The 48,242-nt window shown below is 72.9% G+C and carries 26 protein-coding genes and 1 pseudogene (1 of these 27 running past the window's edge); 10 read left to right on the forward strand and 17 right to left on the reverse strand.

The genetic code is table 11. The features are described from left to right. Positions 1-125, forward strand: the end of a protein-coding gene (locus ACWCXX_RS24065; RefSeq protein ID WP_451130454.1) for a metal-dependent hydrolase. 667 nt of this gene lie to the left of the window's left edge; the window shows 125 of its 792 coding nt (coding positions 668-792); the start codon falls outside the window, past its left edge; the stop codon is at positions 123-125. A 168-nt stretch (positions 126-293) separates the two neighbouring features. On the opposite strand, the gene ACWCXX_RS24070 is transcribed toward ACWCXX_RS24065, so the two are convergent. From ACWCXX_RS24070 to ACWCXX_RS24090, 5 genes are all read right to left on the reverse strand, one after another. After that, positions 294-2,075, reverse strand: a complete 1,782-nt coding sequence (locus ACWCXX_RS24070) for an ABC transporter ATP-binding protein (RefSeq protein WP_451130456.1) — start codon at positions 2,073-2,075, stop codon at positions 294-296. Beyond that, a complete protein-coding gene (locus tag ACWCXX_RS24075) occupies positions 2,072-3,928 on the reverse strand; it encodes an ABC transporter transmembrane domain-containing protein (protein ID WP_451130458.1) in 1,857 nt (618 codons plus the stop codon). Before ACWCXX_RS24075 ends, ACWCXX_RS24070 begins: the two co-directional genes overlap by 4 nt. A 171-nt stretch (positions 3,929-4,099) precedes the next feature. Beyond that, on the reverse strand, positions 4,100-5,554 hold the full coding sequence (locus tag ACWCXX_RS24080; RefSeq protein WP_451130460.1) for a Gfo/Idh/MocA family protein: 1,455 nt from the start codon (positions 5,552-5,554) through the stop codon (positions 4,100-4,102). Positions 5,555-5,934: 380 nt separating this feature from the next. Continuing rightward, complete coding sequence (locus ACWCXX_RS24085; RefSeq protein ID WP_451130462.1) at positions 5,935-8,886, reverse strand: FAD-binding and (Fe-S)-binding domain-containing protein; 2,952 nt, start codon at positions 8,884-8,886, stop codon at positions 5,935-5,937. 77 nt (positions 8,887-8,963) lie between these two features. Continuing rightward, a complete protein-coding gene (locus tag ACWCXX_RS24090) occupies positions 8,964-9,407 on the reverse strand; it encodes a MarR family winged helix-turn-helix transcriptional regulator (protein WP_451130464.1) in 444 nt (147 codons plus the stop codon). A gap of 144 nt (positions 9,408-9,551) precedes the next feature. Between ACWCXX_RS24090 and ACWCXX_RS24095 the strand changes: the two genes are divergently transcribed. Further along, entirely contained in the window at positions 9,552-11,357 is a 1,806-nt protein-coding gene (locus ACWCXX_RS24095) for an ABC transporter ATP-binding protein (protein ID WP_451130466.1), read from the forward strand. 399 nt (positions 11,358-11,756) lie between these two features. On the opposite strand, the gene ACWCXX_RS24100 is transcribed toward ACWCXX_RS24095, so the two are convergent. Then, the gene (locus ACWCXX_RS24100) at positions 11,757-12,866 is read right to left on the reverse strand and encodes an NAD(P)-binding domain-containing protein (protein ID WP_451130468.1); all 1,110 of its coding nucleotides are present in this window, start codon (positions 12,864-12,866) and stop codon (positions 11,757-11,759) included. Positions 12,867-13,319: 453 nt separating this feature from the next. Between ACWCXX_RS24100 and ACWCXX_RS24105 the strand changes: the two genes are divergently transcribed. The 6 genes and pseudogenes from ACWCXX_RS24105 (at position 13,320) to ACWCXX_RS24130 (ending at position 21,118) form a co-directional block, all read left to right on the forward strand. Then, complete coding sequence (locus tag ACWCXX_RS24105) at positions 13,320-15,560, forward strand: protein kinase domain-containing protein (RefSeq protein ID WP_451130470.1); 2,241 nt, start codon at positions 13,320-13,322, stop codon at positions 15,558-15,560. A gap of 440 nt (positions 15,561-16,000) precedes the next feature. Then, positions 16,001-17,032, forward strand: coding sequence for an SMI1/KNR4 family protein (locus tag ACWCXX_RS24110; RefSeq protein ID WP_451130472.1), 1,032 nt, complete (start codon positions 16,001-16,003; stop codon positions 17,030-17,032). An 85-nt stretch (positions 17,033-17,117) separates the two neighbouring features. After that, a complete protein-coding gene (locus ACWCXX_RS24115) occupies positions 17,118-18,377 on the forward strand; it encodes a hypothetical protein (protein WP_451130474.1) in 1,260 nt (419 codons plus the stop codon). Then, positions 18,368-19,546, forward strand: coding sequence for a hypothetical protein (locus ACWCXX_RS24120; protein ID WP_451130476.1), 1,179 nt, complete (start codon positions 18,368-18,370; stop codon positions 19,544-19,546). The genes ACWCXX_RS24115 and ACWCXX_RS24120 overlap by 10 nt, the downstream gene beginning before the upstream one ends. A 203-nt stretch (positions 19,547-19,749) precedes the next feature. Beyond that, a pseudogene (locus ACWCXX_RS24125) lies at positions 19,750-20,003 on the forward strand (arginine deiminase family protein); the annotation flags it as partial. Positions 20,004-20,023: 20 nt separating this feature from the next. Beyond that, positions 20,024-21,118, forward strand: a complete 1,095-nt coding sequence (locus ACWCXX_RS24130; RefSeq protein ID WP_451130478.1) for a baeRF3 domain-containing protein — start codon at positions 20,024-20,026, stop codon at positions 21,116-21,118. A 175-nt stretch (positions 21,119-21,293) separates the two neighbouring features. On the opposite strand, the gene ACWCXX_RS24135 is transcribed toward ACWCXX_RS24130, so the two are convergent. Continuing rightward, positions 21,294-21,890 (reverse strand): TetR/AcrR family transcriptional regulator, encoded by a 597-nt coding sequence (locus ACWCXX_RS24135; RefSeq protein ID WP_451130480.1) that lies wholly within the window; start codon positions 21,888-21,890, stop codon positions 21,294-21,296. 43 nt (positions 21,891-21,933) lie between these two features. On the opposite strand from ACWCXX_RS24135, the gene ACWCXX_RS24140 reads away from it, so the two are divergent. Continuing rightward, positions 21,934-23,187, forward strand: coding sequence for an oxygenase MpaB family protein (locus tag ACWCXX_RS24140; RefSeq protein ID WP_451130482.1), 1,254 nt, complete (start codon positions 21,934-21,936; stop codon positions 23,185-23,187). 67 nt (positions 23,188-23,254) lie between these two features. Here ACWCXX_RS24140 and ACWCXX_RS24145 read toward each other — a convergent pair whose 3' ends face one another. Together ACWCXX_RS24145 and ACWCXX_RS24150 are read right to left on the reverse strand one after the other, a co-directional pair. Further along, on the reverse strand, positions 23,255-24,814 hold the full coding sequence (locus ACWCXX_RS24145; RefSeq protein ID WP_451130484.1) for a mucoidy inhibitor MuiA family protein: 1,560 nt from the start codon (positions 24,812-24,814) through the stop codon (positions 23,255-23,257). Between the two features lie 8 nt (positions 24,815-24,822). After that, entirely contained in the window at positions 24,823-26,907 is a 2,085-nt protein-coding gene (locus ACWCXX_RS24150) for a DUF4139 domain-containing protein (RefSeq protein WP_451130486.1), read from the reverse strand. Positions 26,908-27,287: 380 nt separating this feature from the next. Here ACWCXX_RS24150 and ACWCXX_RS24155 point away from each other — a divergent pair, with 380 nt between their 5' ends. Beyond that, on the forward strand, positions 27,288-28,061 hold the full coding sequence (locus ACWCXX_RS24155; RefSeq protein WP_451130488.1) for an SGNH/GDSL hydrolase family protein: 774 nt from the start codon (positions 27,288-27,290) through the stop codon (positions 28,059-28,061). 192 nt (positions 28,062-28,253) lie between these two features. On the opposite strand, the gene ACWCXX_RS24160 is transcribed toward ACWCXX_RS24155, so the two are convergent. The 8 genes from ACWCXX_RS24160 to ACWCXX_RS24195 form a co-directional block, all read right to left on the reverse strand. Continuing rightward, positions 28,254-30,131 (reverse strand): ABC transporter ATP-binding protein, encoded by a 1,878-nt coding sequence (locus ACWCXX_RS24160; protein WP_451130490.1) that lies wholly within the window; start codon positions 30,129-30,131, stop codon positions 28,254-28,256. A gap of 462 nt (positions 30,132-30,593) precedes the next feature. Next, on the reverse strand, positions 30,594-31,772 hold the full coding sequence (locus ACWCXX_RS24165) for a glycosyltransferase (protein WP_451130492.1): 1,179 nt from the start codon (positions 31,770-31,772) through the stop codon (positions 30,594-30,596). Further along, positions 31,769-32,578 (reverse strand): alpha/beta fold hydrolase, encoded by an 810-nt coding sequence (locus ACWCXX_RS24170; RefSeq protein WP_451130494.1) that lies wholly within the window; start codon positions 32,576-32,578, stop codon positions 31,769-31,771. Before ACWCXX_RS24170 ends, ACWCXX_RS24165 begins: the two co-directional genes overlap by 4 nt. A gap of 115 nt (positions 32,579-32,693) precedes the next feature. Next, positions 32,694-33,032 (reverse strand): acyl carrier protein, encoded by a 339-nt coding sequence (locus tag ACWCXX_RS24175; protein ID WP_451130496.1) that lies wholly within the window; start codon positions 33,030-33,032, stop codon positions 32,694-32,696. Next, a complete protein-coding gene (locus ACWCXX_RS24180) occupies positions 33,022-37,569 on the reverse strand; it encodes a beta-ketoacyl synthase N-terminal-like domain-containing protein (RefSeq protein ID WP_451130498.1) in 4,548 nt (1,515 codons plus the stop codon). The genes ACWCXX_RS24175 and ACWCXX_RS24180 overlap by 11 nt, the downstream gene beginning before the upstream one ends. Next, positions 37,566-44,417, reverse strand: a complete 6,852-nt coding sequence (locus ACWCXX_RS24185; protein ID WP_451130500.1) for an SDR family NAD(P)-dependent oxidoreductase — start codon at positions 44,415-44,417, stop codon at positions 37,566-37,568. The genes ACWCXX_RS24180 and ACWCXX_RS24185 overlap by 4 nt, the downstream gene beginning before the upstream one ends. A gap of 456 nt (positions 44,418-44,873) precedes the next feature. Further along, entirely contained in the window at positions 44,874-45,614 is a 741-nt protein-coding gene (locus ACWCXX_RS24190) for a class I SAM-dependent DNA methyltransferase (protein ID WP_451130502.1), read from the reverse strand. A 131-nt stretch (positions 45,615-45,745) separates the two neighbouring features. Next, entirely contained in the window at positions 45,746-47,980 is a 2,235-nt protein-coding gene (locus tag ACWCXX_RS24195; protein ID WP_451130504.1) for a HelD family protein, read from the reverse strand. Positions 47,981-48,242: the final 262 nt, after the last annotated feature.

Here is a 48,242-nt window from a genome sequence, read left to right on the forward strand (position 1 = left end):
ACCCGGTCGGCCCGCCGAAGGCCATGCGGTTCCGGGCCGGCAGCTGGGTGGAGCTGAAGGTGCTGATGCCGGCCTTCATGGTGCTCGGGGGAGTGGGCGGGGCGGTGGCGCTGAACATCATCTGACCACCGGGGCCGGGGCAGCGCACAGTGCCCCGGCCCCGATCGCTCCACAGGCCCCGCCGGGCGCCCCACGAGGGGGCGGACGGCGGGGCCGCACGCTTTCCGGCCCCGGCCGATTGGCCCTCGGCCGTGCCGGGCCGGCCGGGGAGACGCCCCGGCCGACCGGGCCCCTCAGCCGTGCCAGGACCGCCACAGCGCCGCGTACGCGCCGTCCGCCGCCACCAGCTCGTCGTGGCTGCCCAGTTCGCTGATCCGGCCGCTCTCCACCACCGCGATCACATCCGCGTCGTGCGCGGTGTGCAGCCGGTGGGCGATCGCCACGACCGTACGCCCCTCCAGCACCCGGGCCAGCGAGCGCTCCAGATGCCGGGCGGCCCGCGGGTCCAGCAGCGACGTCGCCTCGTCCAGCACCAGCGTGTGCGGATCGGCCAGGACCAGTCGGGCCAGGGCGATCTGCTGGGCCTGGGCCGGAGTCAGCGCCAGACCGCCGGAACCGACCTCGGTGTCCAGCCCGTCCTCCAGCGCCTGCGCCCAGCCGTCCGCGCCGACCGCCGCGAGCGACGCCCACAGCTCGGCGTCCTCGGCACCCGTACGGGCCAGCAGGAGGTTGTCCCGCAGCGAACCGACGAACACATGGTGCTCCTGGTTGACCAGCGCCACGTGCGTACGCACCTGCTCCGCCTTCATCCGCGACAACTCCGCACCACCGAGCGTCACTTCACCCGCGCGCGGCGCGTAGATCCCGGCCAGCAACCGGCCCAGCGTGGACTTGCCGGCCCCCGACGGACCGACCAGCGCCAGACGGGTGCCCGGCGCCACGTCCAACGACACCCGGTGCAGGACGTCCAGCCCGGCACGGTAGCCGAAGCGCACCTCGTCGGCCCGTACGTCCCGGCCGTCCGGGACCGCCTCCACGTCCCCGGCGTCCGGCTCGATGTCCCGCACACCGACCAGCCGGGCCAGCGACACCTGGGCGACCTGCAACTCGTCGTACCAGCGCAGGATCAGGCCGATCGGATCGACCATCATCTGCGCCAGCAGCGCGCCCGTCGTCAGCTGCCCCACGGTCAGCAGGCCCTCGATGACGAACCAGCCGCCGAGCATCAGCACCGCGCCCAGGATCGTCACATAGGTGGCGTTGACGACGGGGAAGAGCACGGAACGCAGGAAGAGCGTGTACCGCTCCCACGCCGTCCACTCCTTGATCCGCCGGTCCGACAGCTCCACCCGGCGCGCGCCCAGCCGATGCGCCTCCACGGTCCGCCCGGCGTCCACGGTCTCCGCGAGCGCCGCCGCGACCGCCGCGTAACCGGCGGCCTCCGAACGGTACGCGGACGGGGCCCGTCTGAAGTACCAGCGGCAGCCGACGATCAGGACCGGCAGGGCGATCAGCACCGAGAGCGCCAGCGGCGGGGCCGTCACGGTGAGCGCGCCCAGCAGCAGCCCCGCCCACACCACACCGATCGCCAGCTGCGGCACCGCCTCGCGCATCGCGCCGGCCAGCCGGTCGATGTCCGTGGTGATCCTGGAGAGCAGATCACCCGTCCCGGCCCGCTCCAGCACGCCCGGCGGCAGCCCCACCGACCGTACGAGGAAGTCCTCGCGCAGATCGGCCAGCATCTCCTCACCGAGCATCGCGCTGCGCAGCCGCACCACCCGGGTGAACACGGTCTGCACCACCAGCGCGAGCGCGAACACGGCGGCCGTGCGCTCCAGATGCAGGTCCCGGACCCCGTCGGAGAGGTCCTCCACCAGCCCGCCCAGCAGATACGGGCCGACGATCGAGGCGATCACCGCGACGGCGTTGAACGAGACCAGCACGGCGAACGGCCGGCGGTGGCGCCGCAACAGCTCCCGCACATAGCTCCGCACGGTGGCGGGGGTGCCCACCGGCAGGGTCGTCGCCGACTCCGGCGCGGCCGGGTCGTACGCCGGTTCCGCGACGCCGATCATGCCCGTTCCTCGACTTCCTCGATCATCCTGAACACGTCTCCGGCCTCCGGGGCGGCGATCTCGTCGTCCGTCCCGCGGGTCACGACCGCCCGGTAGCGGGGCTCCGTGCGCAGCAGCTCACGGTGCGAACCGACCGCGACGACCGTGCCCCGGTGCGCCAGCACCACTCGGTCGGCAAGGTCGAGCAGCAGCGGCGACGAAGCGAACACCACGGTGGTGCGGCCCCGGCGCAGCGACTTGATCCCGGCGGCCACCCGGGACTCCGTGTGCGAGTCGACGGCCGAGGTCGGCTCGTCGAGGACCAGCACCTCCGGGTCGGTCACCAGCGAGCGGGCCAGGGCCAGCCGCTGGCGTTGGCCGCCCGAGAGCGAACGGCCGCGCTCGGTGATGCGCGTCGCCATGGGGTCGCCGTCCGCGGCGGCGGACGCCTGCGCCAGCGAGTCCAGCACATCACCGCACTGGGCGGCGGACAGCGCCTCCTCGGCGGTCACCGAGCCGGACGACGGCACGTCCAGCAGCTCGCCCAGCGTGCCGGAGAGCAGCACCGGGTCCTTGTCCTGGACGAGCACGGCGGTCCGGGCGGTGACCCGCGAAAGCTCGTCCAGCGGTACGCCGCCGAGCAGGACGGACGGGACCGTGGCTCCGTCCTTCGCCGTGCGCCCGGCAGCGTCCCCGGCCGTGTCCGGGCCGGACTCCGGGTCCGCTTGGGCGTGCCCGCCCAGGCGCTCGGCCAGCCGCCCCGCTTCGTCCGGATCGCCGCAGACCACCGCGGTGAACAGACCCGCCGGGGCCATCAGACCGGTGACCGGGTCGTACAGGTCGCCGCCCGGGGCGGTCTCGAGGCTCGCGGGCCGGTCCGCGCGGCTCAGCGACAGGACGCGGACCGCGCGCCCGGCGGAGAGCCGGGAGAAGGAGTACGCCATCGCGATCTCCTCGAAGTGGCGCAGCGGGAACAGCAGCAGCGTTGCCGCGCTGTACACCGTGACCAGCTGACCGACCTCGATCCGGCCGTCCCGGGCCAGCGCCGCCCCGTACACGACCAGCGAGATGAGCAGCACGCCGGGCAGCAGCACCTGGATCGCCGAGATCAGCGACCACATCCGCGCGCTGTGCACCGCGGCCTCGCGGACCTCCTGCGAGGCGCGCCGGTAGCGGCCGAGGAACAGCTCCTCGCCGCCGATGCCGCGCAGCACCCGCAGCCCGGCGACGGTGTCCGAGGCCAGCTCGGTCGCCCGGCCCGCCTTCTCCCGCTGGAGGTCGGCGCGCCGGGTGGCCCGGGGGAGCAGGGGCAGCACCGCCAGGGCCAGCAGGGGCACGGAGAGGGTCACCAGAAGGCCCAGCGACGGCAGATAGAGCAGGAGCCCCGCACAGATCAGCACGAGTGCGGCGGCGGCCGAGGCGAAGCGGGAGAGCGCCTCGACGAACCAGCCGATCTTCTCGACGTCGCCGGTGGACACGGCGACGACCTCGCCGGCGGCGACCCGGCGGGTCAGCGCGGAGCCGAGCTCCGCGGTTTTGCGCGCCAGCAGCTGCTGGACGCGTGCCGCGGCGGTGATCCAGTTGGTGACCGCGGTGCGGTGGAGCATGGTGTCGCCCAGGGCGATCAGTACGCCCAGGACCAGGAGCAGACCACCCGCCCACGCCAGCCGGCTGCCGGACCGGTCCACGACGGCCTGCACGGCGAAACCGGCGGCGAGGGGGAGACCGGCCAGCGAACACTGGTGCAGCAGCCCCCAGGCCATCGACGCGAGCTGCCCGCGGAGCTGACTGCGGCCGAGCCAGAGCAGAAAGCGGGGGCCCGACCGGATATCGGGGTCGCCGGGATCCGAGTACGGAAGATCGCGAATCTGCATGACGTCCCATGGTTCGATGTGCCGGTTCGTGCAGCGAATGCCGCGAACCGACCCAGGTTCGCCCCGGAACCTCAGTCGGAGCAATTGATTTTCTGGACGTTCCGGACGGGGCCGCGGTGTCCGGAACGGCTCGGTCGAGCAGCACCGGACCCACGGCCCCGACCTGGGGCGTCAGGCCTTTTCTGGATCCTCCGAGTCCATTCCGGAGCGGGCTTTCTTCCACTCGCCGCGGGTGAAGTCGGGGATCTGCTGCGGCGCGCCCTTCGCCTTGATGGACAGATGGCTGAGCGGTACGGGCGCCGTCCACGTCGCTGCGTCGTACACGTCGAAGTCGGGGACGAGGCCGAGCCGCATGCACTGCATCAGCCGGAACACCAGCATGTAGTCCATGCCGCCATGACCACCGGGCGGGTTGGCGTGCTCCTTCCACAGCCAGTGGTCCCAGTCCTGGTACTTGGAGAAGTCGCCCCAGCTGTCGTTGGTGTGGTCGGGCTCGATGTAGATGCGCGCGGGGTAGTCCTCGAAGACGCCCTTCGTCCCGCCGAGGCTGTTGATCCGGGAGTAGGGGTGCGGAGTGGACACGTCGTGCTCCAGCCGGATGACCCGTCCCTTGGCGGTCTGGACGAGACTGATCGTCCGGTCGGACTCGATGTAGGTCTCCTTCCAGCTCGGGTCACCGGCCGGCATGTGCTTCTCGCGGTACTCGGCGAGCCCGAGCGCCGGGGAACCGACACTGGTGATGCTCACCGCGCGGTCACCGCGGTTGATGTCCATGTAGTTGGCGACCGGCCCGAAACCGTGGTTGGGGTAGAGGTCGCCGCGCAACCGGGTGTGCCACAGCCTGCGCCAGGGGCCCTCGTAGTAGTCAGGGTCGAACATAAGGCCGCGCAGATCGTGGTTGTACGCTCCCGCGCCGTGCAGGAGGTCGCCGAAGAGCCCGGCGTGCGCCATGCGCAGCACCCGCATCTCGTTCCGCCCGTAGCAGCAGTTCTCCAACTGCATGCAGTGGCGCCTGGTGCGCTCGGAGAGGTCGACCAGCTCCCAGAGCTGATCGAGCTGGAGCGCGATCGGACACTCCACGCCGACGTGCTTGCCGTTCAGCATGGCGGTCTTCGCCATCTGGAAGTGGAAGTCCCAGGGCGTCGCGACATAGACGAAGTCGATGTCGCCGCGCTTGCAGAGGTTCTCGTAGTCGTCCTCGCCGTTGGTGTAGACGGCGGGCGCGGGTCGGCCCGCCGCGGTCACCTTCGCGGCGGCCCGTTGCGCCTTGGCCTTGACCGGGTCGCAGACGGCGACGACCTGCACGCCGCTGACGGCGAGGAAGAGGTCGATCATGCTGCCACCGCGGTTGCCGAGGCCGACGATGCCGACCCGGACGGTGGAGCGCCGGTCGAACGGCACCCCCGCCATGGTCCGCCCCTGGCGCTCGGGGACGGACGCCTGTTCCGCGGTGGTGGCTCCGGGGCTCCGGGCAGGGGTGGCGGCGGATGCGGTGCCTCCGGCGAGAGCGCCGAGTCCGATCCCGGCACCGGCCACACCGGCGGTCGTGCGCAGGACCGAGCGACGGCTCATCGAGCCCTCGTCGCCGCCCTGCGTGCCGTCGTCCTGCTGTGCTGCGTCGTTCATCGATCCTCCGGAAGGGGGTCTGACGTGCGCGGCTTCTGAATGAACCTCGGTAAGGACCTTGGTAGTTGGCACTGCTGGTGCGCAAGGGGAGCGATTGGACTCCCGTTTTGAAACCATGGACTTTTGTGCGCGCGGAAAGGGCTTTCCGTGCACGTGCGAACTTTCGTGCGCGCGTGAACTTTCATGGGCGGGAGCTTTCACGCACACGGTTCTTCACGCATGCGGTCCTTCACGTACGCGGTCCTTCGTGCACGTGGTTCTTCACGCATGCGGTTCTTCGTGCACACGCGTTTTCACGGACATACGGAAAGCCGGGCGGGCCCGAAGCGCGGGCCCGCCCGGCAGGTGCGGCGTCTACCGCTGCCGGAGGATTCCGGAAGTCACCGCCCGGCCGGTTCCGGCCGCGTCGCCCGCTCCAGCTCCATCAGCACCGAGTAGTACGAACGGCCCGTGGCCCGGTCCATCCCGATCTCGCACATCCGGTTGGCCGAGAGATGGGCGTCGTACTCCCGACCCTTCACCTCGGCGGCCTCCTTCGCCGTGGCGGACTCCGTCAACTCCTTGTGCAGCATGCCGCGGTCGCCCGCGAAGGCGCAGCACCCGGCGTCGTCGGGGATCACGACCTCCTCCGCGCACGCCTCGGCGACCGCGCGCAGCTGCTCCACATCGCCCAGGTGCTGCATGGAGCACGTCGGATGCAGCACCGCCGAGCCGGTCTTCCGCAGCACGGTCAGCTCCGGAAGCAGTTCGTCGGCCGCCCAGACGAGGGAGTCGACAATGGTCAGCTCCCGGTGCAACTCGCGGTTGTCATCGGTGAGATACGGCACCACCTCGTGGGCGATGCCCAGTGTGCAGGAGGAGGCGTCCACGACCAGCGGCAGCTTTCCGCCCGCTGTCCAGCCCCAGGCGGCCTCCACGATGCGGTTGGCCATCACGGTGTTGCCGTCGTCGTACCCCTTGGAGTGCCAGATCGTCGCGCAGCAGGTCCCCGCGACGTCGTCCGGGATCCACACCGGCTTTCCGGCACGGGCGGAGACCGCGACGACCGCCTCCGGCAGCGACGGGCCGCGATGCCCCTCGGGGCCGCCGAAGATGCGGTTCACACACGCCGGGTAGTAGACGGCGCTCGCCCCGGTGCGGGAGGTACGGGGCAGCTGCCGGGCGGCTGCACCGGGGATCTCGGGCAGCCACTCGGGCACCAGATCGGGGCGAACGGCCTTGCGGGCGAGCCCGGTGATGGTCTCCAGCGGCCCGTCGCCGATGCGGTCGCCGATCCGGCCGGCCGCGGCGACCGCGAGCCGGGCCGCGGCCTCCACCGCCTTGAAGTTCTTCGCGGTGAGCGCCGCGATCCGCTCCTCCCGGGGCGAGTGCCGCCGGTGGCGGAAGTCCTTCATCATGGCGCCGGTGTCGATGCCGACCGGACAGGCGAGCTTGCAGGTCGAGTCGCCCGCGCAGGTGTCGACGGCGTCGTAGCCGTACGAGTCGAGCAGCTGCGTCTGGACGGGGGAGCCGTCCGGCTGCCGCATCATCTCCCGGCGCAGCACGATCCGCTGGCGCGGCGAGGTCGTCAGATCATGGCTGGGGCAGGTGGGTTCGCAGAAACCGCACTCGATGCAGGGGTCGGCGACCGGCTCGACCTCGGGGATGGTCTTCAGCCCGCGCAGATGGGCCCTGGGGTCGCGGTCGAGGACGATGCGGGGGGCCAGGACCCCGTCGGGGTCGATGATCCGTTTGGTGCGCCACATCAGTTCGGTCGCCTTCGGACCCCACTCCAGCTCCAGGAACGGGGCGATGTTGCGGCCGGTGGCGTGCTCGGCCTTCAAGGAGCCGTCGAAGCGCTCCACCGTCAGTCGGCAGAAGTCGTCCATGAACGCGGCGTAGCGGTCGACGTCGGACGCCTTCGCCGCGTCGAAGGCGAGCAGGAAGTGCAGATTGCCGTGTGCCGCGTGGCCCGCCACGGCGGCGTCGAAGCCGTGTTCCTCCTGGAGCGCGAGCAGGGCCTCGCAGGCGTCGGCCAGCCTGGCGGGCGGCACCGCGAAGTCCTCCGTGATCAGCGTCGTGCCCGAGGGACGGGAGCCGCCGACCGCGGTGACGAACGCCTTGCGGGCCTTCCAGTAGCCCGCGATGATCCCGGCCTCACGGGTGAAGGCGTTGGTCACCGAAGGCACCGGGGCGACCAGGTCGAGCTCCTCGACGGCGGCGGCCGCCGCCCGCTCGTACGCCTCCTGGCCCGCCTCGTCCGGGGCCCGGAACTCCACCAGCAGCGCCGCGGTCTCCTTGGGCAGCCCGGCCCAGTCCGCGGGCACGCCCCGAACGCTCACCGACGCGCGCAGCGTGTTGCCGTCCATCAGCTCGACGGCGATCGCCCCCGCCTCGTTGAAACGGGGCACGGCCGCCGCGGCGGCCGTCAGGGACGGGAAGAACAGCAGGGCCGTCGAGACGCGGCGGTCGAGCGGCAGGGTGTCGAAGACGACTTCGGAGATGAAGCCGAAGGTGCCCTCGGAGCCGACCATCAGACCGCGCAGGATCTGCACGGGCGTGGCGCCGTCCAGGAAGGCGTCCAGCCGGTAGCCGTTGGTGTTCTTGATCTCGTACTTGGCGCGGATCCTGGCGGTGAGCCCGGCGTCCGCCTCGATTTCCGCCTTCAGCGCCATCAGTGCCTCGCACAGCCGCGGTTCGGCGCGGGCCAGGTCCTCGTCCGCCGCCGGGTCGCCGGTGTCGACGACGGTGCCGCTCGGCAGCACGAAGGTGAGGGAGGAAACCGTGCGGTAGGAATTGCGGGTCGTGCCCGCGGTCATCCCGGAGGCGTTGTTGGCGACGACTCCGCCGATCGTGCAGGCGATGGCGCTGGCCGGGTCGGGGCCCAGCAGCCGGCCGTACCGGGCGAGGGTGGTGTTGGCCCGCACGACCGTCGTCCCCGGGCGGATGCGGGCCCGCGCGCCGTCGTCCAGGACCTCGATGCCCGCCCAGTGGTGGCGCACGTCGACGAGGATGTCCTCGCCCTGGGCCTGCCCGTTCAGACTGGTGCCTGCGGCCCGGAAGACGACCTCCCGGCCCCTGCCGTGCGCGTACGACAGGATCGCGGAGACGTCGTCGATGTCCTCCGGGACCACGACGACCTGGGGGACGAACCGGTAGGGACTGGCGTCGGAGGCGTACTTCACCAGGTCGGAGACCTTCCACAGCACTTTCTCCGGCCCGAGCAGGGCGACCAGCTCGTCGCGCAGCGCATCGGGGGTGCCCGGAGCCTGGCGGGCGGGGACCCTGTCCACGGAGGGCGTGCGCGGCACCTCGGGGCGGAGTGCTTCCGGCTTCGGCTCCAGCAGTGGCATGTCGGGTTCTCCTCGGCGGTTCGGTCGGTACGGCGGCGGACACGACCGCGCCCGACGGGCGGAGCGCGGTCGCGCGTCTAACAGCGGCGCTCCGGCATTCCGTTGACCAGGGCGGTCAGCAGTCCGCCGAGCACCTCGCGCTGTTCGGCGGTCAATGGAGCCAGGATCTCCTCCGCGGCGGCCCGGCGCGCGTCGCGCAGCGATCGGAGGGTGGCACGGCCCTCCTCGGTCATCTCGATCCGGACCACCCGGCGGTTGTCCGGATCGGGGGCGCGGCGCACCCGGCCGCTCGCCTCCAGGCCGTCGACCAGGCTCGTCACGGCGCGCGGGACCACGTCCAGGCGCTGGGCGAGATCCGCCATCCGGGGCGGGCCGTCGTAATGCGCGACGGTGCGGAGCAGGCGGAACTGTGCGGGGGTGATGCCGATCGGCTCCAGCTGGCGGCTCTGGATCCGCTGGAGCCTGCGGGTGACCCGCAGCAACTGCTCGGCGAGAACGCCGTCGGCGTCGGAGGAGTCCATGGGGGAACAATATCAGGACCTTGTGCATTGTGGGTATAGGTAACAATGAGCTATGCTCCCAAAAGTCCTGACCGGTCGATCCCTCGGGGTCGAGCCGCCGCTGCCGCCCGGCCGCCGGTTCTCGCACGCCCGACGAAGGAGCCCATGAAGCCCGACGAAATCAACTGGACGCCCCCGCCGCGGGGTGAGGAGCGCCCGCCCGCCGAGGTGCGGCGCATCCTGCGCCTCTTCCGCCCCTACCGCGGCCGGCTCGCGCTGGTCGGGCTGCTCGTCGGCGCCTCGTCGCTGGTGTCGGTCGCCTCGCCGTTCCTGCTGCGCGAGATCCTGGACACGGCCATTCCCCAGGGGCGTACGGGGCTGCTGTCGCTGCTCGCCCTCGGCATGATTCTCACCGCCGTGACGAACAGCGTCTTCGGGGTCCTGCAGACCCTGATCTCCACCACGGTCGGCCAGCGCGTCATGCACGACCTGCGCACCGCGGTCTACGCCCAGTTGCAGCGGATGCCGCTCGCCTTCTTCACCCGCACCCGCACCGGCGAGGTGCAGTCCCGCATCGCCAACGACATCGGCGGCATGCAGGCGACCGTCACCTCCACCGCGACGTCGCTGGTCTCCAACCTCACCGCCGTCGTCGCCACGGTCGTCGCCATGCTGGCGCTCGACTGGCGGCTCACCCTGGTCTCGCTGCTCCTGCTGCCGGTCTTCGTGTGGATCAGCCGCCGGGTCGGCCGGGAGCGCAAGAAGATCACCACCCGGCGCCAGAAACAGATGGCCGTCATGGCGGCAACGGTCACCGAGTCGCTCTCCGTCAGCGGCATCCTGCTCGGCCGGACGATGGGCCGCTCGGACTCCCTCGTCAAGGGCTTCGCCGAGGAGTCCGAGAAGCTCGTCGACCTCGAAGTCCGCTCCAACATGGCCGGCCGGTGGCGGATGTCGACGATCGGCATCGTCATGGCCGCCATGCCCGCCGTCATCTACTGGGCGGCAGGTCTCGCCCTGCAGTCCGGCGGCCCGGTGGTCTCCATCGGCACGATCGTCGCCTTCGTCTCGCTCCAGCAGGGCCTCTTCCGGCCCGCCGTGAGCCTGCTCTCCACCGGGGTGCAGATGCAGACCTCCCTCGCGCTCTTCCAGCGGATCTTCGAGTACCTGGACCTCGACGTCGACATCACCGAACCCGGGAATCCCGTCCGGCTGGAGAAGATCCGCGGCGAGATCCGCTTCGAGAACGTCGACTTCAGCTACGACGAGAAGAGCGGACCGACCCTCAGCGGCATCGACGTCACCGTTCCGGCCGGCAGCAGCCTGGCGGTCGTCGGGCCGACCGGATCGGGCAAGTCCACCCTCGGCCACCTGGTGCCCAGGCTCTACGACGTCACCGGCGGCCGGGTCACGCTCGACGGCGTCGACGTACGCGATCTGGACTTCGACAGCCTGGCGAGAGCCGTGGGCGTGGTCTCCCAGGAGACGTACCTCTTCCACGCCTCGGTCGCCGACAACCTGCGCTTCGCCAAACCGGACGCGACCGACGCGGAGATCGAGGCGGCGGCCCGTGCCGCGCAGATCCACGACCACATTGCGTCGCTCCCCGACGGCTACGACACCCTCGTCGGCGAGCGCGGTCACCGCTTCTCGGGAGGCGAGAAACAACGCCTCGCCATCGCCCGTACGATCCTGCGCGACCCGCCCGTCCTGGTGCTCGACGAGGCGACGAGCGCCCTCGACACCCGCACGGAGTTCGCCGTGCAGGAAGCGATCGACGCCCTTTCCGAGGGGCGCACCACCATCACCATCGCGCACCGGCTCTCCACCGTCCGCGACGCGGACCAGATCGTCGTCCTGGACGGCGGCCGGACCGCCGAGCGCGGCAGCCATGACGAACTCCTCCGGCGGGACGGCCGCTACGCCGCCCTGGTCCGCCGGGACACCCAACTCGCCCCCGCCACGGGCTGATCGGGAGCAGTGCGCCCCGCCCCCGATCGGCCCGGCCCCCGGCCCCGATCGCGGCTCGTCCGGAAACGCGGCGACGCCGCCGCTCCCGTGGGACGGGGAGCGACGGCGCCGGGCGGAGCGACGGTCAGACGAGCCAACCCACGAAGTGGATGATGCCGGCGAGCAGGTTGGTGATGACGTTCATTCGGTGTTTCTCCTTGTACGTGTTGCATATGTGGGACAACGCAGTCGCGGTCTGCAGCCCGTCGCTTGCGCCCTGTAATCATCCTGCGTTGCGGGTGCCTCGGGCAACGAATGGTGAAGCGATCACGCGTTCCAGCGAACACTCGATCCCTTGTTCGTTTGTTCGCGTTTGTCGGGCGGGCTCGTGTCGTCCGGGCAGGCGCCCGCCTCGTCCCTTCACGCCGTGACGGGGGCGAGTTCCTCGTCGGTCCGTACCGTCGCGTTCCGCCCGTCCAGCAGCCGGGTGATCGCGTGCACCGCGGCCCGTCCCGCCCGGTTGGCGCCGATCGTGCTGGCGGACGGCCCGTAGCCGACGAGGTGGATGCGTGCGTCCCGGACCGCCTGGGTGCCCTCGACCCGGATGCCGCCGCCCGGCTTGCGCAGCTTCAGCGGCGCGAGGTGGTCGATGGCGGCCCGGAAGCCGGTCGCCCAGAGGATGACGTCCGCCTCGACCGTCCGCCCGTCGTTCCAGGCCACCCCGTCGGGCGTGATCCGGTCGAACATCGGCAGCCGGTCGAGCACTCCCCGGGCGCGGGCGCGCCGGACGGCGTCGGTGAGCGGGAGCCCGGTCACACTCACCACGCTCTGCGGCGGAAGTCCGCGCCGGACCCGTTCCTCCACCATCGCCACCGCGGCCCGGCCCCGGTCCGCGTCGAACGGGCCCTCCCGGAAGACCGGCGGCCGACGCGTCACCCAGTACGTCTCGGCCGCCACGTCGGCGATCTCCATCAGGTGCTGTGTGCCGGAGGCGCCCCCGCCGACCACCACCACGCGCTGTCCGGCGAACCCGGCCGGGCCCGGATAGTTCGCGGTGTGCAACTGCCGCCCCCGGAAGCTCTCCTGACCCGGGTAGCGCGGCCAGAACGGCCGGTCCCAGGTGCCGGTGGCGTTGATGAGGGCGCGGGTGGCGTACGTGCCCTCGGACGTTTCGACGAGCAGCCGCCCGTTCTCGCCCTCGCGCACCGCGCTCACCTCGACGGGGCGGTGGACCCGCAGGTCGAAGGTGCGCTCGTACCGTTCGAAGTACTCGCCGACGACCTCGGAGGAGGGGCGGTCGTCGTCGGCCCCGGTGAGCTCCATGCCCGGCAGCGCGTGCATGCCGTGGACCTTGCCGTAGGTCAGCGAGGGCCAGCGGAACTGCCAGGCCCCGCCGGTCCGCGGGGCGCGGTCGAGCACGACGAAGTCGCGGTCGGGTTCCAGGCCGGTGCGCCGCAGATGGTAGGCGCCGGACAGGCCCGCCTGTCCGGCGCCGATCACGACGACTTCGACTTCACGCGCCGCAGCCACTCCAAAGTTGTTCACGCTTCTACCAACTGTTGCGGGAGCGAGGATCTTCCCGGGGCGGCTTCGGGAGGGGCCGGGGATCGGGGGAGCGCCATCCCTGCCCCGCCTCCCGGGCCCCGACCCTTGCCCCGTACGGCGCGATCCCGGCCTGGCCGACCGGTGCGGTGGGGCTCACTGTCCGTGAGGACCGGTCGCCGTTGCAGCAACAGCCTTTCGAGGGCGCGGACGACGACAGCGACGGTGAGGCCGAGAAGGGCGTGGGCGTGGCGGCCCGGTCGTGGCCGGATCTGTGCGCCGTACGGCACCCCTTCGCCGTGATCGTTCCGAGAAGGGACGGGCACGGCTCAGTCGTCACCCGCTTTGCTCTGCCGTACTGTCCTGCGGCTAGTTTGTGTGCAGCACAGATACGCAGGCCCGTGGTGGTAGAGGTGCACGGGGGACGGGAGGTCGGGAAGAGTGTCGCTGCGCGGAGGTGATCCAGCCGAGATCGGCGGCTACCCGCTTGAGGCGCGGCTCGGCTCGGGCGGCATGGGCACGGTCTTTCTGGCCCGCACGAGTTCGGGGCGCCCTGTCGCGATCAAGCTGATCCATCAGCAGTTCGCGGGGGACGACGAGTTCCGTATCCGTTTCCGGCAGGAGGTGGCGGCGGCACGGCGGGTGAGTGGCGCGTTCACCGCCGCCGTGGTCGACGCCGACCCCGAGGCCGAGCAGCCGTGGATGGCGACGACCTATATCGAGGGGAACACGCTCACCCAGCACATCGCCACGAACGGCCCGTTGAACGGAGCGGAGCTGAGGAGGCTCGCCATCGGGCTGGCGGAGGCGCTGCGCGACATCCACCGGGTGGGGGTCGTCCACCGTGACCTGAAGCCCTCGAACGTCGTGCTCTCGCCCGAGGGCCCGCGCGTCATCGACTTCGGTATTTCGCGTGCCGCGGACCAGGAGACGCTGACGATGACCGGGCGGATCATCGGCACGCCGCCCTTCATGTCGCCGGAGCAGTTGCAGGCGCCGCGTGGTGTGGGGCCGCGGTCCGACGTCTTCTCGCTGGGGACGCTGCTGGTGTACTCGGCGACGGGCCACGGTCCCTTCGACGCGGACAGTCCCTACATGACGGCATACCAGGTACTGCACGAGGAGCCGTCACTGGACGCCGTGCCGACGGCTCTGCGCGCGGTCGTCGAATTGTGTCTGGACAAGGAGCCCGAGAAGCGTCCCTCGGCGGACGAACTCCTCGTGCTGCTGCGGGACCTGCCGGCCGACCTCGGGGGAACCGACGCGGGCGGGGCCGACGCGGGCCGCACCCGCGACGTGGTCACCGAGCACGACTTCGCGGCACGGGCCACCCCGGCGCCGACCGCCCCGACCACCGCCCCGGCCGGTTCCGGCGAAGGGAGCACCGGCACCCCTGTCGGCCCTCGTCCGGGTCGCCGATGGCGGCCCGTGCTCGCGGCCGCGGTCGCGGTGGCGGCGATCGGCGGGGGAGTCGCCGTGCTGAAGGTGGCCGGCTTCGGGGGGAACAGCGACGGCAGGGGCGACAGTGTCGCGACGCCGGGTGCCACGCTTCCGGACGGCTTCGAGCCATGGCGCACGACCGTACGGGGCGGGCGCCCGGAGATCCCCGACGAGCTGCGTTGCGTCGCGCACGGCGACGCACTGTTCTGCGGGGGCGGCAGTGTTGTCGCGACCCGTATCGGGGTCACGGACGGCTCGCAGGCGTGGACGGTGAAGAGTCCGGGCGTCCCCGTCCAGGGCATGCATCTGGTGGGCGCCACCGACGACACGGTGCTCGGCTACCGCTTCGCCGCCGAGGGCGCCCCGCAGGACCCTCCCAGCGAGGTGGTGGCCATCGACGCGAACAGCGGCCGGGAACTGTGGTCCGTGCCGTCCGGGGCCCAGTCGCAGGCCGTCACGGGCCGGACCCGGGACGCCCTTGTGGTCGGCTCCGCCGTCGTGACGGTCGACGCCTCCAACTCCCGCTTCGAGGCCCGGGACGCACACAGCGGTGAGGTCGCCTGGACGACGCCGTTCCCCGCGGGTACGCAGTGCGCCCCCGTCCCGGTGGGCCCACAGCTCTTCGCGATGTGCGCACCGAACGCGGAGGTCGACGCCGTGGAGGTGCGCCACTCCACCCTGTACGCGATCGACCGCGCCTCGGGGGCACTGGACAGGCCCGTCGCGGTCGACGGCCCCGCCGTGCCGATGGGCGTCGCCGACGGCAGGCTCGTACTCCTCCAGGTGCACATGGAGGGACCGGAGCTGACCGGTTACGACGGGGTGGCGAGGGTCGACCCGGCCACGCGGAAGGTCACGTACTCCCGACTGGCCGAGACATACGCGGGGACGCCGGGCATGGTGGACGGCACCCTCTACGTGAGCGGGCAGGCCGGTCTCGTCACGGCGCTCGACCCCGCGACCGGCCGGAAGAAGTGGTCGCGGCAGACCGGCGTGGAGGGTGCGTCGGGGCCCGCCGCGGCAGCCGGCGCGCTGTACTTCAGCTCGGCCACCGGCCGGGTGGTCGCGCTGTCGCCCCATGACGGCAAAACCCTGTGGGCGACGGACCCGCAGGTCGATGGCCTGACGGGCGAGCAGGGCGCAAGCCCGCGCGTGACCGTTGCGGGACGTGTGGTGATCGTGGCTGCGGCCAAGAACACCCTTTTCGCCTTCGACGCGCAGAAACCGTCGAAGTCGGGCTGATCCGGGCGGCGCCTCCCCGTCCACGTGCTCGGGCAGACGCCGCTTGCACGCGTCGATGCCGACAACTCCTTCGCCGGGCCCGGCCCCTCGTCGCCCTCTGGGGACGGGCGGCGTCTGCATCGCCCGTGCGGCCCCGGTGAGCGCCGGGGCAACGGACGGTTGGCAGCAGACGAGGGCCGCCGCCGTGGCCTGGCGCGCCCGGACTGTGCCAGCCGCTCGCCGGAGCGGCACGACTGCCCGGCATCGTCGGCATCGCACCCCCGGCTTCCGCCGCGCGAGATGGTCACGTCCACGATCGAGCGGGTTTCGTGACCGGGACGGAAGACTCCGGCACCCCGTTTGTCAGTGGTGATCGTCATCATGGGGAGACGGCCGATCCGGACCCGACCACCGGCGGAATCCGGCGGCTTCACCACGGCGACCGGGCCAGGGAGGGCACAGTGGGACATTTCGAGGGCTTCGACATGGCCGGGTTCTGGGACGACTCGGCGTACGCGCTGAAGGAGTACGTGGAGGGGACCCCACCCACGCGGGAGCTGATCGCGTCCGTGGAGGAGGAACTCGGCGGGTACCGGCTGCCCGACTCCTACATCGCGCTGATGACCGCGCACAACGGCGGCATTCCGAGCCGGGACCACTTTCCCATGACCGAGCCGACCTGCTGGGCCGACGACCACATCGCGATCACCGGCATCAGGGGCGTGGGGCGGACCAGATCGCAGTCGCTCGGCGGCGAGTTCGGCAGCCGGTTCTGGATCGACATGTGGGAGTACCCCGACATCGGTGTCTACTTCGCCGACACACCGTCGGGCGGCCACGACATGCTCGCCCTCGACTATCGCGCGTGCGGCAGGCACGGCGAACCGGCCGTGGTGCACGTCGACCAGGAGGGCGACTTCGCGATCACCCCGGTCGCGGAGAACTTCGAGGCCTTCGTCAGGGGCCTGGTCGACGAGTCCGTCCACGACACCTCGGAGCAGGACCGGATCGACGCCCTGGCCACGGTGCGCGACGGCGGCTTCTCCCCGGTGCTGGTGCGCGCCTTCCGCGAGGTCGCCGACGTTCTGCCCGACGCGGACCGGCGGATGCGGGTACTCGCGGAGGCCATCGTGCACGACAAGGGGTTCTTCTCCCTGCACGCCGATGCGCGATCCACGCTGATGTACGACTACCTGTTCTGGTTGTTCACCCGCTTCAACCGGGTCGGATCCTTCGACCAGTACATGAGGACGTCCCCGCAGGACGAGCGTTCCTACGCGACACCCGACTACGAACTCATGATCGTCTTCTGCCTCGTGACCGATCCCTACGAATTCAGCACCGGCGGATACGCCCGCGGCTTCCTCGAGGACTGGTGGAACTCCCGTGTCGCCTCGGGGCACATCGGCGAGACCGCCGACGGCTATCGGATGACCGAGGCCGCCGTCACCACCCTGCTAGACGAACTCGCCGCCGTGGTGGGCGACCGATAGTCGCGCCCGGCCCTGGAGGCGTCCACTCGTGGGGAGTTGCGGCTCTGATAGGTTCCAGCTTTTGATCCACCGGTGAGGGGGCTCCGTGGACCGGGTGCCGTCGTGGTTGCGCAAGCCGCTGTTCATGGGGGTGCCGCTCGTGTCGGCGGTCGTCGGGGCGGTGTTCTTCCTCGGCGTGGACCGGGCGGACCGCAGTGGGCATGCGGCGGCGAACCGGGCGCAGTTGAAGCGTGCTTGTGCGGGGCTGCTGCCGTACGAGGAGCTGCGGGGTCTCGTGCCCGACGACGTTGCCGGTGTGGTGCGTCAGTACGGGACCGTGCTCGATCCCGGTGAGGAGAGCCGCTCCCTGGTGAACTGCTCCCTCACCTGGCCGGGGCACGGAGCGGTGCGGGTGCGGGCCGTTGCGCTCGTCTCCCGGCTGCCGATGACGGTACGGGCCGAGGACATCCTGCCCGGCGGTGACGACGAGGGGTACGAGGTGCCCGGAGTCACCGGCAGGACGGGCGAGGACGGGCGGACCTGGGTGGTCGCCGAGTGCCCCGGCGGGCTGGAGGGGCGGGTCCGTGAGGTGTCCGGAATGTATGTGACGGCCGATGTCGATCTGCCCGGGGCCGGCAAGGACAAGCCGACCGAGTACCTCGCCGACTTCCGTACCGCAGTCCAGGTCGCCAACGGAATCACCGCAGCTCAGAAGTGCGGTGGCCCGCCACTGAGGATGCCCACCCGGGTCGTCGACACCTACGAGGCCCATGTCACCGCGGACGCCGACGGGGCCAACATGGAGGTCGAGAGGATCGACGAGCCGGGTCTGGGCGTGCGGAAGTGCCGCGGGCTCGGCACGCGCGCGGGCTTCCCCGGCAGGTGGACCGCCGTCGGCGACCTCCAGGACTCACGGCTGCTGAGCGTCTGCGATGCCACCGTCCTGGACCGCCAGGACCCGATGGACACCGACCCGGCACCGCCCGACGGGGCGGTGGTGGAAGTCTCGGCGGCGAGCTGGGCCGGGCCGCTCGGTGAGTCCGCCAACGGTCAGTACGACCGCACCGGTGACAGCTTCGGCTTCCGCGAGGGGGAGCGGACGAGGGCCATCCCCGAGTCGAAGCCGCACGAACTCGCCCTGTGGGCACGGTCGGAGTGTGCCGCGGGCGCCACCTACCACCGGGTCACCGTCCGCAGGGAGACCTCAAGCAGCAGCTCGCGCGTACTCGGCGAGGCCGAACGCACCAAGTTCTCCAAGGACGTTCGCAAACTGATGGACAGCTATCTCGCCGACCCCGGCGGCTGGCCCGGACAGCAGCGGTGCCACGACACCGAGATCCTCTCGGAGGTGGAGGGATGGCGGTGAGGCGGATCGTTCTTCGGGTGGTCGCGGCCGTGGTCGCGGCGGCCGTCGCCGTCGCCGGGTATCTCCTGGTGCACGGCGACTTCCAGCGCTGGAGCGACGAGGCGGCGCTCGACGGAGCCTGCGACGGCCTGCTCGACCGGAACGTGGTGCGCGACGTCCTCGGGCCGGGAGACGTCGAGGTCGAGGAGGCGGTCGGGGACAGGGACAAGGCCGAGGCGAGCGGTACGGACCTGGTGGGCTGCGAGGTGCGCGTCCGGGGCGGTGGAAGCGCCGAGATCCGTGTCCTCGACCTCACCCGCGTCGGACGGAACCTGGAACACCTCTACTACAGGGGCACGTCGATCGGGCTCGCCGTGCCGGTCGGCCACGGCTGGGCGGGACTCTTCGGCGCGACCCCGCCCCGCTCCGGAACGAGGGACCTCTTCAGGGCAGCCGAGGACGAGAAGGTGACCACGAGCCTGGTCCTCCGATGCACCGGGGGCGACGGCGCCGACAGCCTGTCCGTCACTGTCGAGACCACCCTCGACAAGTCCCTGGACGACCCGGCCGTACGACCGGAGTTCGCCAGGATCGCCACCTCCACCGCGGCCAGGGTCTCGAAGGGCCGGCACTGCGGGGCCAGGCTCGGGAAGCCCGTCGACAGCCTCGACCTGCCGGTGTACGAGGACGAGTACGAGCCGCTCGGCACGGCCGACGGAACCTGCTCCGGCATCCCCGCCGCACGCGGCGTGACGATCGCCACCGAGACCGCTCGCAAAGGGGCACCGCACGAGACGTGCCGGCTCGGTGACGCCGACCGCACGACACGGTACGAAATCGAAGCGGACTACGGTCCCTATGCGCAGGAGCGGTTGCGCGGCTACGAGGAGGATCAGCGGGACCGCTACGAGGAGGATTCCCGAAAGGACACGCCGGACAGCGACACACCCGCGCACCACCGGGACCGGGACGGCCGCATGAGCTGGACCACGGCCACGTGCGCGGACGGCCGGGCCCTGTTTGTCCTGCACCCTCTGTACGAGAAGTACGAGAAGGGGAAGCGCCGCGGGCCCCCGAGTGCCGAGGCGGACCTCGCGTACGAACGTACCGTGCTGAAGACCTTCGCCGAGCGCTCGGCGAAGGCCCGTGGATGCTCGGCACCGGTCAGCCCCCGAGACCGTTCCGGGTGAGGACCTGCGCGCCGAGTTCGCGAGCGCCGCACTCACGCCCCTGAGGGGTGGCCTCGGCTGCCGGCGCATCGTCGGTGACCGGCCGTGGGACGCCACGCCCCCTTCGCGCACCTCACCGTGCACTTTCCGGGTGCCGTCGCGGAGCTCCGGACGTTGAAGTCCGATGTCGTCGCGGGCCGGGAGCAGGGGACGCCGTACGCCCCGGTCCGCCCGAGCTGCACGCCGTGGGGACGGGAGGTAACGTCTGTACCACCGAACGTCAGCAGTGGGACAGCGGCAACGACACCGTCGCCCTCGAACCCGTCGCCGTCACGTACGACCGCGAGACCATCGCCAACCCCCTGCTGCGGCGGGCGGGCGTCGAGGTCCTCGCCGTCGGCGGCGGCGAGCCCGGCCGCGTCCGGAAGGTGCCCACTGCACGGCCTGCCCGGTCGCCCGCGACGCCGTCGACGACTGAACCAGCAGGAAGGCTTCTCCATGAACCCCGTGCTCAGCAGTGAGGTGCTCGCGGAACTCCGTCGGCCCCGTCCGTACCCGGCCGTCTCGCTCGTGATGCCGACGCACCGCCGCGAACCCGACAACGCCCAGGACCGGGTGCGGCTGCGCAATCTCCTCACCGAGGCGGAGAAGGCGCTCACCCAGGACCCCGACGTGCCGCGCGAGCGCCGGATCGCCATCCTGGACCAGCTGGGCCGCGCCGCAGCCGAGGTCGACCTCGTGCATGCGGAGGACGGCCTGGTGATTCACGTGGCGGAGGGGGAGCACCAGGTGTGGTCGCTGCCCAGGGACGTTCCGGAACGGGTGGTCCTCGCGGACACCTTCCTCACCCGCAACCTGGTCGCGGCCGCCGCCGCGGAGCGGCCGTACTGGGCGCTGGCCGTGGCCGCCGACCGGGTCTCGCTGTGGAGCGGCGATCCCGAGCACGCGGTCGAGGCCCAGCGTGACGGCTTTCCGCTGACCCGCAGCCTGGAGGCCCCGGACGCCGAGCGGAAGGAACGCATCGGTGACCTTCCCAGCACCTTCAGGGACGAGGCCACACGGCAGTTCCTGCGCGAGGCGCACGAGAAGCTGCGTGCCGTCCTGGCGGCCGAACCCCGCCCGCTGTACGTCCTCGGCTCCGCCGCCGCCCTGGCCCTGCTGGAGGAACTCGGCCCGCCGGCCCCGGAGACGGTCACGGTGGAGCACGGCGGGCTGGCCGACGGTCCGGCCACCGCCGTGCACGAGGCCGTCGAACCCTCGCGGGCCGCCCGGGAGACGGCCGCCGTCTCCGCCGTCGTCACGGAACTGGACGCTGCGCGCGGCAGACGGGAGTTCGCGGGCGGCATCGACGAGGTGTGGCAGGCCGTGGAGGAGGGCCGGGCCCGCGTGGTCGCGGTCGAGGACGACTACCGGACGGTCGTGCGGGAGGAGGGCGGTCATCTGGAACCGGCCGGCTCCGGCGAACCGGGCGCCCGTGACGACATGGTCGACGAGATCGTCGAACGCGCCCTGGACACCGGAGCCGAAGTCAGGTTCGTCCCCACCGACACCCTCGCCGACGAGGGACGGATCGCCGCGGTCCTGCGCTACTGAGCACACCCACGCCGCCCCGGACAACCTCGTCGCAACCCGCGAGCGGTGGGGGAGCGGCGCGCGCGACCCCTTCCAGGGCCCGTTGCCACGGATCGCCCGTCCACGCGCCTCTCCGGTTCCCGCGGCCCCGTCGTCGGGGCGGGACCGGCGGTGCCGGGGAAGGTGCAGACCGCCGTCAGGCCGTGTCCGCGCGGAACATGTAGTTGGTCACGAGTGCGGTGAGCTCCTCGATCAGTTCGTCGCGCCGGATGGCGGGCCGGTCGAGGATCCACCGCACGCTGAGCGCCTCCATGGCGGCCACGAGCACCCAGGCACGGGTGGCCCCGTTCCGCTCCTGCGGCTCACGTCCCGCGAGGTACGCCGAGCCCAGGTCCTGGACGCGGCGCCGGAGGTGATGCAGATGGTCCTCGTGGTAGCTCGGCGGCACCTCCTCGATCACGACGCGAAGGAGTTGCGAGTCCTGCTCCAGCGCGGACAGCAGGGCCTCGATCGCATTGGGGATCAACTGCTCGGGCGGATCGGCGAGATGGTCGGCGAGCGAGGCCGCCACCAGGTCGCCCGCCTGTGCCCAGTACCGCTCCATGAGCACGGTGAGGAGCTCTTCCTTGTTCCGGAAGTACTGGTAGAGGGAACCCGGGCTGATGCCGGCCGCGTCGGCGACCCGAGTGGTGGCGAACCGTGCGTAGCCATCGCGTGCCAGTACCACTCGCCCTGCGTCGATGATCCGCTCGACCATCTCCCGCGACCGCTCCTGACGGGGCATCTTACGCATAAGCGAATTGTATGCGAATAATCATTCGCATTACAACGGTTGTATGACGCAGAGCAGCGAGGTCCGTGCCGTCGGTCCGTTTCCGAGCCGCTTCCGGGAGGCGGAGGAACGCGGCCGCAGGATCGCCCGTGCCCTCTTCCTCTTCGCAGACATCGGCAAGGACGTCGACGAGGCCCTCATGGAACGACTGGGGGCCGCTCTCCTCCAGCGCGACGAACCGGGTGCCGCCCTCGCCGAGGCGATGCGGCTGCCGGCCGGGGACCCGGACCGGGTCACGCGTTCACTGATCGGCGAGGCCCTGCGCGCGGCCCCCGACGTCCCCCGGGAACTGCCGCCCGCGCTGCGGGCGTTCCTGGACCACGCGACGGCCGTCCCCGACTGGGTCGACTGGGACCGGATCGAACGCGGCGCGGCGGCCTACCGCTCCCTGGGCCGCAACAGCGGCGACGTCCTCACCCTCCTCTCCCTCGTCGGCGGCTACCGCTTCGGCGGACCGGCCGACCTGCTGGTGCTCACCGGCGGCCTGGGCGGGGACGAGACCCTGCGGCGCCTCGGCGAGACGGCCAAGTGGTCCCATGCCGTCACCCGCCCCGGCGGGCTGCGCCCGGGGGCCGAGGGCTGGCGTCTCACCGTCCATGTGCGCGCCATGCACGCCCTGGTGAACGCACACTTCGAACCGCGCTGGGACAGCGCGCGCTGGGGCCTCCCGATCAACCAGGCCGACCAGGCGGCCACCCTCGGGCTGTTCGACGCGACCGTGATCGCCGGCTGCCTCGGACTCGGGGTGCGCCTGACCCGTCGGCAGCGCGACGACCTCATGCACCTGTGGCGGTACGTCGGCCTGCTGATGGGCGTCGCGCCGCAGTGGCTGACCGACGACGAGAACGTCCGGCACCGATGGAACTACCACATCCTGCTGTCCGCCGCCGGACAGACCCAGGCCGGCCGGGACCTCGCCCGACGGACCATGGACGCCCAGGCCGAGCGCGGTTTCGGCCACGACAGCCCCCTCGTCGAACGGCTCCACCAACGCTACGAGCGGGCCCGGCAGACGAGCCTCCTCACCGCCTTCGTGGGCCCGGCCGGGATGCGCGACCTGGGACTGCGTCCCCGTCTGCCGTGGGGGCCGGTGCTCGCGCTCGCCACGAACACGGTCCGGTACCGGGTCCTCGGCGCACTGCCCGGCGGCCGGAAACGGCTGGAGCGGCGCGGCGCGCGTGCGCAGGACCGGGACCTGGCCTCGATGCTCCGCGACGGCCCCGCCTCCGTGGCCCACCTGCCGGAGACGGGGTGCTAGGGGGTTACCGGGCAGACGCTCCTCGGCGAGGGATCCGGATTCCGCCCCGGACCGGCGGGGGCCGGGTTCAGAGTCCGGTGACCTTGGCGCTCGCCGACAGTTCGTAGACCAGGGTGACCGTGCGGCGGCCGCCGGGCGGGAGGGGGACGTTCCAGTGGGCGATGCCCTCGGCGTCGACCGTGTCGGGGGCCGGGGAACAGGAATCCCCGCGCAGGCGTACCTCCACCGCCGAGACCTCGGAGACCGGGATCCGTTCCCGGAGGGCGACCACCTGCTCGCCGTGCTCCCCGGGGGCGGAGAACCGGGACAGATGCAGGCGGACCGTGCGGGTCACCACGGTCCGCTGGGTGATGCCGGTGGTGTCGCGGGACTCCTCGGCGTGCCGGACCACCCTGTAGTCGTCGCAGCTGCCGAAGGCCAGTTGGGCGGGGGCGCCGGGGGCGGTGAAGTCCAGTGTGCCGCGGCCGCCGAATCCGCTGTCGCGGACCAGGTCCACGGGCCCGGCGAGCAGCGCGTGGCCGGACAGGTTGTCGAACCGCACCACCCGGGTGACCAGGGGGGACAGCTCCGGTGAGCAGGCGTACTCACTGGGCGCGGCCGTGGTGAACGAGGAGAGCGGCACCCGGTGGGCGCGGCCGTCGCAGGGCACCGAGACCGGGGCGGGGGACCTCAGCACCCGCGCCTCGCCGCCGTCGTCCACCCCCGGCAGACCGAGCACCGGCGCCGGTCCGAGGACCCCGATCTCCTCCTCGCGCAGCTCGACGTCCACCGTGCGGCGCTCCGCCGCGGAGCGGTCCTCCAGGACCAGCCGGTCCTCGCCCAGCCGGGGCGGATCGGTGGCCAGCGCCGAGCGGGCCGTCGAGAGGGTCAGCCGCACGTCCGACCAGTCCTCCCCGGTGCGCTGCCAGACCGTCGCAGCGGTCTCCAACGTCAGGGAGTCCCCGTCGAGCACGGCCCGGTAGGCGGGCCGCCACAGCGCACACGGGGTGAGGTGGCTCAGGCGCAGCTCGACCGGCCCGGCGGCCCCGGCCTCCACGGTCAGCTCGATGTGGCCGACCAGCTCGGCGGGCTCCTCCTCGGAGAGACGCACGGCCTGCCGGGCCTCCCCGAGTTCGACGGCGAGGGCGGCCAGCCGGGCCTCCACGGTGCGGAGCCGTTCGCCGTGCGTGTCGCGCTCGCCGTCCACCCGGTCCAGTTCGAGGGTCCAGCGGGACCGTTCGGTCTCCCCGTGGCCGGTGCCCTCGCCGATCTCCCGCAGCAGGTCGGTGGCGAGGCGGCCGAGCAGGTCGAGGCGGGCCTGCAGCCGGTCGCGGTGCTGCTCCAGGGACAGCCGTTCCTCTTCGAGGGCGTGCACGCGGTGGCGCAGGGCGGAGTCGTCGGTGGACGGCAGTGGGCCGTGCGGCGTCCAGTCGCGGACGATCCGTACGTCGAGCACGGTCGCGGGGTGACCGGCGGTCAGTTCGGCGTGGAGGGTCCGGTCGACCACCAGCGCACTGACCGGCCCGAGACGCAGCCGCTGGACCCCGGCCTCCAGATCGAGCACGACGGCGCGCTCGACATGGGCGCGGTCCTCGAGACACGTGACGGCGGTGACGGGGAGGGCGATCGGCTTCGGGGCCGTGGACATGGCGTGTGTCAGCTCCTGCGGTTGCCGCCGGCCAGGGCCTTGCCGGCCGGGATGCGGATCTCGTAGCCGCCGTCGAGGGCGGCGGTGGCGCCTGCGGGCAGGTCCAGCCGCCAGACGCGGGTGCCCGGGGCGTGCCGATCGGGTCCCGAACCCTCCTCGGGCGCCGTCCAGTCGGCCCGTTCCTCGATCCGAACGTCCGGATCGGAGGCGACCGGTACCCGCTCGCGCACCTCCACGGTGACGGGCCTCGCGAGCCGGTTGGCCAGCTCCACGTGGACGCGGTGGTCGAGCACGGTGGTGTTGTTGCGCAGGCCCGCGGTCGACTCGTGCAGGTTCGTGCGCCGGACGACCCGGACGCCCTCGGCCGGCCCGAGCCCCACCCGGCGGACACCGCCGGGGGCCAGCGTGGGCAGCGCGGCGGTCAGCAGGAACTCGTCGTCGACGACGACCTCCACCGGGCCGGCCAGCAGCGCCTGGTCGGTGGCGTTGGAGAGCACCAGCGTCCCGTACACGGTCTGCTCCACGGACGGCACGCAGAGGTACTCGGTGCGCAGGCCGACCGGGATCTCGCCGACGGTGACGGTGTGCCAGATGCCGTCCGACGGGATGTCGGCGCGAGCGGCGGCATCGAAGCGGTGGTCGAAGGAGCCCGCCGACTCGCGGGGCCGCACGGCCTGTCCGGGCAGCGGCAGCGCGGCCACCGCTTCGGCGCGGCGACGGTACTCGACCGCCACCGGGTCGAAGGGAGAGCCGGGAAACAGCCGGCCCCTGCGACCGCTCTGCTCGTCGGGGCCGGACAGGACGAGGGCGGCGTAGTCGAGCTCGGCGCCGCTCGGCTGCGGCGGACCGGCCACCGGTGCCGGAGGGGGCGGCGGCGCGGCCCCGCCGGGAGCCGCGGGCGCCATGGCGGCGGCGGGGGCACCCGGGAAGGGAACACCGCCGGCCCGCGCCCTGGCGCCCCGTCGCGGACCGGCCTGCCGCGCGAAGTCGGGCACCCCGCCGCCGAAGGCCTCCGGGGGAGCGCCGTACCCGCCACCGGGAGCCGGGGGCGGCGGACCGCCATGGCCCTGCGGCGCCGGGGGAGGAGGCGGTGGCGGCGGAACGGGCCCGGCCGCAGAACCGGCTCCCACGGCCATGGGCACGGCGACCGGGGCCGGGGCGGGGCCTGCCGCGTCGTACCCGGAGAACAGGTCGGCGAGCCCGGCCGGGGGCTCGCGCCAGCCGGAAGGCGCGGGGGCGGGCTGACTGCGTCCGACCCGGATCGAGCGGAGCCTGGGCAGATCGGTGCGGCGCCGGAGATCGGCGGTGGCCAGGGCCACCCGCACGCCGGTCCAGTCCTCGCCGGTCCGCTGGGCGACCGAGGCGCGCAGCACCAGACGGCCGCTGCCGTCGCCCTGACGGTGGGTGAGCCGGTAGGCCGGCACCCAGACCGCGCCCGGCACCCCGTACTCCAGCTCCAGTTCCACCTCCGCGTCACCGGTGCCGGTGCCGGTGCCGTCGAGGGTCAGGACCGCGCAGACCGTGGTCCGCACATGTGCGGACGGCGCGTCGGTGGAGGCGCGGGCGAGCCTGTCGGTGGCGACGGCGAGTTCGTGCTCGACGTCGCGCAGCGCCTCCTCCAGCTCGACGAGGCGCCGGTGCAGTCCCGTCAGCCGCTCGTCGACGAAGTCGGCGAGCTCCAGCCACGCGTCGACCGGGGTGCGGCGGTGCGGGTCCTCGCGCTTGCGGGCGGGCGGGACCGGGCGGAGGGCGCCGACCTCCTCGATCAGGCCCAGCTGCCGGTCCCGGCGCCCCCGCGCCGCCGCGTACTCGTCGCTCAGCCGCTCGACCTCGCGCCGCAACCCGTCGGACGCCTGCGCACCGAGCGGCTCGGCCTCGACCTCCACCCGGGCCTCGGTGACGCGGACCCCGGGCGCGCCCAGGACCCGGGCCCGCAGCGAGCCCGGGTCCAGCGAGCGGGGCAGTCCCGTCACCCGCACCCGGCCGTCGGGCGACACACCACCCCGGGCCAGGCGTCGGCAGACCGCGCCCTGCGCGTACACCACGACCGAATCGAGGGTCGATCCCCACCTCTGTACCGGCTCAGCCGTCATGTGCCCAGTCCCCCCGCCGCGTCCGTGCTGAGCGCAGCTTACGCCCGGTCGGTCCGTGCGTCCGGGCCGAACCGGGGACGACGCCCGGGACCGCACGCCCTGGTGCGCGAACGAGGAAACCGGCACGGTGTTCTCCGCGCCGTTTCCGCCCTTGTGGCGCATTTCTGAGCGGCGGTCGCCTCCGTATCTCCTGGCCCCACTTGGTCCGCTTTCATCTGGTTCTTCCGGCGGTCGGTACTTTTTGAGCGGGCGTCATCGGGAGTTTTGAACTTTTTCCGATGGGCGGGTGTTCCGCCGCATTCATCAATGGTATTTCATTGGGGTCGGTAATTTCATCAACCGGAGAGGACTCCATGAGAGCCCTGAAGATCTTTCTCGGTATGGCTTCGGCCTTATTGCTCGGCGTGACATTAGCCACCCCGGCGCACGCCGCGGGTGGCAAGTACGTGGCGCTCGGCGACTCCTACACCGTCGGCGTCGGCACGCGGACGTACGACAACCCCGACGACGCGTGCCGCAGGGGGCCGTTGTCGTACACCCGGCTGTGGGCGGCCCAGCACCCGGACCACGCCTTCGTCGAGGCGGCCTGTTCCGGTGACACCACCACGGAGCTGCTGGCCAATCAGGTGCCCCGGGTGACGGCGGACACCACCCTGGTGACCGTCCAGGTCGGCGGCAACGACGTGGGCTTCGTCGAGGTGCTGAAGAACTGCATCCTCACCATCGACGACAAGGACTGCATCGCGGGCGTCGAGGCCGCCAAGGCCGCCGCGACCGGGTACCTTCCGGGCCGGCTCCAGCAGGTCTACTCCGCGATCCGGGCCCGCGCCCCCCAGGCCCGGGTCGTCGTCGTGGGCTACCCGCGCCTCTACACCATCGGCGGCAACTGCGGCATCTTCGGGCTGAGCGACAAGGAGCGCACGGCGCTCAATTCGGCGGCCGACACGCTGGCCGGTGTGGAGTCGGCGGCTGCCTCCGCCGCCGGATTCACCTACCTCGACCCGCGGTCCGCGTTCGACCCCCACAGCATCTGCTCGGGCGGCTCCGAATGGGTCACGAGCCTGGAGTGGAGCAAGCTCAACGAGTCCTACCACCCGAATACGGCCGGGCACCGCGACGGATATCTCGCCCTGCTCAACCGTATTACCGGCTGAACCGGTCGGGTGTAATTCTCCCGCTGTGAAACCCTGAAAAGGGCATGGGGAATTCTGTATCCGCGAAAACGGAAATGGAATTCCCGGTCCCTTTGTCGGGGAGCCGTGAGGACGAGGGCGTTCGGCCGGAAGGCCGGGCGCCCTCGTCCCGTTCCGGGGAAAGGTCCGAAGCGGCGCTTCGGGAGCGGTCGGTCAGTCGGTGGGGCAGCTCCGTTCCTCCCCCGCGGGCGAGTGTCCGTCGGGCCCCGCGGTGGTGGTGCCCGCGAGGGACGGCGGGTCCTCCACCTCCGGCACCAGCATCTGACTCGCAGCCAGCTCGCGGTACAGGCCGTCGGAGGCGACCAGTTCCGCATGACTGCCGCAGGCCCGCACCCGCCCGTGTTCGAGAACCACGATCTGGTCCGCCTCCGTGACCGTGGAGAGCCGGTGCGCGATCAGGATCACCGTGCAGCGCCGCGCGGCCTGGTCGACGGCGTCCCGCAGGGCGCGTTCGTTGTTCGCGTCGAGCTGTGCCGTGGCCTCGTCGAGCAGCAGCACCTCCGGGCGGCGCAGCAGGGCGCGCGCGATGGCCAGGCGCTGGCGCTCCCCGCCGGACAGCGTGACACCGCGGTTGCCGACCTCGGTGCGCAAACCCTCGGGCAGCCGGGCGATCAGCGAGTCGAGCCGGGTCAGCCGCAGCACCTCGGCGATGTCCTCGCCGGCCACGTCCCGCGCCGCGTACCGCAGGTTGTCCTCGATGGTGCCGGCCATCACGGGCGACTCCTGCTCCACGTACGCGATGCGGCGGCGCACCTCCGCGCGCGGCAGCGTCGCGATGTCCACGCCGTCGATCCGGATGGTGCCGGAATCGAGTTCGTGGAAGCGCTGGAGCAGCGAGAACAGAGTGGTCTTGCCCGCCCCCGACAGACCCACCAGCGCGGTCCGGGTGCCGCCGGGCACCGCGCAGGTGATGCCCCGCAGGGCGGGCCCGCGGCCCGGGTAGGAGAACCGGACGCCGTCGAACTCGACCGGCGGAGCACCGCCCTTCGTCGACGCACCGGCGGACGGCACGTCCACGTCGTCCTCGGCGGGCATGCTGCGCACCTGCTCGATGCGGCCGATCGCGCCCAGCCCCTGCTGGAGCGTGCTGAGCCCCGCGACCAGCGAACCGATCGGACTGGCCAGGTAGAACACGTACAGCAGAAAGGCGATCAGGGCGGAGACCGTGAGGCCTCCGGAGGCCACCAGGGCACCCCCGACACCGAGCACGGCGAGGAACGCCGCCTGGATGGACACCCCGGACAGCACCTTCACCCAGGCCACGTAGCGGGCCCCGGTCAGACCGGCGCGGTAGGCGTCCTCGACGGCGGCCTCGGCGCGCAGGGTCTCCCGGCCCTCGGCGCCGTTGGCCTTGACGGTGCGGTACGCGCCCAGCGTGCGGTCGAGGGTCGCTCCGATCGCCCCGACCGACTCCTGCGCCCGTGCCACCGCCTTCCGGATGTGCGGCAGGATCAGCCCCATCACCACGCCCACGGCGACCATGACGGCGGCGGTCACCCCGAGCAGACCCGGATGCACCACGCCCATCAGGACGACGGCGCCGAGAATGCTCAGGACGCCGTTGGCCACCATCACCATGCCCTCGGTGGCGGCGTTCTGCACCAGGACGCTGTCGGAGGTGACGCGCGCGATCAGGTCGCCCGGCGAGCGGTGTTCCAACTCGGGTACCCGCAACCGGATCAGACGGTGCACCAGTTCGGTGCGGATCTGCCGGACCACACGTTCGGAGGTGCGCTGCTGCCACCAGGACTGGAGCCCGGTGAGCGCGGCGCCGAGCACGACCAGCGCGGCGAGCAGCACCACCGGGCCCAGCACGCCGCGCCTCTCGCCCAGCCCGTCCAGTACGTGCTGGGCGACCAGGGGCTGGACGAGCCCCGAGGCGCTGGCGGCGAGCACCATCAGCAGGGTGGCGCCGAGCACCGCGCGATGCGGCCGGGCGTAGCGCAGCAGGATCCGCAGCGGCGTCGCGGGAGCCGTGCCGTCCGGTGCCGGGGCGGTGTCGGGAGCCTCGTCCCGTACGGGGTGTGTCATGGGAAACCCATCGAGGAAGGAGAGCGGGGGCGGGCCGTCGGCCCGGTGGTGCGCCGTGCGGTTCGTGCGTGCTCGGGGCGTGCGGGGGCGGGTCCGGTGCCGTTCCGCCGCGGCGGTCCTCCGCCCCGCGACCGCACGCACCGGACGAAGCCCCGGCCCGAAGGGAGGAACCCGGGGTCTTCCGTTCGGATCGGGCCGGATCAGCCCGGCACGATCCGAACGAAAGGCCCCGGGGAGTGTTTCGAAAGTCCCGCCCGGCCGGGAACGCCCGGCACGCACGCTGCTTTCGAAACATGACCTAGTGCTGTGGCCGGGAAGGTTCGCCGGCTCGCGACGCCCGGCACGGCACCTCGCCACGTTGTCGCATCACCCGAGTACATCCAGTACGCGGGCAATGCTCCGCCTTGCGATGCACCGCACCGGACGCCGCGGGCTTTCCGGCAAACCTTTCCGGCCACAGCACTAGCCGTGGACGGGTGTGCCGGCCGCGGCGCGTTCCACGAGGTCGGCCGCGGCCCGTCGGCCGCCGGCCGCCCGCAGGGAGCGGCCGATGGCACGGGCCGCGGTGCGGTGCCCGCCGGTGTCGTCCAGCACGGTCTCCAGAGCCGTCCGCAGCCGGGCCGCGTCGACCCGCCCGAAACGGACCCGGACGCCGGCGCCCGCCGTGACGACCTGCTCGGTGACGATCGGCTGATCGTCCCGGATCGGCGCCAGGACCAGCGGCAGCCCGTGCCACAGCGACTCGCAGACGGTGTTGTGCCCGCCGTGCGACACCACCGCTGACGCCCGTGCCAGCAGGTCGAGTTGCGGCACGTACTCCCGTACGAGGATGCCGTCCGGGACGTCCTCCAGCAGACCGCCGGGGTCGGCGACCACGCCCTGGACCCGGTCGCGGAGCGAGTCCAGGGCGGTGACCGCCTCCCGCAGGAAACGGCCCCCCGTGTCGGGGTTGGCGGTGCCCAGCGAGACCAGCACCAGCTCGCGGTCCCCGTCCAGCGCCTCCCAGGGGAAGTCGCCGCCGCCGGGGCGTGGCGCGATGACCGGGCCGACCAGCCGGACCCGGTCGTGCGGCAGCGGCGCGTCACCGATCAGCTCCCGCCCCGTGAAGGCCACCACCCCGTACGGGGAGAACCGCGGATCGCCCTCGGCGTCGGGATCCCCGATGCGGTGGCGCAGGCCGTCCAGCAAATTCCGCAGCCACGCGCCGATCTTCGGGAACGCGGCCAGTGGATCGACGAGTTCGGCCGAAGTGCTGGCCGAGGTGAGGTGAACGATGCCCCGCCGCTCCGCGGTGAGAGCACCGGCCAGCGTGTGCTGGTCGGTGAGGACGAGGTCGGGCCCGAAGTCGTCGACGGCGGCGTCGACACCGGGGGCCATGGCGTCGGCCAGGGGGACGAAGAAGTTCTCCCACAGGAACCGGAACGCGGCCGGGCCGGTCAGCCCCGGGGCCCGGACCATTCGCTCGTCGTGCGGCATCGGGCAGTCGTAGATCCGCGCGCCCTCGCCCACGAGCCGTCCGAGGTGCTCTGCGTTCCCGCACCAGGCGACGTCGTGCCCGCGCCCGGCCAACTCGTCGGCCACCCCGACCAGCGGGTTGGTGTGACCGACCAGAGGCGGTACGACCAGCAGGAAACGCGTCACCGCAACGCTCCCGCGGGGGTGTGCTCGGCGATCCACTCCAGGATGAGATCGCGGGTGACGGCGGGCTGTTCGACCAGGACCGAGTGGCCCTGCTCCGGCAGGACCACCGTGCGGCAGCCGGCCACCCGCTCCTCCAGGTCCGGTACCTGGGCACTGAGCCCCGACTCGTCGCCGAAGACGGCGAGCAGCGGACAGGTCAGCGCGGACAGGTCGTCGTCGATGGTCCGGCTCAGCGGCACGTCCTCGGCGAGCGTCGTCGTCCGCAGGATCCGGCCGGCGTTGCGCGACAGCCGGGCGGTGTGCGCGCCGTGATGGGCGGCGATCCAGCTGATGGACTCCTCCAGCACCAGGTGCGTCCTGGCGTCCGCGAGCCCCTCCCTCATGTGTTCGTTCCACAGGGCGACCGGCGGCTCGGACTCGATCATGGTGACCGTGGCCACCCGGTCCGGGTACCAGGCGGCGAAGCCCGCGGCGACCGTCCCGCCGAAGGAGTTGCCGACCAGATGCACCCGGCCGGTGATGTCCAGGCCGTCCAGCAGCTTCGCCAGGTCGTCGACGAACGCCTCCAGACGGTAGCCGGTGCGCGGCCGGTCGCTGCGCCCGTGGCCGCGCAGGTCGTACATGACGACGTCGTGCCCGGCGGCGGCGAAGGCGGGGCCGAGCGTGAAGTAGTAGCTGGCGAGGCTGTCGGTGAGCAGCCCGTGGACGAAGACGACGACCTGGGGCTCACCGCCGTGGGCGGGCGCGGTCGTGGCCGGCAACCGCTGCACATGGGTGATGATCTCACCGGTACGGATCTTGGGCATGGGGGGTCGGGCCCTTTCGTCGGTTGTGGCGGCACACGGGGTGCGCCTGCCGTGGGGGACTGCCGGACGAGCAAGCACTCGGCGGGCGATCACACGGAGGGGGAGGCGCCCCGGCTCATGGCGCGGCCCGCAGCGAGTCCGCCACGTAGTCGACGAGCTGTCCCACCGTCAGGGCGATGATCTCGTCGAGTTCCAGGTCGGCGACGAACAGGGCCACGTTGACCTTCTCGCCGTAGTGCTCGCGCAGCGAACCGGCGAGCGTGACCAGGTCGATGCTCTCCAGTTCGAGATCGTCGTGGAACGTGGTCTCCCGGCCGATCTCGACGTCGTCCAGCCCCTCCTCGGCCAGCAGGTCGCGGAGCATGCCCGCGATGTCGCGGAGGGCCTTCTCCCGCAGTTCGTCCCCCGGAACGGCGGCCGTCGCGGTGGGCCGCCCGATTGCTTCAGTGCTCATCCTGGACTCCTGTCGTCCTGTCGTCCGCCGTCCAGGCGACGACGAACCGCCGCCCGTCCGGCTCCCGTGCACCGCTGGTCATTTCGGTGCTGTTCACTTCGTAGGTCACGCCCTCGGCCACCACCCTCAGCCGTTCGGGGGTCGCGGCCACCACCCGGAAGTCGGCGGGGCGGCCCCGCAGCCCGGTCCCGAGCCGCTTGGAGACCGCCTCCTTGGCCGTCCAGAACCGGGTGAACCAGACCGCCGCGCCCTCCCCGCCCGCCGCCACCAGCCCGTCGAGAAGGGCCAGTTCCGCCGGGTCGCAGGAGGCCGTCACGGTGCCCCGCGGGCGGTCGGCGACCTCCTCGACGTCGATCCCGCAGGGACCCCGGCGGGCGATGGCCACCCCGGTCTCCCGGCAGTGCGCGAGCGACACGACCAGGCCCTCGCCCAGCTCGCACCCGTGCACCCCGCGGACCAGCGGCCGGCCGGACGCGGCGTTGTGCACGGCCACCTCCGCCGGATAGATGTCGCCGCGGCCCTCCTGCCACAGCAGGGTGCGCACCGCGTCCTTGGCGGCGATCCGGCCGAGCAGCCAGCGACGGCGGACCATGGGCTTCAGCCCGTCGTACACCTCGCGTTCCGCGCCGCCCAGCACGTTGCGCATCACCAGCTCGCGGGTGGCGAGGTCGGGCCAGCGCTCGTGGACCGCCAGCCAGCCGCCGGGGCGCTGCTCGGAGAGGGTGTTGCTGCCGGGGAAGCGGTCGACCGCGCGCATCGTCGCGTCGTTGTCGAAGCGCCGGTCCTGCCAGCCGGTGAACTCGGCCCACACCCGGCCCTCACGACTGAGCTGCATGTCGGCGGTCAGCGTCGATCCGGTCACCTCGGTGATGCGGATGGCGCAGGTCAGCCGGGTGCCGGGGGCGGGATGGGGACCGAAGAAGCGGATGCGGTCCATGGCCACGGGGAAGACCGTGGTGCGCTCGTCGAGCTTCGACATGATCCAGTAGCCGAGCAGCTGACCCACGTTGTCCAGCAGCGCGCCGGGCGCCGCCGGAGTGGTCAGCACCCCCCGTACGTAGTGGTCGGCCTCGGCCGTCAGTTCGCTCACGCCCTGGAAACGGGGGCCGTGGAACATCCAACGGTCCGTGTACAGCTGTTCCGCGCGCAGCTCGGGTTCCCGCTCCGCGGCCGGGTCGGTGGGCCACACCGCCGGGGCGGCGGTGTACCGGGGCGCCAGTTCGACGACCGCCCGGGAGTAGCCGGTCAGGGCGACCTCCACGCGGTCCGGGGCCACGTCCCGCACCTCCACCGGCACCCGCACCGAGGGGATCGCGGCGATCCACTTCAGCAGCCGCACGTCGTGGACGGCGATCGCACGCCTCCCGGGGCGGGCCCGCTCGGCGAACTCCATGAGGTGGGTGACGACCGTGGTGGCGGGCACCACGGGCCAGCGGTCCCCCTCGTCGGGCCAGCCGGGACGCTGCCGGAAGAAGCAGTGGTCCAGCAGATAGGGCATCTCGGCCACGTCCACCCGCAGCACCCGTTCCGTCTCCGCCGGGCGGCCCGGGGAGGCCGGACGCGGCGGGGGCGCCGGGACACCGGCGGACGGCGGGGGGCCCGCGGGGCGCCGGGCGGGCACCCCGTGCCCAGGCCGGGCCGCGGGGGCGCGACGGGCGAGACCGCGGGCACCGATGAGCTCCCTGGCCACCGACGCCGTGTCGTCGAGCAGCGCGGACAGTTCGGCGCTCAACGGGTCGCCCGCCGCACCGGGAACCGGCGCAGCCGCACCGGCACCGGGGACCCGGGCGAGCATGCCGCGCTCCCGGGCGGGCAGGGACACCAGCGCCCCGCCGAGGTCCAGCCGGACACCGGGGCGGCCGGTACGCGCGGTGCGCGCCGCCGCCGGGGCGCCGGGCTCGGCCGCGCCCGGGGTGAGCAACGGGGCGACGTCGGGGGCGGCGCCCTCCGTCCACAGCGCGGTCACCACCCGGCGCAGCTGCGCCAGGCTGTCGTGCGACGCGGAGTGCGCGGAGACGACCAGTCGGTCCTGCCCGGCGAGGGTGTCGTCGACGAGCGAGCCGAGCTGGCCCGCGCCGAGCTGTACGAAGGCCCGGAACCCGGCCTGGTGGAGCGCGAGGACCGTCTGCCGGAAGCGGACGGGCTCCAGCAGATGGCGCACGAACAGCTCGCGCACCGCGTCCGCCTCGGCCGGGAAGGGCGCCGCGGTCGTCGCGGACCAGACCGGGGTGGTCTGCGGATGCAGCGAGTAGCGCTCGGCAGCCGCGCGGATCGGCCCCAGGTACGGCGCGAGCAGCGGGGTGTGGAAACCGGAACGGAACGGCAGCACCTGGCAGATGACGCCCTGGGAGCGGAAGCGGTGCACGAGAGCGGCCACCGCTTCCTCGGGGCCGCAGATCATCGACTGCTGCGGAGCGTTGTCGTGCGAGAGGACCACGTCCTCGCGGTCCCCGAGCTCCTCCAGCACCCGCTGCGCGGGCATGCCCAGCACCCCGAAGGCGACGCCCGGCACGCGCAGCGCGTCCGGATCGAAGTCCGAGAGGAACGCGTCGACCTCGTCGGCCGCGTGGATGCCGCCGCAGGCCATCGCCGTCCACTCGCCCACGCTGTGCCCGGCGACGGCGTCCGGCACCACGCCCAGCCGGCGCAGCGCGGTGTCCAGCAGCCGGCCGAGCTGGAAGACGGCGGTGCCGTGCCGGCCCACGTCGCCGACGCGCGTGCCGGAGCCGGGGGCCCAGGGCAGCCCGAAGCGCGTGGCCAGCTCCTCGACGCGCGGGGTGAACTCGGCTTCCAGGCCGGGGAAGAGGAACGCGGTCCGGCCACCGCCCGCCCCCAGCACCGGACGAGGGGTGAACCACACATCGGTGCGCCCCCGCCAGGGCACGCCCTTGGTCACGGCCCTGCGGGCCAGTCTCAGCCTGCGTTCGGTCGGGTCGACGACGCCCAGCCGCACCGGACCGCCGCCCGGGGCCCGCTCGTCCCGGCCCGCGGCCAGGACCGAGGCGTCGTCGGCGGCCAGCAGCCCGGCCAGTTCGTCGACCGTGCCGGCGGCCAGCCGCAGCACCCGCTCCGGCTCGCTCACCGTCACCCGGGGCCCCGGCCGGGGGGCGGCCGGAGCCGGCTGCTCCAGCACCACGTGGGCGTTGATGCCGCCGAAGCCGAACGCGTTCACCCCCGCCCGGCGCGGCGCACCGTCCGCCGGATCCTGCCAGGGGCGCGCCTTCGCCAGCGGGGCGAACCGGGTCTCCGCGAGCGCCGGATGGGGGTCCTCGCAGTGCAGCGTCGGAGGGAGCACGCCGTGGTGCACCGCCAGCGCCGCCTTGATCAGACCGGCGATCCCGGCGGCGGGCATCGTGTGCCCGATCATCGACTTCACCGAGCCGATGACCGCCCGCTCGCCCTCCGCGGCGGGGCCGAACACCTCGGCGAGCGTGGCGAGTTCGGCCCGGTCCCCGGCCGGGGTCGCCGTGCCGTGCGCCTCCAGCAGACCGATCGACCCGGCGGCCCTGGGGTCGAGCCCGGCGGCCCGCCACGCCTGGCGCACCGCACGGACCTGACCGCCCGGGTCCGGGGCGAGCAGGCTGGCCGAGCGGCCGTCGCCGGCCACGCCGGTGCCGGTCACCACGGCGTAGATCCGGTCCCCGTCCCGTTCGGCGTCGGCGAGCCGCTTCAGGACGACCACCCCGGTGCCCTCACCGATCAGCACCCCGTCCGCGTCCTGATGGAAGGGGCGGATGCGCTCGGAGGGGGAGAGCGCCCCGAGCTGGTTGAAGACGCTCCACAGGGTGATGTCGTGGCAGTGGTGCACCCCGCCCGCCAGCATCAGGTCGCAGCGCCCGGAGGCCAGTTCGCGCACCGCGTGGTCGACCGCGATCAGCGAGGAGGCGCACGCCGCGTCGACCGTGTACGCGGGGCCGCGCAGATCGAGCCGGTTGGCGACCCGGGAGGCCACCAGGTTCGGCACGAGACCGATCGCGGACTCCGGCTGCTCGGGGCCGAGTTGCTCGGTGAACGCCGAACGCACCCGCTCCAACTGGTCGGCGCCGAGCTGCGGGGCGAGCTCGCTCAGCGTCCGGACCAACTGGTGTGCGGTGCGCACCCGCTGGTCCAGGCGGACCAGACCGGGCGTCAGATAGCCGCCGCGGCCCAGTACGATCCCGGCCCGCTCCCGAGCGGACGGAAGCACACCGGTGCCCCCCGCGTCCTGGAGCGAGCGGTGCGCCACCTCCAGCGCGATCAGCTGGTCCGGTTCGGTCCCCGCCACCGACGACGGCATGATCCCGAACCGGGCCACGTCGAACTCGGCCGTCCGGTCCACGAACCCGCCGCGCCGGCAGTAGATCCGGTCGCTGCGCCGGTCCCCGTCCGTGGCGCCCGGCGCGTAGAAACCGGCGTCCCAGCAGTCGTCCGGCACCTGGGTGATGGCGTCCACCCCGCCGACGATGTTGCGCCAGTACGTGTCCAGGTCGCCGGCGCCCGGGAAGAAGACGTCCATGCCGACGACGGCGACCGGTGTGCGCGCCTCCACGCCTGTCACCAGCCCGAGGCGGTGTAGACCGTGGCGTGTGTCTCCGGCAGCCCCCAGGCCAGCTCCCGCAGCAGGCTCAGCGGGCCCTCGTCCGGGTCGATCAGCTTGATCCCGCGGGCCGCGTACGAGCGCATCAGCTCGGGGGTCACCATGCCGCCGCCCGTCTCCGTCGCGGCCCAGGGCCCCCAGTGCACGGTGAACCCGCGCCGGCCGGGCCTGGTCCACCGGCGGCCCAGCTCCTCCAGGGCGTCGTTGGCCGCGGCGTAGTCGCACTGCCCGCGGTTGCCCAGGGCCGCCGCGATACTGCCGAAGAGCACCGCGAAACGGGGCCCGGAGGGCAGCGAGTCCACCGCGTCCAGCACGGCCCTGGCCCCCTGGACCTTGGTGGAGAAGACCCGGTCGAAGGAGGCGGTGGTCTTCTCCGCGATCAGCTTGTCCTCGATGACGCCGGCCGCGTGCACGACCCCGTCCAGGCGGCCGTACTCCCGGTGCACCTCCTTCACCGTGGTGCTGACGGCCTCGGTGTCCAGCACGTCCACGCAGTGGTAACGGGCCTCGCTGCCCAGCTCCCGCAATTCCCGCAGCGTGTCGCGCACCTCACGGGCCGACAGCAGGGAGTTCAGCCTGCGCTCGATCTCGGCGGGCTGCGTCAGCCCCGTCGCCAGCAGCGCGCGGCGCAACGCGTCGCGGCCCTCCGCGGACGCCGTCGCCGGGTCCTCGGCCTCCGGCGGCACCGGAGTACGGCCCATGAGGACCAGACGGCAGCGGCTGGTGGCGGCCAGCGTCCGGGCGAAGCGGGCGGTGATGCCGCGCGCGCCGCCGACCAGCAGCACCACGGCCTCCCGGTCGAGGCCGATGGCCTCCGCCTCCGACACGCCGTCCCCGGCGGGGCCCGCGCCGGTCTCGGCGAGCGCGCCCAGCCCGGTCGGGGTCAGCCGCAGCGCGCGCCGGACGGTTCCGTCGGTGAGCACGACCGGCTCCCGGTCCGTGGCAGCGGCCTCGGTGAGCAGGGCCTCGGCGACGGCCCCGGCGTCGGCACCCTCCGGCACCTCCAGCAGGGTCGCGGCGCATTCGGGGTACTCGCGGGAGACCGTGCGGAAGAAGCCGCGCAGACCGCTGACCACGCCCACGGTGCGCCGCTCCACCGCGACCAGCCGGGCGGGGGCCGCCGCGAGCACCTTCTGGAACAGCGGCAGGGCGTCGGGCAGCGGCGGGGCGTCGGCGTCCAGGGCGCCCAGGTAGAACACGGTGCCGGGGATCTCGTCGGGCACCTCGTCGGCGGCCACCGGCTCGGCGCCCGCGGCCCGCAGCCGGTCCGCCAGCGCCTCGGCCGACGCACCGCCGCCGAGCAGCAGTACCCGGGCCCCGGCCGGCACCGCGGCGGTCACCCCGGGCAGTGCCTCCTCGGTGAACTCCAGCCGCACGGGGGCGACGATCTCCGGCTCGACGGCCCCGGGCGCGGCCGGTGCGGGAGCAGCCGCGGGAGCCTCGGGTTCCGGTGCACCGGCGCCGAGCGCCTCGACGAGCAGAGCGGTGAGGGCGGCGGCGGTACGGGCGGAGCTGAGGCGGTCGAGCCCGTCGGGAGTGTCGGTGGGCAGACCGAGCCGGGTGGCGAGCTCGCCCGCTATCTCGGCGCGCTTGATGGAGTCGACGCTGAGATCGGCCTCCAGGTCGAGTTCGGGCTCGATCATGTCGACCGGGTAGCCGGTGCGGTCCGCGACGACCCCGAGGACGGTGCCGAGCACACTCTCCCGGTCCGTGGCGGGCGGGGACACCACGGCCTCCCGGCCGTCGCCCGCCGAAGGCGCCGGGGCGAGCTGCGCCGGCGGCTCGTGCGCCACGGTCTGCGCGTACACCGGGGCGCTCGGCACCGAAGGCGCCGTGTGGCCGGCGTCGGCCCCGCCCAGGTAGCGCAGCAGCACGTCGCGCTGGGCGGCGACCATGTCCCGGCTGCTGCGGAGGAACTCCGCGATCAGGGCGTCGGGGCCGGACAGGGAACCGTTGTTGTGGAGATGCTCCGACACGACCGACTCCGATATCTGGGTGGGGGGATGGAGGGCGCCCGACGGGATGGTGCCGTCGGCGCGGCGCAGCAGATGGCCGTCGACCGTCCAGCCCGCGGCGCGCGGCGCGGTGGCGGTCCCGGGATCGACGGTGTCACGGCCCCGGACGAGCCGGGCGAGGCGCACGTCGACGCCGAGGACCGCGAGCCGGGCCAGGGCGTCGAGCAGTCCGCGCAGACCGCCCCGGTGGTCGGCGGCCACCGGCACGGTGCGGTGCGGCCGGCCCTTGAGGATGGCGTCCACCAGCCGCGACATCATCCGGCCGGGGCCGACCTCGGCGAAGACCCTGGCCCCCGCCTCGTACATGGCCTCGATCTGTTCGGTGAACCGCACCGGCGCCTCGATCTGCGCCGCCAGTGACGCGCGGATGTCCTCGGGCGCGGCCGGATAGCGCGCGGCGGTCCGGTTCGCCCACACGTCGAAGGCGGGCGGATGCAGCGCGACCCGCGCCAGGTGCCCGGCGAAGGCGTCGCCCGCACCCGACAGCACCGGACTGTGGAAGGCGCAGGCCACCTGGAGCTTCTTGGCCGAGCGGCCGGCGTCCCGCAACGCGGCACAGGCCGCCTCCACCGACTCGGTCGGGCCCGAGATGACGGTCTGCCGCGGCGAGTTGTGGTTGGCCGTGACGACGTCGCCGTGCAGGCCGGCCAGCCGCAGCACCTCCTCGATCTGCTCCGCGGAGGCGTTCACGGCCGCCATCGCCCCCGGGTCGCCGCCGTCGACCGCGCCGAGGATCGCCGTGGCGCGGGCGGCGCTCGCCGTCAGCAGGTCCTCCGGGGCGAACACCCCGGCGGCGCCCAGCGCCGCCAGTTCGCCGTAGCTGTGCCCCGCCGCCATCGCGGGCCGCACCCCCAGGCTGCCGAGCAGATCGGCCGCGGCCAGCTCCACGATGCCGAGCGCGGGCTGTGCCACGGCCGTGTCGGTGATCCTGGCCAGCTGCCCGGCCCTCGTGTCCGCGTCGAAGGCGGTGGGCGGGTGGAGCGCCTCGGCCCACTCGGCACCGAGGTGGAGGTAGCGGTGCAGTTCGGGGAAGGCGACGAAGAGGTCCGCCAGCATGCCCGGCCGCTGGCTGCCCTGGCCCGGGAAGAGGAACGCCAGCGCCTCGGCGGGGGCCGCCCCCGCGTCCCCGTACAGGCCCTCCTGCTCCCGCGCCGCGACGAACACGCCGTCGTCGGGGGCGTGTTCACCGGAGACGGCCCGCTCCAGCAGGCCGGGCAGCGCTTCGAGCGAGTCGGCCACCACCGCGTACCGGACGGGTTCCTCGTTCAGCGCGGCCCGGTCGGCGCGGAGCGCGGCGTGCCGGGCGTAGTCCCGCAGCCGCCAGGGCCCGCCCCGCTCCAGCAGGTCGAGCAGGCGTCGTACGGAACGGGCGGCGGCCTCCTCGTCCCTGCCGCGGAACACGAACAGCTCGGCGGGCCAGCCGTCCAGTGTGTGGGGCGCCGGAGCCTGCTCGTGGGCGCGCAGCACCACGTGGAAGTTGGTGCCGCCGAAACCGAAGGCACTGACCCCGGCGATCCGTCCCGACGGCTCCACCGGCCACGGTCGGGCCTCGGCGTGGAAGACGAACGGGCTCGACCCCTTGTCCCAGGCCGAGTTGGGCTCGCGGACGTGCAGGGTCGGCGGCTTGATCCCGTGATGGAGGGCGAGCGCTGTCTTGATCAGACCGGCCATGCCGGCCGCGCACTTGGTGTGCCCGATCTGCGACTTGACCGAACCGATCGCGCAACTGCCGGGCAGTGCCCCGGATTCGGTGAACACCTCGGTGAGCGTGGAGAGTTCGGTACGGTCGCCGACGACGGTGCCGGTGCCGTGCGCCTCGATGAGGCCGACCTCGGCGGGGGAGACGCCCGCACCCGTGTACGCCCGCTCCAGCGCCGCGCGCTGGCCCTCGGGGCGGGGCGCGGTCAGCCCCAGCGCCCGGCCGTCGCTCGCGCTGCCCACCCCGTCGATGACGGCGTAGATCCGGTCGCCGTCGCGCTCCGCGTCGGCGAGCCGCTTCAGCGCCACGCAGCCCACGCCCTCGCCGAGCGCGATGCCGTCGGCGGAGCTGTCGAAGGTGGCCGAGCGGCCCGAGGGGGAGAGCGCGTGCACCGAGGAGAACAGCAGGAAGTCGTTGATGCCGTTGTGCAGGTCGGCGCCGCCGCACAGCACCAGGTCGCTGGTGCCGGTGACCAGTTCCTTGCAGGCCGCGTCCACCGCGGTCAGCGAGGAGGCGCAGGCGGCGTCCACCGTGTAGTTGGCGCCGCCCAGGTCGAGCCGGTTGGCGATGCGGCCCGCGATGACATTGGCCAGCATGCCCGGGAAGGAGTCCTCGGTCAGCTTCGGCAACTGTTCGTCGAGACCCGCCGGGATGCTCCCGGTGTACGAGGGGAGCACCGTGCGCAGCGTCGTCGCGTTGGACAGGTCGCTGCCCGCCTCCGCCCCGAAGATCACCGAGGTGCGCCGGTGGTCGGTGCCCGGCGCGTCGTACCCGGCGTCCACCAGTGTCCGGCGGGCCGCTTCGAGCGCCAGCAGCTGCACGGGTTCGATGCTCGCGAGCGAGGCCGGCGGAATGCCGTACACCAGCGGGTCGAAGGGGATCTCGGGCAGGAAGCCGCCCCAGCGGGACGGGGTGCGTTCGCCGTCGCCGTCCGGTGCGTAGTACAGCTCCGGGTCCCAGCGGTCCGCCGGGACCTCCGAGACGCAGTCCTCGCCGGACAGGACGTTGGCCCAGAACTCGGTCAGGTCGGCCGCGCCCGGGAACATGCCGGCCATGCCGATCACCGCGATCCGCAGCGGCGCGGGCTCCTCGGCGGGCGTGCCGGGGCCGAAACCGGTGGAGCGTTCCCGCAGCAGGCGAACCGCGCCCTCGGTCACCGAGGTGTGCAGGGCCGCGACATCGGTCGGGTCGTGCCGCAGCACCACCACCTCGCCGGCCATGAACATGCCCTCGTCCGCCTGGCGGTCCTCGTCCACCGCCAGCAGTTCGTCACCGACCCGCTCGATGCCCTTGGACGCCAGCCGCAGCCGGCCCACGTTGAACCGCTCCAGCTGCTCCCACGCCTCCCGGTCGGGCACCCCGCGCTCGCGCAGCCCCTCCTTGAGGGCCGCGAAGTCGCGGGTGATCGCGGAGTGCGCGCAGCGGGTGGCGTGCCCGGGAGCCGTCTCCAGCAGGTCGGTGCGCTCCGCGGCGATCACCTGACGCTGGTACAGCGGCTGGATCGCCCCGGCGGCCACGGCCTCCTCGGTGAACAGGTACGCCGTGCCCATCAGCACGCCGAAGCCCACCCCGGTCCGGGTCAGCGGGGTGGCCAGGGCCGCCGCCATCGCCGCCGACCGTTCGTCGTGGATGCCGCCCGCGAAGAGCACGGTCAGCTCGTCCGCGCCCCGGCCGCCGGACTCGGCCAGGAAGTCGAGCAGCACCTCGGTCTGCGCCTGCCACAACGGGAAGCTGCCGCGCGGGCCCACGTGGCCGCCGCACTCCGAGCCCTCGAAGACGAACCGGCGAGCCCCGGCCGCCAGGAACTGCCGCAGCAGCCCCGGCGACGGCACGTGCAGGAAGGTGGTGATGCCCTCGGCCTCCAGGGCGGCGGCCTGCGCGGGCCTGCCGCCCGCGATGATCGCGTGCGAGGGCCGCAGCTCACGGACCACTTCCAGTTGGGCGTCCTTCACGGCGTCGTCCGCGAAGCCCAGGATGCCGACGCCCCAGGAGGTGTCTCCGAGCAGGGCCCTGGTCTCCTCCAGCATGGCGCGGGTGCGCTCGGGTCCCGCCAACGCCAGTGCCAGGAAGGGCAGTCCGCCCTGTGCCGCCACGGCCGCGGCGAACGCGGGCCGGTCGCTGACCCGGGTCATCGGGCCCTGGGCGACGGGCAGGGCCGTGCCGAGCGTCCGGGCCCCGGGCGATCCCGCGGCCAGCGCGGAGCCGGGGGCGCCGTCGGCCAGTGCCCCGGCCACGGCGTCGCGGACCGCCCGCAGCGCCCGGGACACCCGGGTGTACCGGGCGGCGAACGATCCGGCCAGGTAGACGTCCTGCCCGACCGGCAGGAACTGGGTGCGCAGATCGTCCGAGCCGATACGGGCGGCGAACTCCTCGGGATCATCGGGGAGTCGGGGCGCTCCGGGCCCCCGGCGGCGCAGCACGCGCCGGCCGTGGTGCACCACGGTCTCGGAGCCGTCGAGCCCGCGCAGGGCGTCCGCGATCCCGGCGGGCAGCTCGGCCTCGTCGAACAGCGCCAGCTGCGTGTCGAGCACCACCCCGGCGGCGCCTCCCGCGACGGCCGCCGCCGCGCTGTGGGGTCCGATGCCCCCGCAGGCCCACACGGGGAGCCCCAGCGTCTCGTCGGCCAGGACCTGTTGCAGGAGGATGAAGGTGCTCAGCCCGCCGACACGGCCGCCGCTCTCGTGACCGCGCACCACCAGACCGTGTGCGCCGGAGCGGGCCGCCGCGCGGGCTCCGGCCAGATCGGTGACCTCCACCAGGACCCGGCGGCCGGGGAAGTCGGCGGGGCGGCGGGCGGTATCGGCCAGCAGGACGGTGCCCGCACCGGCGGGGAGCGAGTCGGGGCTGTCGCCGTCCGGCAGTACGCAGCCGGGGCGGAGCCGTACGCCGAACGGTGCCCGGGTCCACCGGTCGGTACGGGCCAGTAACTCTCCGGCCCCGCGCGCGTCCCCCGTGGGCAGCTCCAGCACACCGAGTGCGCCCGCCCGGACCGCGGCGGCAGTCAGCCGAGGGGAGGGACGGTGGAGCGGATTGACCGCGATGACCAGGTCCGGCGCCGACGGCAGAGCGGGCGCGCCGGGTAACGGCATCGACATGAAGTCTCCCGATTCGAGGGTCCGTTGGGCGTGATCGGCGGTAGTTAACTGGTGTGGACTCTGCGGGGTCAACAGGTGAAGATGTTTCATCGGCCCCTCGGTGTCTACGCGCGTTAAGCGGGTGTGAACTCCAAAAGACCCCGCGATGCGGCAATACGGACTTCCTCGCGCGGGTGTGCACCGGCCGTCACCTGCGAGTCATGGACATGACACGTGTATGACGCCTGCCCGTACGGCGCGAAACGGTTGATGTGTCGAAGATCACAGCAACCATGGCGGGTTCGGTGCCGCACGGAGCGCGGTTGCGCGATGCCGATGTCGACGCAGGACCCGGGCGACGCCTGCCGCGGGGCCGCCCGCCGGCGGGCGGCGCGAGGCCCGGTCGCGCCGCCCGGTCCCGGTGCTGCCGGGCCCTCGCCCCCGCCCGACCCGGCAAGTGGGGCCGGGAGAGGGGTTTCAGACCGGCTTGCGCCACACGGAGATGTGCTTCGCGGAGTCCTGGGTGAACGGCGCCCCGTCCCAGTCCGCGACGCGCCGCTCCGGTTCGAGCCCCGCGATCCGGGCCATCAGGTCGAGCTCCGCCGGCCATGCGTACCGGTGCCGGGAATCGTCGCGGCGGTAGCGGCCGTCGTCGCCGTCGCGGGTGAGGTGGTGCGAGACGAGGATCTGCTCGACCAGGTCGAAGGTGTCGAAGCCGAGATGCCGCTCGGAGACGTCGAACGGCACCGCGACCTGTCCCGGCGGCAGGAAACGCAACGGCGGCACACCCAGCTCGATGACGAAACGGCCGCCGGGCGCCAGATGGCGTGCGGCGTTGCGGAAGCACTCGACCTGTTCGTCCTGCGTGAGCAGGTTCGTGAGGGTGTTGTAGACGAGGTAGACCAGGGAGAACTCGCCGGGGACGACGGTGGTGGCCATGTCCCCGACAGTGACCGGCAGGGTCTCCTCGTCGGCCTTGCGCCGCAGGACCGCGGCCATGTGCTCGGACAGTTCGATCCCCACCACGGGCACACCGCGCTCCCGGAGCGGGACGCCCACCCGGCCGGTCCCGACGGCGAACTCCAGCGCCCGGCCGTCTCCGGCGAGTCCGGCGAGGAAGTCGAGGGTCGGCCCGAGCACGGCGGCCGAGGACATCTCGCGCTCCTCGGCGTCGTAACGGTCGGCGGTCGCACGGGTCCACAGCTCACTGCTCGTCACGGGCAGCCACTCTGCCGGGCGCGGCGGGCGGTGTCGACGCAATTACCTCCGTCGCCCTCGCGCCTCCCCGGCCCCGGCCCTCACGGGCGGAGCCGCGCGCCGCGCACCGGCTCTTCGCCCGCGCCTCCCGCTCACGGCAGCCGCGGCAGGCCCCCTCGGCGCAGCGCCTCGGGCAGCTCCTCCCGGTGGACGATGCCCAGCCGCTGCGTGGCACGGGTCAGGGCCACGTACAGGTCGCTGGTCCCGAACCCGGCGGGCTCCACGACCAGCACATGGTCGAATTCGAGCCCCTTGGCCTGGCGCGGGCCGAGCAGTACCACCGACCGGGTCAGATCCGGTTCGGCACCGGCCGTGATCCCGTCCAGCGGGGCCGCGATCTCCTCGTGGAGCTCCTGCGGAGCGATCACCGCGAGGCGCCCCTGTGCGGGCGTCAGCTCCGCGACCGCCCGCGCCACGGCACCCGCCAGGTCCTCCCCGGCGTCCCGCGTCCACGGCGTCTCGCCGGTGGACCGCACCGAGCCGGGCGGTTCGAAGGAAGGATCCCCGGCCCGCACGACCCCGGCGGCCAGCTCCATGATCTCGGCGGGCGTGCGGTAGTTGACCCCGAGCCGGACATGCTCGAAGCGGTCACCGACGTACGGCTCCAGGATCTTCTCCCACGAGCCGACACCGGCCTCCTCGGAGGTCTGCGCCGGGTCGCCGACCAGGGTCATCGAACGGGTCGGCGCACGGCGCATCAGCAGCCGCCACGCCATCGGCGACAGCTCCTGCGCCTCGTCGACGATGATGTGCCCGAACGCCCAGGACCGGTCCGCGGCGGCGCGCTCGGCCGCACTGCGGTGATCGGCCTCCTCGTGCCGCTCCGCCATCCGTTCGGCGTCGACGATGTCGTGGGCGGCGAGGACCTCGGACTCCTCGTCCTCGAACTCGTACGTCTCCGAGCCCCTCGACAGTTCCAGCACGCCCTGTGCGTACGCGATCCGCTCCTGCCGCTCGGCCTCGGCCGCCGCGCGTTCGGCGCTGTCGTCGACCCCGAGGAGCTCCGCCGCCTCGTCGAGCAGCGGAACGTCGGCGGGGGTCCACGCTCCGTCGCCGGGGGCCCGCCGGACGGCTTCGGCGTCCTCGTCCGGTACGTGCACGGGGTCGGCCAGATAGTCGGTGAGGAACCCCTCGGGGGTGAGGGTCGGCCACAGCTCCTCGATGGCGGAGTGCACCGCCTGGCTGGCCGCGACACCCTTGCCGAGCTGGGCGATGTCGTCGGGGCCGAGGAAGTTGGGGCCGCCGTACGGGTCGGCGCCGATCCGCTCGGCGAGCTGCGCGGTGAGGGCGTCGACGACCCGGAAGGCGAAGTACGGACGGGCGAGATTGTGCGGCAGACGGGTGTCGCGGGCCCCCTGCCGGGCCGCGCGGGCGATCTCCCGGTCGAGCACGAGGTCCCCGTCGTCGTGCGGGACGACCAGCGGTGCGCCGGGCTCGGGCAGCCGCTGTCGGTCGCGGACGGCGAGGGCGAGCGCCTGCGCCATCCGCGCCCCGCCCTTGACCGCGGCGGCACGGGGCGTGTCGGTGCCCTCGGCGCGTACCCCGGGGAAGAGTTCGGCCTGCGTGGCGAGCAGGACGCCGGTCTCGCCGAGCGCGGGCAGCACCTCGCCGATGTAGTGCAGGAAGGCGGGGTTGGGGCCCACGATCAGGACGGCGCGCCTGGCGAGCAGCTCGCGGTGCTCGTACAGCAGGAAGGCCGCCCGGTGCAGCGCCACCGCCGTCTTGCCGGTACCGGGGCCGCCCTCGACGACGAGGACCCCGCGGTGCGGGGCGCGGATGATGCGGTCCTGCTCCGCCTGGATGGTCCGCACGATGTCGCCCATGCGGCCGGTGCGGGCGGAGTTCACGGCGGCGAGCAGCACGGCGTCGCCGCTCGGGTCCTCGAAGCCGGTGCGCTTCCGGTCCCGGAGGTCGAGGATCTCGTCGTGCAGTTCGGTGACGGTGCGGCCCTCGGAAGTGATGTGTCTGCGCCGACGCAGACCCATGGGCGTATGACCGGTGGCGAGATAGAAGGGCCGGGCGACCGGCGCGCGCCAGTCGATCAGCAGTGGAGTGCGTTCGGTGTCGTCCTCGCGGATTCCGACCCGGCCGATATGGCGCGCGGTGCCGTCGCGGAAATCGATGCGGCCGAAACACAGTGAGCCGTCCACCGCGTTCAGGGCGGCCAGCAGACCCGAGCGTTCGGCGACGAGCACGTCGCGTTCGAGGCGGGCCTGCAGGCCGTTCCCGACCGGTGTCAGCGCGTCCTCGACGCCCTGCGCGGCGACACCGCGCAGAACATCGACACGGTCGTGGAGCCGGTCGACGAATTCCTGCTCCTTCTGCAATTCGACACTTTCCCGATTTGACAAAATGGCTCCCTGCCGGATACGGTGCTTCTTAAGCGGCCCCTATTGGTGGGGCTTTTTCTGTGAGCACACAGAAACGCTCAATATACCCGGGAAAATCCCCGGACCGCCATGGCGGTCCGGGGATTTTCTGTGTTGTCGGTGCCGTCGGGCCGGGTGGTGTGGGCTCGTGTGCGGGGTGGTGTCTCAGTCCCATTCGTCCTGGTTGATGAAGCGGCTGAAGCCCCGCCAGGAGTTGGGG

This window comes from Streptomyces sp. NPDC001732, assembly GCF_053596315.1.

Coding starts and splice junctions, on each gene's coding strand:
- ACWCXX_RS24070 (WP_451130456.1), bottom strand. CDS start 2,075: ATGATCGGCGTCGCGGAACCGGCGTACGACCCGGCCGCGCCGGAGTCG.
- ACWCXX_RS24075 (WP_451130458.1), bottom strand. CDS start 3,928: ATGCAGATTCGCGATCTTCCGTACTCGGATCCCGGCGACCCCGATATC.
- ACWCXX_RS24080 (WP_451130460.1), bottom strand. CDS start 5,554: ATGAACGACGCAGCACAGCAGGACGACGGCACGCAGGGCGGCGACGAG.
- ACWCXX_RS24085 (WP_451130462.1), bottom strand. CDS start 8,886: ATGCCACTGCTGGAGCCGAAGCCGGAAGCACTCCGCCCCGAGGTGCCG.
- ACWCXX_RS24090 (WP_451130464.1), bottom strand. CDS start 9,407: ATGGACTCCTCCGACGCCGACGGCGTTCTCGCCGAGCAGTTGCTGCGG.
- ACWCXX_RS24095 (WP_451130466.1), top strand. CDS start 9,552: ATGAAGCCCGACGAAATCAACTGGACGCCCCCGCCGCGGGGTGAGGAG.
- ACWCXX_RS24120 (WP_451130476.1), top strand. CDS start 18,368: ATGGCGGTGAGGCGGATCGTTCTTCGGGTGGTCGCGGCCGTGGTCGCG.
- ACWCXX_RS24130 (WP_451130478.1), top strand. CDS start 20,024: ATGAACCCCGTGCTCAGCAGTGAGGTGCTCGCGGAACTCCGTCGGCCC.
- ACWCXX_RS24135 (WP_451130480.1), bottom strand. CDS start 21,890: ATGCGTAAGATGCCCCGTCAGGAGCGGTCGCGGGAGATGGTCGAGCGG.
- ACWCXX_RS24140 (WP_451130482.1), top strand. CDS start 21,934: ATGACGCAGAGCAGCGAGGTCCGTGCCGTCGGTCCGTTTCCGAGCCGC.
- ACWCXX_RS24145 (WP_451130484.1), bottom strand. CDS start 24,814: ATGTCCACGGCCCCGAAGCCGATCGCCCTCCCCGTCACCGCCGTCACG.
- ACWCXX_RS24150 (WP_451130486.1), bottom strand. CDS start 26,907: ATGACGGCTGAGCCGGTACAGAGGTGGGGATCGACCCTCGATTCGGTC.
- ACWCXX_RS24155 (WP_451130488.1), top strand. CDS start 27,288: ATGGCTTCGGCCTTATTGCTCGGCGTGACATTAGCCACCCCGGCGCAC.
- ACWCXX_RS24160 (WP_451130490.1), bottom strand. CDS start 30,131: ATGACACACCCCGTACGGGACGAGGCTCCCGACACCGCCCCGGCACCG.
- ACWCXX_RS24170 (WP_451130494.1), bottom strand. CDS start 32,578: ATGCCCAAGATCCGTACCGGTGAGATCATCACCCATGTGCAGCGGTTG.
- ACWCXX_RS24175 (WP_451130496.1), bottom strand. CDS start 33,032: ATGAGCACTGAAGCAATCGGGCGGCCCACCGCGACGGCCGCCGTTCCG.
- ACWCXX_RS24185 (WP_451130500.1), bottom strand. CDS start 44,417: ATGTCGATGCCGTTACCCGGCGCGCCCGCTCTGCCGTCGGCGCCGGAC.